Annotated in this window: 50 protein-coding genes and 2 tRNA genes; 1 reads left to right on the forward strand and 51 read right to left on the reverse strand. The window is 36.2% G+C overall.

What is annotated here, in order from left to right; translation table 11 throughout:
- Positions 1–372 precede the first annotated feature (372 nt).
- From lysS to metG, 42 genes are all read right to left on the reverse strand, one after another.
- Positions 373–1,872 carry a lysine--tRNA ligase gene (lysS, locus tag U860_RS0128475; protein ID WP_025151169.1) on the reverse strand — a complete coding sequence of 500 codons (1,500 nt, stop codon included), beginning with the start codon at positions 1,870–1,872 and terminating at the stop codon, positions 373–375.
- Between the two features lie 160 nt (positions 1,873–2,032).
- The gene (gene dusB, locus U860_RS0128480; protein ID WP_025151170.1) at positions 2,033–3,031 is read right to left on the reverse strand and encodes a tRNA dihydrouridine synthase DusB; all 999 of its coding nucleotides are present in this window, start codon (positions 3,029–3,031) and stop codon (positions 2,033–2,035) included.
- 23 nt (positions 3,032–3,054) lie between these two features.
- Positions 3,055–3,258 (reverse strand): helix-turn-helix transcriptional regulator, encoded by a 204-nt coding sequence (locus tag U860_RS0128485; RefSeq protein WP_000387027.1) that lies wholly within the window; start codon positions 3,256–3,258, stop codon positions 3,055–3,057.
- Positions 3,210–3,725 carry a 2-amino-4-hydroxy-6-hydroxymethyldihydropteridine diphosphokinase gene (folK, locus tag U860_RS0128490; protein WP_002174576.1) on the reverse strand — a complete coding sequence of 172 codons (516 nt, stop codon included), beginning with the start codon at positions 3,723–3,725 and terminating at the stop codon, positions 3,210–3,212. The genes U860_RS0128485 and folK overlap by 49 nt, the downstream gene beginning before the upstream one ends.
- Complete coding sequence (folB, locus tag U860_RS0128495; RefSeq protein WP_002174575.1) at positions 3,722–4,084, reverse strand: dihydroneopterin aldolase; 363 nt, start codon at positions 4,082–4,084, stop codon at positions 3,722–3,724. The genes folK and folB overlap by 4 nt, the downstream gene beginning before the upstream one ends.
- Positions 4,085–4,945 (reverse strand): dihydropteroate synthase, encoded by an 861-nt coding sequence (gene folP / locus U860_RS0128500; RefSeq protein ID WP_029953151.1) that lies wholly within the window; start codon positions 4,943–4,945, stop codon positions 4,085–4,087.
- Positions 4,920–5,792: an aminodeoxychorismate lyase gene (pabC, locus tag U860_RS0128505; protein WP_025151172.1), complete on the reverse strand. Its 873-nt coding sequence runs from the start codon at positions 5,790–5,792 to the stop codon at positions 4,920–4,922. The genes folP and pabC overlap by 26 nt, the downstream gene beginning before the upstream one ends.
- Positions 5,786–6,373 (reverse strand): aminodeoxychorismate/anthranilate synthase component II, encoded by a 588-nt coding sequence (gene pabA, locus U860_RS0128510; RefSeq protein WP_025151173.1) that lies wholly within the window; start codon positions 6,371–6,373, stop codon positions 5,786–5,788. Before pabA ends, pabC begins: the two co-directional genes overlap by 7 nt.
- A 5-nt stretch (positions 6,374–6,378) precedes the next feature.
- Positions 6,379–7,776 (reverse strand): anthranilate synthase component I, encoded by a 1,398-nt coding sequence (gene trpE, locus U860_RS0128515; protein ID WP_002174571.1) that lies wholly within the window; start codon positions 7,774–7,776, stop codon positions 6,379–6,381.
- Between the two features lie 223 nt (positions 7,777–7,999).
- Positions 8,000–8,923, reverse strand: coding sequence for a cysteine synthase A (cysK, locus tag U860_RS0128520; protein ID WP_002174570.1), 924 nt, complete (start codon positions 8,921–8,923; stop codon positions 8,000–8,002).
- 117 nt (positions 8,924–9,040) lie between these two features.
- Positions 9,041–9,916, reverse strand: coding sequence for a redox-regulated molecular chaperone HslO (hslO, locus tag U860_RS0128525; RefSeq protein ID WP_002174569.1), 876 nt, complete (start codon positions 9,914–9,916; stop codon positions 9,041–9,043).
- Positions 9,917–9,922: 6 nt separating this feature from the next.
- On the reverse strand, positions 9,923–10,711 hold the full coding sequence (locus tag U860_RS0128530) for a type III pantothenate kinase (protein WP_002144522.1): 789 nt from the start codon (positions 10,709–10,711) through the stop codon (positions 9,923–9,925).
- A gap of 224 nt (positions 10,712–10,935) precedes the next feature.
- Positions 10,936–12,837: an ATP-dependent zinc metalloprotease FtsH gene (gene ftsH, locus U860_RS0128535; RefSeq protein WP_002174568.1), complete on the reverse strand. Its 1,902-nt coding sequence runs from the start codon at positions 12,835–12,837 to the stop codon at positions 10,936–10,938.
- An 85-nt stretch (positions 12,838–12,922) separates the two neighbouring features.
- A complete protein-coding gene (gene hpt / locus U860_RS0128540) occupies positions 12,923–13,465 on the reverse strand; it encodes a hypoxanthine phosphoribosyltransferase (protein ID WP_000981837.1) in 543 nt (180 codons plus the stop codon).
- Positions 13,462–14,892: a tRNA lysidine(34) synthetase TilS gene (gene tilS, locus U860_RS0128545; RefSeq protein WP_025151174.1), complete on the reverse strand. Its 1,431-nt coding sequence runs from the start codon at positions 14,890–14,892 to the stop codon at positions 13,462–13,464. The genes hpt and tilS overlap by 4 nt, the downstream gene beginning before the upstream one ends.
- Positions 14,893–15,104: 212 nt before the next feature.
- Positions 15,105–17,576, reverse strand: a complete 2,472-nt coding sequence (gene spoIIE / locus U860_RS0128550) for a stage II sporulation protein E (RefSeq protein ID WP_025151175.1) — start codon at positions 17,574–17,576, stop codon at positions 15,105–15,107.
- 259 nt (positions 17,577–17,835) lie between these two features.
- A tRNA-Glu gene (locus U860_RS0128555) sits at positions 17,836–17,907 on the reverse strand.
- Between the two features lie 13 nt (positions 17,908–17,920).
- Positions 17,921–17,994: transfer RNA gene (locus tag U860_RS0128560), tRNA-Met, on the reverse strand.
- A gap of 159 nt (positions 17,995–18,153) precedes the next feature.
- Positions 18,154–18,639 (reverse strand): S1 domain-containing RNA-binding protein, encoded by a 486-nt coding sequence (locus tag U860_RS0128565; RefSeq protein WP_000021451.1) that lies wholly within the window; start codon positions 18,637–18,639, stop codon positions 18,154–18,156.
- A gap of 87 nt (positions 18,640–18,726) precedes the next feature.
- Positions 18,727–19,086 carry a cell division protein DivIC gene (gene divIC / locus U860_RS0128570; protein WP_002174564.1) on the reverse strand — a complete coding sequence of 120 codons (360 nt, stop codon included), beginning with the start codon at positions 19,084–19,086 and terminating at the stop codon, positions 18,727–18,729.
- On the reverse strand, positions 19,083–19,736 hold the full coding sequence (gene yabQ / locus U860_RS0128575) for a spore cortex biosynthesis protein YabQ (RefSeq protein ID WP_025151176.1): 654 nt from the start codon (positions 19,734–19,736) through the stop codon (positions 19,083–19,085). The genes divIC and yabQ overlap by 4 nt, the downstream gene beginning before the upstream one ends.
- Positions 19,733–20,041, reverse strand: a complete 309-nt coding sequence (gene yabP, locus U860_RS0128580) for a sporulation protein YabP (protein WP_001059101.1) — start codon at positions 20,039–20,041, stop codon at positions 19,733–19,735. The genes yabQ and yabP overlap by 4 nt, the downstream gene beginning before the upstream one ends.
- 58 nt (positions 20,042–20,099) lie before the next feature.
- Positions 20,100–20,375, reverse strand: coding sequence for an RNA-binding S4 domain-containing protein (locus U860_RS0128585; protein WP_002174562.1), 276 nt, complete (start codon positions 20,373–20,375; stop codon positions 20,100–20,102).
- A gap of 14 nt (positions 20,376–20,389) precedes the next feature.
- Positions 20,390–21,850, reverse strand: coding sequence for a nucleoside triphosphate pyrophosphohydrolase (gene mazG, locus U860_RS0128590; protein ID WP_025151177.1), 1,461 nt, complete (start codon positions 21,848–21,850; stop codon positions 20,390–20,392).
- Positions 21,851–21,862: 12 nt separating this feature from the next.
- A complete protein-coding gene (locus U860_RS0128595; RefSeq protein ID WP_025151178.1) occupies positions 21,863–23,464 on the reverse strand; it encodes an oligosaccharide flippase family protein in 1,602 nt (533 codons plus the stop codon).
- Between the two features lie 232 nt (positions 23,465–23,696).
- Positions 23,697–24,233: a stage V sporulation protein T gene (spoVT, locus tag U860_RS0128600; protein ID WP_002174559.1), complete on the reverse strand. Its 537-nt coding sequence runs from the start codon at positions 24,231–24,233 to the stop codon at positions 23,697–23,699.
- A 136-nt stretch (positions 24,234–24,369) separates the two neighbouring features.
- A complete protein-coding gene (mfd, locus tag U860_RS0128605; RefSeq protein ID WP_025151179.1) occupies positions 24,370–27,900 on the reverse strand; it encodes a transcription-repair coupling factor in 3,531 nt (1,176 codons plus the stop codon).
- A gap of 105 nt (positions 27,901–28,005) precedes the next feature.
- Positions 28,006–28,230 carry an anti-sigma-F factor Fin family protein gene (locus tag U860_RS0128610; protein ID WP_002174557.1) on the reverse strand — a complete coding sequence of 75 codons (225 nt, stop codon included), beginning with the start codon at positions 28,228–28,230 and terminating at the stop codon, positions 28,006–28,008.
- Between the two features lie 70 nt (positions 28,231–28,300).
- Complete coding sequence (gene pth / locus U860_RS0128615) at positions 28,301–28,861, reverse strand: aminoacyl-tRNA hydrolase (protein WP_081806976.1); 561 nt, start codon at positions 28,859–28,861, stop codon at positions 28,301–28,303.
- A gap of 72 nt (positions 28,862–28,933) precedes the next feature.
- Positions 28,934–29,887: a ribose-phosphate diphosphokinase gene (locus U860_RS0128620; RefSeq protein ID WP_002174555.1), complete on the reverse strand. Its 954-nt coding sequence runs from the start codon at positions 29,885–29,887 to the stop codon at positions 28,934–28,936.
- Positions 29,888–29,905: 18 nt separating this feature from the next.
- The gene (gene glmU / locus U860_RS0128625) at positions 29,906–31,285 is read right to left on the reverse strand and encodes a bifunctional UDP-N-acetylglucosamine diphosphorylase/glucosamine-1-phosphate N-acetyltransferase GlmU (protein WP_002174554.1); all 1,380 of its coding nucleotides are present in this window, start codon (positions 31,283–31,285) and stop codon (positions 29,906–29,908) included.
- A gap of 325 nt (positions 31,286–31,610) precedes the next feature.
- Complete coding sequence (gene spoVG, locus U860_RS0128630; protein WP_002174553.1) at positions 31,611–31,904, reverse strand: septation regulator SpoVG; 294 nt, start codon at positions 31,902–31,904, stop codon at positions 31,611–31,613.
- A gap of 152 nt (positions 31,905–32,056) precedes the next feature.
- The gene (locus U860_RS0128635; RefSeq protein WP_002174552.1) at positions 32,057–32,431 is read right to left on the reverse strand and encodes a RidA family protein; all 375 of its coding nucleotides are present in this window, start codon (positions 32,429–32,431) and stop codon (positions 32,057–32,059) included.
- 123 nt (positions 32,432–32,554) lie between these two features.
- Positions 32,555–33,403: a pur operon repressor gene (gene purR / locus U860_RS0128640; RefSeq protein ID WP_025151181.1), complete on the reverse strand. Its 849-nt coding sequence runs from the start codon at positions 33,401–33,403 to the stop codon at positions 32,555–32,557.
- Positions 33,404–33,457: 54 nt separating this feature from the next.
- The gene (gene ispE, locus U860_RS0128645; RefSeq protein WP_162791021.1) at positions 33,458–34,327 is read right to left on the reverse strand and encodes a 4-(cytidine 5'-diphospho)-2-C-methyl-D-erythritol kinase; all 870 of its coding nucleotides are present in this window, start codon (positions 34,325–34,327) and stop codon (positions 33,458–33,460) included.
- Positions 34,328–34,523: 196 nt separating this feature from the next.
- The gene (gene sspF, locus U860_RS0128650) at positions 34,524–34,703 is read right to left on the reverse strand and encodes an acid-soluble spore protein SspF (RefSeq protein WP_001985066.1); all 180 of its coding nucleotides are present in this window, start codon (positions 34,701–34,703) and stop codon (positions 34,524–34,526) included.
- Positions 34,704–34,794: 91 nt separating this feature from the next.
- A complete protein-coding gene (locus U860_RS0128655) occupies positions 34,795–35,058 on the reverse strand; it encodes a Veg family protein (RefSeq protein WP_025151183.1) in 264 nt (87 codons plus the stop codon).
- A gap of 238 nt (positions 35,059–35,296) precedes the next feature.
- Entirely contained in the window at positions 35,297–36,160 is an 864-nt protein-coding gene (yabG, locus tag U860_RS0128660) for a sporulation peptidase YabG (RefSeq protein ID WP_002174549.1), read from the reverse strand.
- A 113-nt stretch (positions 36,161–36,273) separates the two neighbouring features.
- Complete coding sequence (gene rsmA, locus U860_RS0128665) at positions 36,274–37,149, reverse strand: 16S rRNA (adenine(1518)-N(6)/adenine(1519)-N(6))-dimethyltransferase RsmA (RefSeq protein ID WP_025151184.1); 876 nt, start codon at positions 37,147–37,149, stop codon at positions 36,274–36,276.
- Positions 37,146–37,703 carry a ribonuclease M5 gene (gene rnmV, locus U860_RS0128670; protein WP_002174547.1) on the reverse strand — a complete coding sequence of 186 codons (558 nt, stop codon included), beginning with the start codon at positions 37,701–37,703 and terminating at the stop codon, positions 37,146–37,148. The genes rsmA and rnmV overlap by 4 nt, the downstream gene beginning before the upstream one ends.
- Positions 37,704–37,961: 258 nt before the next feature.
- The gene (locus U860_RS0128675; protein WP_002174545.1) at positions 37,962–38,729 is read right to left on the reverse strand and encodes a TatD family hydrolase; all 768 of its coding nucleotides are present in this window, start codon (positions 38,727–38,729) and stop codon (positions 37,962–37,964) included.
- A gap of 168 nt (positions 38,730–38,897) precedes the next feature.
- The gene (metG, locus tag U860_RS0128680) at positions 38,898–40,907 is read right to left on the reverse strand and encodes a methionine--tRNA ligase (RefSeq protein ID WP_081806973.1); all 2,010 of its coding nucleotides are present in this window, start codon (positions 40,905–40,907) and stop codon (positions 38,898–38,900) included.
- A gap of 334 nt (positions 40,908–41,241) precedes the next feature.
- Here metG and U860_RS0128685 point away from each other — a divergent pair, with 334 nt between their 5' ends.
- Positions 41,242–41,526, forward strand: a complete 285-nt coding sequence (locus U860_RS0128685) for an AbrB/MazE/SpoVT family DNA-binding domain-containing protein (protein ID WP_000843036.1) — start codon at positions 41,242–41,244, stop codon at positions 41,524–41,526.
- Positions 41,527–41,546: 20 nt separating this feature from the next.
- Here U860_RS0128685 and rsmI read toward each other — a convergent pair whose 3' ends face one another.
- The 9 genes from rsmI to U860_RS0128730 form a co-directional block, all read right to left on the reverse strand.
- On the reverse strand, positions 41,547–42,422 hold the full coding sequence (gene rsmI / locus U860_RS0128690; RefSeq protein WP_025151186.1) for a 16S rRNA (cytidine(1402)-2'-O)-methyltransferase: 876 nt from the start codon (positions 42,420–42,422) through the stop codon (positions 41,547–41,549).
- Positions 42,391–42,681: a GIY-YIG nuclease family protein gene (locus U860_RS0128695; protein WP_002174542.1), complete on the reverse strand. Its 291-nt coding sequence runs from the start codon at positions 42,679–42,681 to the stop codon at positions 42,391–42,393. Before U860_RS0128695 ends, rsmI begins: the two co-directional genes overlap by 32 nt.
- A complete protein-coding gene (locus tag U860_RS0128700; protein WP_002174541.1) occupies positions 42,668–43,408 on the reverse strand; it encodes a tRNA1(Val) (adenine(37)-N6)-methyltransferase in 741 nt (246 codons plus the stop codon). The genes U860_RS0128695 and U860_RS0128700 overlap by 14 nt, the downstream gene beginning before the upstream one ends.
- Positions 43,409–43,528: 120 nt before the next feature.
- A complete protein-coding gene (yabA, locus tag U860_RS0128705) occupies positions 43,529–43,879 on the reverse strand; it encodes a DNA replication initiation control protein YabA (protein ID WP_000412059.1) in 351 nt (116 codons plus the stop codon).
- Between the two features lie 14 nt (positions 43,880–43,893).
- Positions 43,894–44,721 (reverse strand): stage 0 sporulation family protein, encoded by an 828-nt coding sequence (locus U860_RS0128710; protein ID WP_002174540.1) that lies wholly within the window; start codon positions 44,719–44,721, stop codon positions 43,894–43,896.
- 5 nt (positions 44,722–44,726) lie between these two features.
- On the reverse strand, positions 44,727–45,710 hold the full coding sequence (gene holB, locus U860_RS0128715) for a DNA polymerase III subunit delta' (protein ID WP_025151187.1): 984 nt from the start codon (positions 45,708–45,710) through the stop codon (positions 44,727–44,729).
- A 35-nt stretch (positions 45,711–45,745) separates the two neighbouring features.
- The gene (gene tmk / locus U860_RS0128720) at positions 45,746–46,372 is read right to left on the reverse strand and encodes a dTMP kinase (RefSeq protein WP_025151188.1); all 627 of its coding nucleotides are present in this window, start codon (positions 46,370–46,372) and stop codon (positions 45,746–45,748) included.
- A 1-nt stretch (position 46,373) separates the two neighbouring features.
- Positions 46,374–47,795, reverse strand: a complete 1,422-nt coding sequence (locus U860_RS0128725; protein WP_025151189.1) for an aminotransferase class I/II-fold pyridoxal phosphate-dependent enzyme — start codon at positions 47,793–47,795, stop codon at positions 46,374–46,376.
- A gap of 78 nt (positions 47,796–47,873) precedes the next feature.
- Positions 47,874–48,053 carry a sigma factor G inhibitor Gin gene (locus tag U860_RS0128730; RefSeq protein ID WP_025151190.1) on the reverse strand — a complete coding sequence of 60 codons (180 nt, stop codon included), beginning with the start codon at positions 48,051–48,053 and terminating at the stop codon, positions 47,874–47,876.
- Positions 48,054–48,266 lie beyond the last annotated feature (213 nt).

Below are 48,266 nucleotides of genomic sequence, written 5' to 3' on the forward strand. Positions count from 1 at the left end.
CGTTCAGTTTTCAAAGAACTTGTCTGCCGCTCAGAAGCGACTTTATCAATATAACATTTCGTTATATTTTCGTCAACAACTTTTTTTAATAAGTTGTTTTTCATTTGTTTCTTGTGTTGTCTTCCGTGACAACGAATATAAATATACCAGTTTGATTATTAAAATGCAATAGTTTTTCTAATAAAATTTTTAACTTAGTAAAAAACTATAAAAACAGTACATTTCTTCTATATAAATATAGTTTTGTTAATCCATTATCCATTTAATGAGCAATGACCTCATCTTCCTTTCAATAGAAGATTCCCTCACCCCTCGCTAATTATCCCGCCTCCAATAAAGGAATAAAAAAAGCTTCGGAGAAATCTCCAAAGCTTAGTCTTGTTTATGACGCATAGCCGGGAATAACAGTACGTCACGAATAGATGGTGCATTTGTTAATAACATAACTAGACGATCAATACCAATTCCTAACCCACCTGTAGGAGGCATACCGTACTCAAGAGCTTCAATATAATCATCATCCATCATATGCGCTTCATCATTACCTTGTTCACGCTCTTTTAATTGAGCTTCAAAACGTTCTTTTTGATCAATTGGATCGTTTAACTCAGTGAATGCATTTGCATGCTCACGAGCAACAATGAATAATTCGAAACGATCTGTAAATCGTGGATCTTCATCATTCTTTTTCGCAAGTGGTGAAATCTCTACCGGGTGGCCATAGATAAATGTAGGCTGAATTAATTTATCCTCTACCTTTTGCTCGAAGAATTCATTAATAATATGACCAACTTCCATTGTATCTTTAATTTCTACGCCATGTTCTTTTGCAAGTTCACGCGCTTCTTCTACACTCATTGGATTCCAGAAATCCGCTCCAGAGTGTTGCTTAATTGCATCTACCATATGAAGACGTGTCCATTCTGGTTCTAGATTAATTTCATAATCACCATATTGGATTGTTGTTGTACCCAATACTTTTTTCGCAATATGAGCAACCATATTTTCTGTTAGTTTCATAATATCATTATAATCAGCGTACGCCTCATATAATTCAATCATCGTAAACTCAGGGTTATGGCGAGTTGATACACCCTCATTACGGAATACACGGCCGATCTCATAAACTTTTTCTAATCCGCCCACAATAAGACGTTTTAAATGAAGTTCAATTGCGATACGCATATATAATTCCATATCTAATGCATTATGATGTGTAGTGAAAGGACGAGCAGACGCTCCACCTGCAATTGCATGCATCATAGGTGTTTCTACTTCAAGATAACCATTATCGTCTAAGTATCTTCTCATCTCACGAATGATTTTACTACGAGTAACGAATGTTTCACGACTTTCCATACTTGTAATTAAATCTAAATAACGTTGACGGTAACGTTGTTCAACATCTTTTAATCCGTGATATTTATCCGGTAATGGACGAAGAGATTTCGTTAAAAGTGTAAATCCTGTTGCTTTTACTGAAAGTTCTCCAACGTTCGTTTTGAACACTTTACCTTCAATACCTACTAAGTCACCTAAATCTGCTGTCGTAAATAACTCGTACTCTTCATCTCCAACAGTATCTTTACGAACGTAAATTTGAACTTGTCCGTGTAAATCTTGGATGTGCGCGAATCCAGCTTTTCCTTTACCGCGTTTTGTCATAATACGACCAGCGATAGAAACAGTGATTTCTTTTTCTTCTAATTCTTCTTTAGAGAATTCTCCATATAGACTTACTAAGTCCGTTGTTGAATTTGTGCGTTCAAATCGTTTACCGAACGGATCGATTCCTTGCTCACGTAAATTATGTAGCTTTTCACGACGAACAAGCAATTGGTCGTTTAATTCTTCGTGGTTCATGTTATCCATGATATTGATATCACTCCAGCTCTATTAATTTTTACAATATATACAGTATAGCATTTTCTACTCAACTAGAAAAACTGCCAGCAACTAACTGGCAGTTCTTCTTTCTTTCACGTAATTATAGGAAGTGTGTAGAAGAATGTCAATCTTCTACGCCCCCTTATTAACCAACGTAAATTGTTTGTTGTTTCGCTTCTACTTCTTCTATAAATGCACCTAATACATTTGCAAGGTCTTCACGTGTGTTGCAAGTATTGATACCATTACGCACACTCGCATTACCACGAACACCTTTTAAATACCAAGCTGCATGCTTTCTCATCTCTCTTACAGCAACATTTTCGTTCTTTAAATCGATAAGACGATCTAGATGCAGCATACATACATCAATTTTCTCACGCACTGTTGGTTCCGGCATTAATTCACCTGTCTCTAAATACTTTACCGTACGATAAATCATCCATGGATCCCCAAGGGCAGCACGGCCAATCATAACACCATCTACACCAATCTCATCAAGCATACGCTTTGCATCTTGTGGTGTTTCGACATCACCATTTCCGATAACCGGGATATTTACAGCTTGCTTTACTTGTTTAATAATATCCCAATCTGCTTTCCCTTCATACATTTGCACTCGTGTACGCCCATGGACCGCTACCGCTTGCCCACCAGCACGCTCAACAGCTTTGGCATTCTCTACTGCAAAAATATGATCTTCATCCCAGCCAATACGCATTTTAACTGTAACTGGCTTTTCAACAGCATCTACAACTGCCGCTACCATTTCATATATTTTATTTGGATCTAAAAGCCACTTTGCTCCCGCATCACACTTAGTGATTTTCGGTACTGGGCAACCCATATTAATATCAATAATGTCTGCTGTTGTATATTTATCTACGTATTTCGCAGCATCTACAAGAGTTTCTTTCTCTCCACCAAAAATTTGTAAACTTAATGGTTTTTCTCTCTCATCGATATATAACATATCTAATGTTCTTTTGTTATTAAGTAATATTGCCTTATCACTTACCATTTCAGCACAAACTAAACCTGCACCGAATTCTTTTACTGTCAAACGGAATGCAGAGTTACACACTCCCGCCATCGGTGCTAATACAACCGGATTTTTCATCTCAATATTTGCAATCTTTAACACTCGACTTACTCCTTCCATCATAGTCACTTTGGCATTAGTTCATCTATTGAGACCTTTAATGCTTTAGCAACTTCTACTACAAAATCTTGGGAAGGCGATCGATTCCCTCTCTCAACTTCACCTAAAACAGATACAGATACCCCTAATTCTTTAGCAAAACCTTCTTGCGTATAGCCTTTTAGCTTTCGAAAAGCACGAATGCGTCTTCCCCATTTTTCTGCTTCCATACCGTTACTCCCTCTCGCCTTTTCATTTCTTCTACTTGTGAACGTGAAATGTCTTGTTTTATATCTTGATTAATCTCTAACAACGGAACGATAACAAAAGCTCTTTCAAACATCCGCGGATGCGGAACAATAAGATTCTCTGCTTCAATATTCTCTTGATTATATAGTAAAATGTCAAGGTCGATGGTCCTCGGACCCCACCTGATTTCCCTTTTTCTTCCTAGATCATTCTCTACTTTTTGTGTTACTTTCAATAATTCTTGTGGTGATAAATTGGTAGAAATTTTTATAACTAAATTCAAAAAGCAACTTTGGTCAGTATAGCCAACTGGTTCAGTTTCATATACAGATGAAATATCGTCAACTTGGATATAAGGGCTTTTGTTTAAAAACTGAATCGCTTCAGTTAAATAAGTATAACGCTCTCCAATATTTGAACCTAACGCAATGTACGCTATATTATTCATGAACGTTCTCTCGTAATTTCTACCGCTACAGCACGATAATGCCCCGGTATCGGCGGATCCGGTTTAATAACCTTTATCGTACATCGTGAAATACTCTCATATTGTGCCAATATATCTGTAGCGATATTTTCAGCGATACTCTCCACAAGCTTATACGTTCTATCTTCAACAACTTTCCTACATAATTCGAAAAGCTCTCCATAATTGACAGAATGCTCTAAGTCATCACTTTCTCCCGCACGCTTTAAATCCAATTCCACCGTTAAGTCCACTTTAAATCTCTGACCTAGCTTATTTTCTTCCGGGAATACACCATGATAACCGTAAAACTCCATATCATGGACATAAATTTTATCCAATTACTTTTCCCCCTTACCAATCATCGCATCCATCATCTTAGCCATACGCGCCATTTCTTTCACATCGTGAACACGAACAAACTCACAACCTTTTTCAATACCAAGGCAAACGGTAGCACCCGTTCCTTCAAGTCGTTCCTCCACCGGTAAATCTAATACATGTCCAATAAAGGATTTTCTTGAAGTACCTAATAGAACCGGATAACCTAGTACGTTTAACTGCTCTAAATTGCGCATCGCTTCTAAATTCTGTTCAGGTGTTTTTGCAAAACCAATACCTGGGTCTAAAATAATGTTCTCATCTCGCACACCAGCATCTTTAGCAATTTTAATACTCTCATGCAAATCAGCCATCATATCAGCCATTAAGTTACGGTAATTCATATTATCGCGATTATGCATTAAGATAATAGGCACATCATAATAGGCTGCAACTTCAGCAATCTTCGGTTCTGCCTTCGCTCCCCAAATATCATTAATAATATGAGCACCAGCTTCAATCGCTTGTTTCGCAACCTCAGCTTTATACGTATCAATAGAAATAGGCAACTTCACTTCTTTTGAAACTGCCTGAATCATCGGAACAACTCGCTTTATTTCTTCTTCTACTGAAACTTTAGCGAAACCCGGGCGAGTAGATTCGCCGCCGATATCAATAATATGAGCACCTTCGTTTTTCATTTCTTTCGCATGGCGCACCGCGGCATCTACTTCGTTGTAACTCCCACCATCAGAAAATGAATCTGGCGTTGCATTTAAAATTCCCATAATTAATGTCTTTTCATTTAAATTCAATGTATATTCGCCGCAGCGCAAATCATAATCCCACTTCAAACTACACATCTCCTCTTCGCAATTCATTTCTGCTCCACAATTGCTCTCTCTGCATTTCATAAAGATTCATAAATCTTTTTGTAACCATCCCCACTTTACCCGGGAAATCTTCCCCCTCTATATGACAAAGAGGGACAATCTCTTGAATGGAGTTTGTTACGAATACTTCATCCGCTGAAAGCAATTCATCTTTTGTAAAGAAACCTTCCTTTACTTCTATACTCAGCTCTTCAGCAACCTTTATAATAAACGCACGAGTGATTCCGTTTAAAATCCCTGTTTCTAATGAAGGAGTATACAAAGTATCTCCTTTAACAAAAAAGAGATTCGAAACAATCCCCTCTGCAACATAACCTGTTTCTGTAAGGAAAATACCTTCCTTATTCACAACATTTCCAATTTCTCGTTTCCCTAAAATATTATTTAAATAATGATGGGACTTCAAGCGAAATGCACCCTCTGGTGTATTTCGCACTTGCTTTAAAACAACCCCTTCTTTTTCCACTACATCCCCCGGGGCTGCTAAAGGTTTTATAAAAACAATAACAGATGGCTCTTCATACATTTCTGTTTGCAATCCTATTTCGTCTATACCTGCCGATACATTAAAGCGCACATACGCATGCTTTAATCCATTCTTAACGAGTAGATTCTCCAAAATAAGCATTACGTCATCTTTTGTCATTGTCCATTTAATTTGCAATGTATCCAGCGCATCCATTAAACGTTCATAATGATCATCCAGCAAAAAGGGGTGACCATTATAAATACGAAACGTCTCAAAAACTCCAAGCCCATATAAGTAACCATGGTCATAAGGAGAAATTTTCGCTTCACTCGCTTCTACATACGCACCATTCACGTAAATTAACATATTGTCACACTTGGACTATATTTACGAATAAAATTCTGTAACAGCTCTTTCCCATGAGAAGTCATAATAGATTCCGGATGGAACTGCACACCTTCAATTGGCAATGTTTTATGACGAAGCGCCATAATTTCTCCTTCTTCCGTCCAAGATGTTACCTCTAAACAATTAGGCAACGTCTCTTTTTTAACGATAAGAGAGTGATAACGTGTCGCGGCAAATGGATTTGGGATATCAGAAAAAATTGTCTGTCCATCATGATACATTAAAGAAGTTTTGCCGTGCATTAAACGTTCTGCCCTGACAACATCTCCTCCAAATACTTGCGCAATTGATTGATGCCCAAGACAAACTCCGAAAATCGGAATTTTACCTGCGAAGTATTTAATAACATCCATGCTAATCCCTGCCTCATTAGGGCTACATGGACCTGGCGAAATCATTAAAAAATCCGGTTTCATATTCTCAATATCTGAAATAGTCACTTCATCATTACGCTTAATAACAAGCTCTTGTCCAAGTTCCCCAAGAAACTGCACTAAATTAAATGTAAAAGAATCATAATTATCAATCATTAATATCATTTCTCTCACCTAACCGTTTCTTCGCTACTTTCTTTTGCACGCCATAAAGCGATTGCTTTTTTTAACGACTCTTTATATTCGTTTTTAGGATTTGAATCAATTACAATTCCCGCTCCCGCTTGTACATGTGCTTGTCCATCTTTGGCAAGCAATGTTCGTATTACAATATTCAATTCCGTATCTCCAGAATATCCAATCCAACCAATTGAACCTGTATAAATCCCTCGGCGAACAGGTTCTAATTCTTCAATAATTTCCATCGTACGTATTTTCGGGGCACCGGTAATTGTCCCACCAGGAAATACAGCCTTCACCAAATCGAAAGCATCTTTATCTTCTTCCACCTCACCACGCACATTAGAAACAATATGCATAACGTGTGAGTATTTTTCAATTACCATAAATTCATCTACTTCAACAGTGCCATATTTACAAACCCGACCCAAATCATTTCGTTCCAAATCCACAAGCATCACGTGCTCTGCTCTTTCCTTTTCGTTTTCAATTAATTCTTTCGCCAATTCTTCATCCTCTTGCTCGCTTGCCCCTCGAGAACGCGTACCAGCAATTGGCCTCGTACTCACTTCTTTTCCTTGCTTTTTAATTAGTAATTCAGGCGAACCACTAACAATTTGAAAATCTCCAAGCTCCAAGTAACCCATATATGGAGATGGATTAATTTCACGAAGACTTGTATAGATTTCTAGCGGATGTGTGTGTAACGTCCGTTCTTGTCTTGTCGACAAGTTTACTTGGAACACGTCACCTGCCCCAATATATTCTTGAATACGTTCAACAGCCTTCATAAAGCCTTCTTCTGTAAAAGCAACTGCTTCATTTTTCTCTTCAGGACATTTAAATGACATAGTCACTTCAGATGCTTCTTTCATCCAAAGATCCTTCCATTCATTTAATCGTTCTTCTGCCTCTTTATGCTCATCTACATAATGCGTAATAATCCATAATACCTTTTCTTTTTGATCATATACAAACACGTCATCAAACAATAAAAAGAATATATCAGGTATATTAATGTCATCCTCTGCAAGAGTAGGTAACTTTTCAATATAACGGATACAATCATAACTAAAGTATCCAATTGCACCACCTTGAAAAGGTGGATACTTCGGATTATAATCCGTTTTCCATTTCTCCATATATTCTTGCATTAAATCTAATGGATTCCCATGTTCTATTGTTTCCTTACCACTTTCACTTATATGTAACGTCTCATTCTTCCCTTGAATTACTGCTACTGGGTCCAGCCCAACAATGTTATAACGACCACCACGTCCACTTTCTAACAAAATATGTTGCGGCTTATCTTGGGAAAGAAATTTATATTGCTTAAAGAAATCTAACTGATATGGAATAGAAAGCGCTAAAGATTTTCTTCGTTGCATATCAACACCCCGTCTTCTTTTATCCCACCCTCTTAAGCTAACCAGCTCAAACTACATAAAGTTATTTACATAGAGAATGATTACACTCGAGGGCTAGTGAAAATAAATTAATTATACTACTTCTTATTTTACATGAAGTTTTCTAGTCATTCACTCTTTTCCTTTTTCCAATCAAAAAAGAAAAAGCATCCTTTTTCAAGGATGCTTTTCAAATCGCATTCAATTATGATTCAAATTGATAAAGTGGTGTACTTAAATAACGTTCACCGTTACTTGGGATAATAACAAGTACCTTTTTCCCTTTACCTAATTTCTTCGCAACTTCTGTCGCTGCATAAATGACTGCTCCTGAAGAGATACCAACTAAAATACCTTCTTCTTTAGCTACTCTTCTCGCATATTCAAACGCTTGCTCTGTTTTCACTTGAATAATTTCATCATATACTTCTACATCCAATGTCTCCGGAACAAATCCTGCTCCAATTCCTTGGATCTTATGTGGCCCCGGCTTTCCACCAGATAATACTGGTGAATCCGCAGGTTCTACCGCATAAATTTTAATATCGTTATACGCTTCTTTCAGCACTTCACCGGCACCTGTAATTGTCCCACCTGTACCAATACCTGCGATAAACGCATCTAATTGATCACCCATTTGTTCAACAATTTCTGGACCCGTCGTTAAACGATGGATTTCCGGATTCGCTTGATTTTGGAATTGTTGCGGTATAAAGTAACCATGTTCTTTCGCTAATTCAGTCGCTTTACGAATCGCTCCACCCATCCCTTCAGGGCCTGGAGTCAATACTAATTCCGCACCATAAGCACGTAATAAATTACGACGCTCGATACTCATTGTTTCTGGCATTACTAAAATCGCCTTATATCCTTTAGCAGCCGCTACCATCGCTAAACCAATACCCGTGTTACCACTTGTCGGTTCAATGATTGTATCGCCTTCTTTTAATAATCCTTTCTTTTCAGCATCTTCGATCATAGCTAACGCAATACGATCTTTAACACTGCTCCCCGGATTCATAAATTCTAATTTTAAGTATACATCTGCGCTATCTGATTCTACGATGCGGTTCAACTTAACGATCGGCGTTTTCCCGATTAATTCTGAAACTGATTGTGCCACTCGCATTCCTGTCACTCCTAACACCGAGTATTTTTATTGGTTTTATTTATATTTAGATTTTGTCAGAAAATTTCCTTTTTGTCAATCCATTTGGATGAACGATTCTACGCTTTAACTCCCTTATTACAGGCTCTCAATTAAGTTTGTAATATCTTCTTTAGCGAATTTATATCGTTCATTACAGAAGTGACAATGAACTTCCGTCTCTTCTTCTTCTGCACGAATTTGCTCTAACTCTGCTTTACCTAAACTAATTAGCACACTTTCAATACGCTCGCGTGAACATGTACAATTAAATTGAACATCCATTGTTTCTAGCACTTTCACTTTATCTTCTCCAAGCACTTCATATAGTAGCTCTTCTGGAGAAAGCCCTTGTTCAATCAATGTTGATACAGGAGGAATTTTTTGCAAACGCTCTTCAATAAATGAAATTGTTTCTTCCTGTGCACCTGGCATAATTTGAAGAATGAATCCACCCGCTGCCAATATGCTATCGTCTCCATTTACGAGAACACCGACACCTACAGAAGAAGGTGTCTGCTCAGAAACTGCGAAATAATATGTGAAATCTTCCCCTAGTTCTCCTGAAACAATTGGAGATTGACCGATAAACGGTTCACGCATACCGATATCTTTAATTACCGTTACAAATCCTTCTGTACCTACCGCTTGATATACACGTAATTTCCCTTGTTCAGTCCCTTCAAAATCAACATGCGGATTCGTTACATAACCACGTACATCCCCATTTGCATGAGCATCGACTAAGATCGGACCAATTGGACCGTTACCCTCTACTTTAATCGTTAACTTCTGTTCGCCTTTTAACATGGCACCCATCATTGTGCCCGCAGTTAACGAACGGCCAAGTGCGGCTGAAGCTGTTCTCCATGTATCATGACGTTTTTGCGCCTCACTTACTGTGTTTGTTGTACGTACACTATACGCACGTACTTCTCCATCAAACGCTAACGCTTTTACTAAATAATCTTTCATACTTATTTATTCACCCTTCTCATGCTGTAAATTTGCATTACGTTCATATAACATATACAAACCTTTTAACGTTAAAAATGGATCTACAATATCAATTACATTTGATTCTTCTGAAATTAATTTTGCTAACCCACCTGTTGCAATAACTTTCGGTTCTTGTTTAGCTTCTTCTTTCATACGCTTAACAATACCTTCCACTTGTCCAACGTACCCATAAAGAATACCTGATTGCATTGCACTTACTGTATTCTTCCCAATAACACTACTCGGTTTTGTAATTTCAATACGAGGAAGCTTTGCTGCTCTGCTATATAACGCCTCTGCCGAGATCATAATTCCCGGTGTAATAACGCCACCCATATAATGTTTCTCTTCGTTAATATAACAATATGTAGTAGCCGTACCAAAATCAACAATGATAAGAGGACTTCCATACAAATGGATACCTGCTACTGCATTTACAATTCGGTCCGCGCCTACTTCACGTGGATTTTCATATTTAATATTCAAGCCAGTTTTTATCCCAGGCCCCACTACAAGCGGTTTAATTTTAAAATACTTTTCGCACATACGCTCTAAAGCGAACATAATTGGCGGTACGACTGAAGATACTATAATACCTTTCACATCTTCAAAAGAAAGACCTTCATGCTCAAGTAACTGCTTTACAAGCATCCCATACTCATCTTCTGTTTTATGACGATCTGTTTCCATGCGCCAATGCTGGCGAAGTTTCCCCTCTTCAAATACACCTAGCACCGCATTTGTGTTCCCTACATCCAATACAAAAATCATATTCTCACCACTTATCTTATTTAATCTATATTTGTGCAGTATGTATAAAACTTATAAAAACATCATATCACACATACTTATATATTCAGCTTTTCTATCCTCATCATTTTACAAAAAGATCACTCTCTATTTCAATTTTTAATACGAGTTTTATTTAAATTCTTTTGCCACTTAAATTTATTCCACAAACAAAAAAGGAGTGACTATCGTCACTCCTTCATCTCTTACTTATCTTCTGTGTCTTCATCGTCTTTCTTCATATTGATGTTTACTTTCACATCATCTGAAGATGTTGGACGCTCAGGTAATCTGCCATAATCATATAAATGATTAATTTGCTCTGCATCTAATGTTTCTACTTCAAGTAACGTTTTCGCAATAATATCTAGCTTATCACGCTTTTCAGTAAGAATTTGTTTCGCACGAGCATAACAGTCTTTCATAATAGTTTGCATTTCCACATCGATTTCATGTGCAATTGCATCACTGTAGTTTTGCTCTGAATGGAAGTCTCTTCCTAAGAACACCTGACCACCTTGCGAGCTACCGAATTGCATCGGCCCAAGCTTATCACTCATACCGAATTCTGTAACCATACGTCTTGCAATACCAGTCGCACGTTGGAAGTCATTGTGAGCACCTGTACTCACTTCACCAAATACAATCTCCTCAGCTACTCGACCACCAAGTAAACCAGTGATTTTATCAAGTAACTCTGGTTTTGTCATAAAGTAACGATCTTCTTTCGGAAGCATTACCGCATATCCACCAGCTTGACCACGAGGGACAATTGTTACTTTATGAACGATATCTGCTTCATCCAGGACAACACCAATTACAGTATGGCCAGCCTCATGGAATGCAACGATATTACGTTCTTTTTCAGAGATAACACGACTTTTCTTAGCTGGACCTGCAATAACACGATCCGTTGCTTCATCGATGTCACTCATATCAATTTTCTTCTTATCTTGACGCGCAGCTACTAAAGCAGCTTCGTTTAATAAGTTTTCAAGATCGGCACCAGAGAATCCTGGTGTACGAGTTGCAATCGCCCTTAAGTTGACATTCTCATCAAGCGGTTTATTACGAGCGTGTACTTTAAGTACAGCTTCACGACCATTTACATCTGGACGATCTACTGTAATTTGACGGTCAAAACGACCTGGACGTAATAACGCTGGATCAAGAATATCAGGACGGTTTGTCGCAGCGATGATAATAATACCTTCGTTTGCACCGAATCCATCCATTTCAACAAGCAATTGGTTCAACGTTTGTTCACGCTCATCATGACCACCGCCAAGACCCGCGCCACGTTGACGTCCTACTGCATCAATTTCATCAATGAAAATGATACAAGGAGCATTTTTCTTTGCATTTTCAAATAAATCACGTACACGGGATGCACCGACACCGACGAACATCTCTACGAAGTCAGAACCACTAATAGAGAAGAACGGAACGCCTGCTTCACCTGCAACGGCACGTGCTAATAAAGTTTTACCTGTACCTGGAGGTCCCACTAATAGAACACCCTTCGGAATACGGGCACCAACTTCAGCGAACTTACGAGGGTCTTTCAAGAATTCAACTACCTCAACAAGTTCTTGTTTCTCTTCATCCGCTCCAGCAACATCTCTGAAACGAATTTTTTTCTTTTCATCATTGTATAGCTTCGCCTTACTTTTCCCGAAGTTCATAACACGGCTACCGCCGCCCTGAGCCTGGTTTAATAAGAAGAAGAATAAAATGAAGATAATGACAAACGGAATGATAGAAGTGAAGAACGTTACCCAAGCACTTGTTTCTTCTGCTGGTTGATACTTAACTTCAGCCCCTTGCGCCTTATCATTAATTTTCTTTTGTAATTCCTCAGTATTTGGTGCATAAGTAACAAATTGTTCTCCTTGGCTAGAAGTATTGAATTGTCCTTTTACTTCAAACACACCATTTTTCGGTTGAAGCTGCACATTACGCACTTCACCTTTTTCAAGTTTAGTAATGAATTTATCGTAGCTAACTGATGTCGTTTTTTGCGTCGAACCATTAAAATAGCTCACGATTCCAATTACTACTAAGAATATCAGTAAATAAAAGATGGTATTACGGAAGATACGATTCATTCCTAACCTCCTCTCACGGCATAAACACTATAGTAAATCGTAACATAGAAAAACTTTCCTATACAATTGTAACGCCTGTATTTAATTAATTTGAGTAAACACTTGGTTTTAATACTCCTACATAAGGAAGATTACGGTATTGCTCTTTATAATCTAATCCATATCCTACAACAAATTCATGAGGAACAGTAAATCCAACATAATCTGCTTTCAGATCAACCTTACGGCCTGTTGGCTTATCTAATAACGTAACAATTTTTACAGATTTCGCTTTACGATATTTAAATAGGTCCACTAAATAGCTTAGCGTAAGACCGCTATCAATAATATCTTCAACGATTAAAATATCGCGACCTTCTACAGAAGTATCAAGATCTTTTAAGATTTTTACTTCGCCTGTCGAAACTGTAGAGTGGCCATAGCTAGATACAGCCATAAAATCCATTTCAAGATATGTATCTGTTCTCTTTAATAAATCTGCCATAAATGGCATTGCGCCCTTTAGTACACCAATTGCAAGAGGTACTGTATTTTTGTAATCCTCTGCAATAATCGCACCTAGTTCGTGCACCTTTTCCTGTATTTGTTCTTCAGAAATTAATACTTTTTCGATATCTTGATTCATCATTTCATTATCCTCCCGGAAGACTCCTTGCTTTTGTAGTGAATAATCATATATTTATCCCTCTTTGCTATCTCTTTCGAAGTAGCAAATGCAGATCGTTTCAACAAGGGTACCCAAATAATATTTCCACTTGCGTCACAAACGATCGGCCATTCTTCTCTTTTTTCTTTTGGTACTTTCGCTTCGATAAAAATAGCTTTTATCTTTTTTGTACCATCCATACCTTGTATTGACATGCGATCTCCATTTTCCCTAGAACGGATACGAAGTGGATACGATATATCATTATACTTAGCAACAAATACTGTTTCATTCATGCTACTTGGTATATCTTCGCTCACCTCTGTTACAAGTTTATCCCCATTCGACAATGTAATTGTCCCAGGTACTGATAAATCTTGCGAAAAAGGAGAAACAATTTCTTGTTTAAATCCAAAGCTACATTCTTCGTATGTGCGAACAATTTTCAAACCACCCGGAAAATCAAGTGAACCTGAAGGTTGTGTCCGCTTAAAAAATTCGATCACCTTGTCAATATGTATAGAAGAAAGCGAAGATGGAATCTTATATTCATAAAGATAGTTTAATATTAGTTGAATCCCTCTCCTTTGTAAAGGCATAGACATGGATTCAAAGGCAGGAATTGATAAGCTAATTTGTTTATCGCTTTTTTTTGTAATTACTTTATTCATCTTCTCAAAAGCTAATTCCTGCAAATATGCCTCATCCTCTTGCATCTGCACGCTAAATTTTTGAAATTTCTCATGCATTTGTGGATTTTCCTCTTTCAAATAAGGAAGGACATATTTACGTAATCGATTCCTTGTATATACTTCCTTTTTATTACTCGGATCTATACGTGGGATTACTTTTAGCTTATTACAGTAATCAACAATTTCTTCCTTAGTTACTCCAAGTAACGGCCTAATTAAATATCCATTATGAAAAGGACGCTTCACTGCAATTCCTGCGTACCCTTTCGGAGTACTTCCTCGTACAAGGCGCATTAAAATCGTCTCTACTTGATCATCTCCATGATGGCCAAGAGCTACATATCTCGCATCATATTTCTTCATTATTCTTTCCAAAAATGCATATCTGCATTCTCTAGCAGCAACTTGTGCATTCATTCCATATTGCTGTTGATATTGCGACACATTAACCCTTATCGTTTCGCAAATAATTCCTAACTCTTTGCAAAGATTACGTACAAACTGTAGGTCCTCATGAGATTCATCACCTCTAAACATATGATCCACATGGGCTACTACAATTTCGAGCTGCTTTTCTGCTCTTTTTTCCAACAAATAATATAGAAGAGCCAAAGAGTCAGGGCCACCAGAAACCCCTACAACAATTGTTGAATGTTCCTTTAATACATCATGCCGCTTTACAAAGTCATCTACTTTTTCAACAAATGTATCTTTCAACTTCGCAATCACCTTTCATTAAACAAGAACAGCAACATTAGTTACCTTGTATATAATGGTACAACTTTTACAAACATTGTGCAAAAAAAAGATGTACAAAATTCACATTTTTATCTTACATCCCCTCTGTATATTCACAAAAGTAATAACATTACCTTTTTTAATCAAAAAGACCTAGGCATTTACCTAGGTCTTTTCAGTAATAATTTAATTTATTGCGCCTGCATTCCTACTATTGGAATCGTGGCCCACTTCGGCATATTTTTCTTTACCTTTGCCACCACAATAGTCATATCATCATTTATATAACCATCGCCAGACCTAATTACTTCTTCCATGATAATATCAGCAATTTCTTGTGGATCTTCTGTTTGTAGTTCTTTAATTTTACGTTTTATCCATAATTCGTGATTCTCCACATGTTGCGCTCCCTCAAAAATACCATCGCTCATCATGATAAGAATATCTCCCGTTTTTAATTGCTCACCAACCACATCAACTTCAACATCTTCAATGATTCCAATCGGCAAATTACTTGCTTCAATTTTCAAAATATTATTTCCGCGTTTAACAAAACTTGGCGTCGATCCAACCTTTAAAAACTTCGCACTCGCATCCCGTAAATCTACCATAGCTAAGTCAAGTGTTGTATACATCTCCTCTGTCGTTCTTAAAGAAAGAATTGAATTGATGGACTTAATCGCTATTTCCTCATCAATACCTGATTGAAGTATCTTTTGTAATAATTTTACCGTTTCCTTACTCTCCATATGAGCCCTTTGCCCATTTCCCATACCATCACTAATCGCAAGTGCATATTTACCAACACTTAAATCCATCATCGCATAGGAATCACCTGAAACAAATCCACCACCTTTTGCAGCTGTGGCCAATCCTGTATCAAGAGAATACGTCTTCGCTGAACCAAATGATATTAAACTGTGACCATTTGGATAAGAGGATTTCTCCTCATGCTTAACGACAATATTTTCTTTTAAAATATCTGAAAGCATCGGCGCAACCAACTTCTCACATTCTCCATGCTCATTAGATGCAGCTGGAATCAACATTTCAATATCAATGCTTCCTCTATCTAAACAATAAATATCAACATGCTCCACTTCGACGCCGAAATCGCGAAATGCTTGCAAAATCTGTTCTTCTTGCACTTGGTGGTTTTCTCGTTCTCGCTGTATCTCCTTAGCGAAATCTTCCATTACTTTTGATACACCTAGTAATTGCTCCGCTACAATTCTACGATTTTCTTTCATTTGTTTGCGTAATTTCTGTCCCTCATAGAAGTGATCTAATTCACCCGCTACTAAATCTGTCACTTTCTTCCCTCTCACACAATGCTTGTCCCATTCGCGAACTAACTTCCGATTATGTTGCAACGTTCCTTCTTCCGTTTCGCTCATTATTTGTTTCATATAATCGTACGTTTTATCGAAATTAACTACCCAGCATTGATCTTTTTTAAAGCATGTTTGGCATGTTTTCGCAGTAATTGTACTTAAAAATAAATCCGCTTCTGTTTCTTTATCTTCCTCTTCCACATATCCATATACAGAAAAGCTATTAGACAAAGCAGCAAATACATTAGCAAATTGATTGATTTTGTTCGCCGTAACATCGCGCATCCTTCTTAAATATTGTTGTTGATCTTGTGAATGCTCCTGTGTACCCGGCATAAATTTAGCAATACGATCCATAACAAGTTTCGGTGTTAATAAGAAGAAAACAATTGCCACACCAGATTCAATTAAAGTTGTTACAATACTTGTTTGCTTGTCTACATATAACGTAATTAAACTTGTACCAATTAATAAACCTAAACTAACTCCTATACGTTTCCCTTCTTTTAACAATCCACCAAGCAATCCTGAAAAGGCAAGAAGACTAAGTTGAGACAAGCTAGACACATTCGCTAAACTTAATATTAATCCAGTAACGACTCCCACTGTGGATCCTGTAGCCGCACCGGCAATAAAGGCAAATACTAATACTAAATATCTAGTGAAAATATGTTGAATAGAAGCATCATAAACAAACCAATCTGTTGTACCCGTTAAAACAGATGCTAGTAATATAATTAAACAAACAATTTCTTCTGTTTCTAACGCTTGTTGTTTCCCTTTCCTTTCCACTAAAAGCGGAACACTTTGTAAAAATATCATCGTTAATACGAAGCTAAGCCCTGCTTCGATCGTACTAACGAGCAAATCATACATGGTGACAGTTTGCTGTGCAAAATATACAACAACTAAATGTGCGGTTAATGCGGAGATAAATACTTGGAATGGCACAAGTCCAACAGTTTTACGTGTAAACCGACTAAAGAAGATATTATAAATAAAGAACGTAAAAATAGATGCAAAAGTAAAAAATAAATTATCTATCGAAACTGAAAGTGCCCCACCCATGAGAGCTAAGAACGCGAGCGGCATTTTATCTCGCTTCATAACATAGACAGCAGCAAAAAACGGCAATGCAAACGGTAAAATGTTTGTTAATATATATGCTCGTCCCAAAAGAAAACCAATTACAACAATAATGAATCCCCATCTAAAGAAAACTTGTTCAAACTTCATTCGCAACTTACTCGTCCACTTTATTGTCCCAAGCTGACTTTCATTCATCGCCAATGCACTTGTATTCATAGTATTCCTTCCTGCTTTAGGCATATTTTTAACACCACCTGCATAGTTTAATTACTATCATTATAAAAGATGATTATTGGGATTTTTGTCAAAACAACAGTTCTCACTTTTATAATCGTTCGACTTTTTATTCGAAATAACTCTACATATATACATGGTATTTAATTTATTTAAAGATAATTAAAAGAATGTTCAGAAAATATAGGGCGATTTTGTAGAAGTATTGTATGTCTGAATTTATTTAACAAAAAAAGACCATGCAAATTTGCATGATCTTTTTAGATGACCCGTACGGGATTCGAACCCGTGTTACCGCCGTGAAAGGGCGGTGTCTTAACCACTTGACCAACGGGCCGTTAAATTAAATATAGCGGCGGAGGGGATCGAACCCCCGACCTCACGGGTATGAACCGTACGCTCTAGCCAGCTGAGCTACACCGCCATGTCGTCTTATTTAACGGACAATTAGTATCTTACATCAGATATGCTTTAAAGTCAACACATCTCAAAAACTTTTTTAAAATATATTCTTCCATATAAAAAAGCACCCCGAGTAATCACTCTGGGTACCTCTCTATATGTTCAGAATTAAACGGACTTATTATCCGCGACGTGCGCCACGGCCACCACGTTTAGATTCTGTGTTACGCTTTAAAGAAGTTAAACGATCTTCACTATCTTTTAAAAAGCGTGCCATCTTTTGCTCAAATGTTTCTTTTGGAGCTCGGTCGTTACCGCCACCGCGGTTATCTCTGTTGAAAGAACGATTATTACGTTGTGGACGTCCAGAACGTTGTTGATCACCACCGCGTTGGTATTCACCACGTGGACGATCTCCTTCTGTCTTTTCACGTTCTTTCGCTTTTTTAATAGATAGACCAATTTTCCCATCTTTTTCAACATTAATAACTTTTACTTCTACTTGGTCGCCCACTTTTAAGTGATCGTTGATATCTTTCACATAATTATCAGCAACCTCACTAATATGAACAAGACCCGTTAAGCCTTCTGGCAGCTCCACAAAAGCCCCAAAATTTGTAATACCTGTTACTTTACCCTGTAACTTGCTGCCTACCTCGATTGACATAAAAAAAATGCTCCTCCTTAGTGGTTAAAAAGTCAAATTTTACTTTATTATATATAATCCTAAAATATAGTGTCAATAAGACATACTCTACTTAGAAACAGGAAAAATTATCTCCCCTTTTCCGGAGAAGAAATAATCCCTTCTAGCAATCTTTAAAACGTACTCTTCATCATTCAACTTTTGAACTTCATCTTTTAGATTCTTTTCTTTTTTCGTTAATGAATCCAGTTCTTTTTTCATGTCCTTAACTTTTGCTTCTTTTGCTTTAATGGAACTGTTTTGTTGATAAAACGTCACACTAATACTAGCAATAATTGTAAAAGCAAAGACAAGAAAAACCGCTAAACGGCGATAAAGTCGCTTCCCGTTCTCATCCGTTTGTATTATATGTTCTTTAACAGGATTTGGACTCTGTTTTTCGATTGTTCTTTGTCTCAGTTCCCTCATTTCCGAGGTCCCCCTAACTTCTTTTTTATACGCTCCAATAATTGGAAGATATGTCCCTTCAATTTTGCTACGTATTGCAGGAACCCTACATGCTTCATTATAAAAAGTTTAACACGATTAGGGAGAAGTTTCCATATGAGCGAAGCAATAAATCGAACAGGCCAGACAAAAACTTTCCATATAAAAAGTAATATCCAAATCACCATTTTCCATAACACATGTCCAATTGAAAGCAGTATACGAAATAAGAATAATATAAATGCAATAAATAGCTGCGCTATAATAATAACAGGTTTTATCATGAGTAGCTGTATAATTCGAACAAAAAATTGTGTTGTTTGTACAAAAATATAGATGAGAAAATTTAACATCTTCATGTATAATGCTTTCAATAAGCTTTGATATGCTGCAAAACCACATAATAACGCCAAAAATACATATATACGTAGTTCAGCTTCATTCACAAGCAGTAATACATAAAAAACGAATAATGCTTGGACAATCCAAAATAGTATATCGTGTATAAATACAAGCCAACGCTTACGCTCTTGGCGTTTTAAAAACCGTTGATATGTATCTAAAGATGCACCAATCCAAGCACCCATTCCAATCATTGAAAGCATTGTATACAACTGGACTGTTAGGCTCATTTAAACAACTTACTAAAGAAGCCTTTAGTTTTCTCCCCTTGGTTCTCATCAATATACAGCATCTCATGAACTTTCCCTTTAATCGATACAACACCCTTTTCTACATCTAAATTCTTCATTTGCAAATTTTGACCACGAATTGTTAAAAAGCCCATTACAGTCTCGAGTAAAAATTCTTCGCTATCAAAACTCTCCACTTGCTTTACACCAGTAATATCGATTACACGCCTGCCACGCATGATAATATCATGCTCTACAGAAACATTTTGTTGATTAGAAGACATAGGTGAGTAACCATTATTCACGAAAATCCCCCCATAGCTTTATACTAGCTAATAGTAATGTATGAAGGGGCAACCGACTTTAGAACAAGCCTTCTTCCGCTTTTACTTTTTCTTCGCGAACCATACTATACATGTTTGCCGCATCTTCTTTTTTAGTTGTTTCTTTCAATTCGTTTACTTTCACAGTTACTATTTTTTGACCGAAACGAATTGTTAATTCATCATCCACTTTTACATCTGAACTCGCTTTTGCCACTTGGCCATTGATCGATATTCTTCCTTGATCAGATACTTCTTTTGCTAATGTTCTTCTTTTAATTAAACGTGATACTTTCAAAAACTTATCTAGACGCATATCAAATCCCCCTATTAGCGCTCTGTTTGTTTTGCCTCTTCCCATAAAACATCTAACTGTTCTAATGATAAATCTTGCATTTCTTTATTCATTTCAGCTACTTTTGCTTCCATGTATAAAAAACGGTCCATAAATTTCTCATTAGTTGAACGTAACGCTTCTTCTGGATCTAAGTTATAATGACGAGCTATATTAACAAATGCAAATAGTAAGTCACCAAATTCACCTAGCATCTTTTCCTCATCCATATTTATAACTTCTTGCTGGAATTCTTGCCATTCTTCTAAGGCTTTCTCTATCATCGGCTGCACATCAACCCAATCAAACCCAACTTTTCCAGCCTTCTTCTGAATTTCATAAGCACGCATTAATTGCGGTAAACTTTTTGGAATTCCAGTTAAAACAGATTCTTTTACGAATCCTTTTTCTTGTTTTTTTATTTCTTCCCAATTCACAATCACTTCATCAGCATTATTTACATCTGTATTCCCAAACACATGTGGATGACGACGAACCATTTTCTCAGATAAAGTTCGAATAATATCATCTATTGAGAACCAACCTTCATCCTCTCCAATTTGGGCATGGAGCATAACTTGCAATAATATATCACCCAGCTCTTCTACTAAGTGATCATCATCCTCTTCATCAATTGCTTCTAACACTTCATACGCTTCTTCAATTAAGTATTTCTTTAAAGATTGATGCGTCTGCTTTTTATCCCACGGACAACCATTCGGTCCACGCAGATCAGCAATAATTTCTCTAAGCACATCAAACTGCTGATATAAGGACGCACGTGCCTTAACTGGCGGTACATATACACTCGTTAAATTATTTAATTCCGTTTCATGATCTAACATGTATAACGGTACCTTTTTCACTTGCTCAAATGAAGTTCCTGCAGCTGTTACGATGTACACTTCGTAATCGTCTGACAACATTTCCATTAACGTTAGCTTCACATCCGAAGCAACGAACGCATCATACACTTGGCAAAAGATTAAATGTTGACGTAATTCTAATTGCCCTCTTTCAAATGATGTAGCATCAATTAATTGGAATCCTTCGATCGGATCAATTTTTAAACTTGCAAACATCGGATCAAGGAAACTTTGTCCACCTTCAATTCGCACTTCAACATTTGCCACTTCTCCTTTTTGCAAAAGGAGCTGAACTGTTCTTTCTGCTACAAGCGGATGACCTGGAACAGCATAAATAATTTCTGCACCTTTAGCTTGTTCCAGTAATGTATTCGCGATTGTTTCATATACGATTTCAAATGTATCATGTGCTTCATATACATTATCAAAAGCCGTATACTTTATACCTTCTTTTTCCAATTCTTCTATAACTGGATGTTCCTTCGTTCTAACAAACATATGGTCCGCTTCTTTTATCTTTCGATATACACCCATCGTCAACTGATCTAACTCGCCAGCACCTAATCCCAAAATAGTAATGATTCCACTCACAACCTGTCACCCCTATCCACTCTTCTTTAATGAACCTTCTTTTTTCTCTTGTTTCATAACGGTTCCTAATTCTTCTTTTGTAAATACACGTAATTTTAAAATTAAAAACATATATGTCAATCCACCAATAGCTACACCTAACAATGCTTCAATCGTTGCGACTCCTCTATGCTCTGTATCAATTACTAATCCCGACATTTGTGATACGCGCATAAACACTATTAATACAAATCCCATACCGATACCACTAATAGCTACACCTAACATATTCCGCTTATCAATAAGCGACTCCGATACAGATTGCATAAGTAATACACTATTTAACAAGGCAATTACAACAAGCGCAATTAAAGTTGCAATCGCAGCTCCTTTAACACCAAAATATGGCATTAACATATAGTTTAAAACTAACTTCAAACAGCCTCCAAATACAACGAATAGTGCTGGTTTTAATGTCTGTCCCAACCCTTGCAAAATAGAAGCAGTTGTAATTGACAATGAACTAAATAAAATAGATAAAGATAAAATAGATAACACATCTGATCCATCACTATTTTCAAACAACATAATATTTGTAGGTTGAATAATACAGGTTAATCCAATAGCCGCTGCACATCCAATAACAAATGTTATTTTCATTGCTAACTTTACCTTTTCTTGAATAAATGAAAGATCTCCTCTTTCCTTCGCCGCTGTAATAATAGGAATAAGTGACAATGAGAAAGAAGTTGTCACAACAGTACCTAATTGCATAAGCGGGATACTTCTATCATAAATACCTTTGAGCATCTTTGCATTTTCAACTTGCTCTCCCGCGCGGATAAGCAAAGTATAAAACGAAACAGAATCAGCCATTTGTATAAAAATAAGGACTAAATTACTAACACAAATCGCTAATCCCTGCCAAAAAAGGATTTTAACAATCTTTTTTTTATTGCTAATGCTCTTCCAACTTTTAAAGAAGATAGCACGAAAATCATGACGCATATAAAGTAAAAGTACGATAATCCCAATAAGCCCGCCTGCAATTGAACCTAACATAGCACCTGCACCGACTGTATATAGATCAAATCCATGAGCAATAAGGAATAGTGATAAAAATACAATAATAGACACACGAATCGTTTGTTCAATTACTTGTGAAACAGCCGTCGGCATCATATTATTGAACCCTTGAAAGTACCCTCTCGCTACAGATAAGAATGGCATTAGTAGAAACGAAAATGAAATAACACGCAATAATTTATCTAAATGTATATCGCCCATAGCCGATGCAATTGTTTCGGCACCAAAGAACAATGTGAAAAATCCTACGAAGCCAATCCCTAATAAAAACCAAAAAGACACACAAATAATTTCTTCTGCTTCTTTTTGTTTTCCTCTTTCTAATCTTTCTGCGACCATTTTTGAAATAATAATGGGAAACCCATAAGTAGCTAAAATTAAACAAAATCCATAAAACGGATAAATTTGTTGGTAAATATAAAAACCAATATCACCCGCTATATTTTGATATGGAATACGGTAAAAAGCGCTTAATACTTTCGTAACAAAACTTGCGATTGTTAATATAATAGCCCCACGCCAAAAGGCTTGATACTTCTTCGCTTCCATACAAGAAAACTCCTTTTTCTATTCTCACCCCTCGTATTATATCATAAAGAAAAAAACAAACTCCCTTGCATACACGAGTAATAATGACTTCTTTCAGTTTCAAAAATATTCAACGAAAAAAGGTAGCAAAGTGCTACCTTCATTCGATATACCTATATCTCCAAATAATTGATTTCTTAAGAAGAAATATCATAATTAGGAAAGATTGCTACTTCTAAAATTCGATATGACCTTACTGCTCCATTTGTTTCGCTAAAAAGCTTGCAGCTGTATTTACTGACTTATGCTCTACTTCACTTATAATAGCCTCTTTAGAGAAGATAATAACAGCTCCAATTGGATCTCCATTCGCAACAATCGGGCCAATTGTATAGGAGCTAACTCTTTCTGCTACTCCATCAATAATTGAAATTTCGCTTTCATCTGTCATAATTACAGACTTACGCTCTTCCATTGTCTTCTCAATTAAATCGCCAACACTTTTATTTAAGTATTCTTTTTTAGATACGCCCGCTACTGCGATAATAGAATCACGATCGCATACAAGCACATTATGTCCTAAGCTATCGTATAAAGCTTCCGTATATTCTTTTGCAAAATCACCTAGTTCACTAATCGGAGAATATTTTTTCAAAATAACTTCTCCATCGCGATCAACAAAAATCTCTAAAGGGTCTCCCTCACGGATACGTAAAGTTCTACGAATTTCCTTCGGAATTACTACCCTGCCTAAATCATCAATTCGACGTACGATTCCAGTTGCTTTCATTCTAATGCTGCCTCACTTTCTACTGATGATCAAAGTGGTGAATTTACCTGTTCATGTAAAAATCACCAACTGTTAAACATAGTATTTTACACATTAGTTCTTCTATGCACGTCGAATTGCATTTTTTTATCTTATATTAGGCATTTATTACTTCTTTTTTTACATCTGGCAAACCTTTTAATAAATTTTCAGCAATTGTTAACCATTTCGATGTCTCTAAACCATTCGTTTTCATAACAATTTTCAATTGTGAACCTTCCATGCCAAGACCGATCATACGACCAAAGCTATTCCCAAGCATGAATAATTTTCCACCATCGATATTTTGGCTCGCTTGTTCAGAAAACAGGAATGTTACTTCAAATTTATTTTGCTTAATTAACTCAATTTGTTCTTTCATTGCCAACACTTTAATGTTTGCGATTTGTAATAAATAACCAACTTCTTGTGGATAATCACCAAATCTATCGATCATCTCTTCCTGCAACTCTTCAATATCCTCAATTGCAGAAACACCTCTAAATTGTTTATACATCATAATTTTTTGTTTACTATCTGAAATATAAGCATCCGGTAAATATGCATCTACTTCTAAGTCAATTTCAACATTAACCGTATGTTCAACTCCGTCTGTTCCTCTACGTTGTTCAATTGCATCTTTTAACATTTGAGAATACAGATCAAATCCGACAGAATCAATAAATCCATGTTGTTCTGCCCCTAACAAGTTACCCGCACCACGAATTGATAAGTCTCTCATCGCAATTTTGAAACCAGATCCAAGTTCTGTGAACTCTTTAATTGCCTGCAAACGCTTCTCTGCAACTTCCGATAACACTTTATCACGTTTGTATGCAAAGTATGCATACGCGACGCGATTAGAACGTCCAACGCGCCCACGAAGCTGATACAACTGCGATAATCCCATACGATCTGCATCAAATACAATTAATGTATTTACATTCGGAATATCTACACCCGTCTCAATAATAGTTGTACTTACAAGAACATCATGCTGTCCTTCTAAAAACGATAGCATAACAGACTCTAATTCACCTTCATTCATTTTCCCGTGTGCGTATGTTACACGCGCATCTGGAACTAACATCGAAATTTCATCTGCTTTTCTTTCAATATCCTCCACACGGTTATATAGGAAGTAAATTTGACCACCCCTTGCAAGCTCTCGCTCTATCGCTTCTCGCATTAACGCTGGATTATACTCTACTACATATGTTTGTACTGGGAAACGATTCTCTGGCGGTGTCTCAATAACAGATAAATCGCGCACACCAAGCATAGACATATGTAGGGTACGTGGAATCGGCGTTGCCGTTAATGTTAACACGTCAACATTTGCTTTCAATTGTTTAATTTTTTCTTTATGCGTAACGCCGAATCTTTGTTCCTCATCAATAATAAGAAGTCCTAAATCTTTATAAGTAACATCTTTAGATAAAATACGATGCGTTCCGATTACAATATCCACCGTTCCATCTTTTAAACCCTTAATCGTTTCATTTTGTTGTTTCCGCGTACGGAATCTACTTAGTAACCCTATATTAATTGGGTAATCTTGAAAACGCTCTCGAATTGTTTCATAGTGTTGTTGTGCAAGGATTGTTGTCGGTACTAAAATCGCAACTTGTTTTTCATCCATAATTGCTTTAAATGCCGCACGAATAGCTACTTCAGTCTTTCCATACCCTACGTCACCACAAAGAAGCCTATCCATCGGACGTCCGCGTTCCATATCTTTCTTAATCTCTTCAATAGAACGTAATTGATCCTCTGTCTCTTGATATGGGAAAGAAGATTCAAATTCTTGTTGTTCTGCCGTATCTGGCGTATATGCATAACCTTTTGAAGCTTCGCGCTCGGCATATAATCTAATTAGGTCATCTGCAATGTCTTGTACAGATTTTTCAACTTTCGTTTTGACCTTCTTCCAATCATTTCCGCCCAATTTATAAACTTTTGGATCCTTACCTTCAGATCCTACATATTTTTGCACTTGGTCAATTTGTTCAATTGGAACGTATAACTTATCATTACCTTGATATTTAATATTTAAATAATCTTTATGAACACCGTTAATCTCTAATGTCTCAATACCTAAAAATTTACCTATACCATGGTTTACATGAACTACATAGTCCCCAACTTTTAATTCCGAATAACTTTTAATACGTTCAGCGTTAGATAACTTTTGTTTGCGTTGCGATTTTTTAACTTTCTTATGAAAAAGCTCTTTTTCAGTAATAACAACAAATTTTTGCATCGGCATTTCAAATCCTGCATGTAAATCACCTACAGCAATTTGTAACCTTCCAGGCAATAAGATATCTGTGGCCTCCACAATATCTGCATCAATATCATAATCACTTAAAATATGTTGTAATTTTTTCACACGTTCATCATCTGTTCCGAGCACAACGGTCGTAAACTGTCCTTCATTCCATCTATCAATTTCAGTTTTTAACAACTGCATCTGCCCGTGGAAATCTTGCATCGTTTTACACGTCACATTCACAATGTTTTGCGGGTGTGTATGTGCTATATGACGTAAGAATAACGTTAAATATACAAAACTTCTTTTTTTATGATGAAGAAACTCCTCAAATGAGTGGGAGAAAGATAAATCCTGAATAATTGTTCCTTCACCAAGAAGTGAGATATACCATTCCGCTTCTTCTGTTTCAAGATGTGATGCTGTTTCTTGAATACGGGAAAGCTCATCTAAAATAACTACACCATTTTCCGGTAAATAATCTATCAGACTAGCAGGTTCTTTATAAAAAATAGATAAGTATTTAAACATTTGTTCTATACTTTGCCCATTTTTCAACATTTCAATTTCATGACTTACCGTCTCAAGCACCGTAGTCTTTAATTTATCATCGGAAAGCTTTTGCATCGTTTTAGTCAAACCTTCTTCAAGCTGCTTGATTCCCGATTTCAATTCTTCCTGTGAAAATAAAAACTCTGTTGCCGGGCCGAACCTAACACTTTCCCTTTTATCTTGAGAGCGCTGTTCTTCCACATCAAACAATCGAATAGAATCGACTTCTGTATCGAAGAATTCAATACGAAATGGTAATTCTTCAGTTAATGGATAAATATCTAATATTCCCCCGCGCAGACTGAACTCCCCTGGAGCTTCTACCATCGACTTACGCTCATAACCAATATGATGTAAAGTATGCAAGAGTGCATCTAAATCAATCTCTTGCCCTAGATTGATTTCAATTTGCCTTTGCTTCCACAATTCTTTTATTGGTAAAAATCTACGTAGTCCTGCAACTGGCGCTACAATAATCCCATTCTCTCCCGCAGCTAAGCGATTTAACACTTCAATGCGCTGCGCCTTCAATTCTGGACTTGCAACACCAATTTCTGACGCAATCAATTCATTTACTGGATATAGCCATACATCTTTTTCACCAAGTAACGCCACTAAATCTTCATGTACTTTTTGTGCTTGGTATAAATTGTGCGTCACAATAAGTTGTGATTTTTTTGTTTTTTTATATAAAGCTGCCATTAATAATGAACGAGAGGATGTTGCCATACCTGATACAAGTTGCTCTTTCAACCCATCTTCTAGCCCATTAATAACCGATTGTATCTCTTCATTTTTATAAAATTGCTCTAATAAACCTATCATTATCAAAACTCCTCTCAACATAAAGAGCAAGTTACTATATTTTATGCAAATATTTTGGAAAAAGAAAACAGAAAAATGCTTTGGACATGCCAAAGCGACAACATTTTATTGCAGAAATTTTTCATATTCATAATACTCAGGATAAGATGCGAGCGTTTCTTGACACGATTCACAAATCGTTTTTATATATATATTTCCATTCTCATGAAAATGAATCATATCCACTACTTCTTGCTCTGTTAGTTGAAACAAAACGTCGCTATATACTTTTTCTGCGATAATGGAACCTACATTGTTCCCACAATGTCTGCAGTAATAATATCCTTCCATACTAGCCTCCTAAATATCCAATTACTACTAGTATGGGTTAAAATAAAATAAAATATTCTCAATTATACGCTTAACTATTGAAAGTATTCATGATTTGAAGAAAAGGCTTATTTAACCATTCCTCACATGCATCAGCTGCTTTTTCAATGGACTGATTGACACCGGAAGTTTCTTCAGACGTAAAACGCCCTAATACATAATCCACTACCTTCATCCCATTTTTTGGACGATCGATTCCCATGCGGATACGTTGAAATTCTTGTGTTCCTAAATGCGAAATTGTTGATTTTACACCATTATGTCCACCCGCACTACCTTTCATACGAAGGCGTAATTTACCTACAGGAATATCTAAATCATCGTACATGACAATGAAGTCCTCGACATCAATTTTATAATAATCCATGAGCGGACGGATACTTTCTCCAGATAAATTCATATATGTAAGTGGTTTTAGTAAGATTACTTTTTCCCCGTTAACAAAGCCTGTACCAAATAACCCTTTGAATTTTTGTTCATTCAAAGAAATATTCCAACGCTTTGCAAGTTCATCAATCGCCATAAACCCAATATTATGCCTTGTTAATTCATATTCTCTACCTGGGTTCCCAAGTCCTACTATTAATTTCATTCTTGTACCACTACTTTCTTTTTTCGATACGAAAAGACGTAACCAAGCTTGGTTACGTCTCATTCTATCCAATTAATTGAATAATACACTTACAGATTCTTCTTCGTATACACGAATGATTGCTTCTCCGATTAATGGAGCAACTGAAAGTTCATGTACCTTATCAATTTTCTTGTCTTCTGGTAATACAATAGAGTTCGTTACAACTAACTCTTTAATGTTCGAATTTTGAATACGCTCAATTGCTGGGCCAGATAATACTGGGTGTGTACAGCAAGCATATACTTCAGAAGCACCGTTCTCAACAAGAGCGTTTGCCGCTAATGTAATTGTACCAGCTGTATCAATAATGTCATCAATTAAAATTGCTGTTTTGCCTTCAATGTTACCGATAATGTTCATTACCTCTGATACATTCGGACGAGGACGACGCTTATCGATAATAGCGATTGGCGCTTTAAGACGATCTGCCATTTTTCTAGCACGAGTTACACCACCGTGATCAGGAGACACGATTACGATATCTTTAAGACCTTTTGTCTCAAAGTAATCTGAAAGAATCGGTACACCCATTAAGTGGTCGATTGGGATATCAAAGAATCCTTGAATTTGTGGAGCATGTAAATCTAGAGTGATTACACGAGTTGCACCTGCTGTTTCAAGCAAGTTTGCTACAAGTTTCGATGTAATTGGTTCACGAGAACGCGCTTTACGGTCTTGACGCGCATAACCATAGTAAGGAATAACAATATTAATTGTTTTTGCAGATGCACGTTTTAATGCATCGATCATAATAAGTAATTCCATGATATGTTCGTTTACTGGGAAGCTTGTAGATTGAATAATGAATACATCGCAACCACGGATACTTTCTTCAATGTTAATTTGAACTTCTCCATCACTAAAACGATCAACAGAACATTTTCCTAGCCCTACTCCAATATGCTTTGCGATTTGCTCAGCAAGTTCCTTATTAGAGTTTAAAGAGAATACTTTCAAATTAGAATTTAGATATTGAGTCGACATCTAGATTAACCCTCCACATTATGATTTTTTCTTATTCAGCAATTGATCAACATAGTCTTCTTTGTTAACTTGACGTGCACGTGCTACTGATAATGCTTTTGATGGAACATTCTCTGTAATTGTAGAGCCTGCTGCCACATAAGCACCATCTTCAACTGTTACAGGAGCAACAAGATTTGAATTACATCCAATAAATACCCCGTTACCAATCACAGTTTTAAATTTATTCTTGCCGTCGTAGTTCACCGTAATTGAACCACAACCAAGATTCACGTCTTCTCCAACTTGTGCATCCCCGATATAACTTAAGTGTGAAGCTTTACTTCTATTACCAAAAACAGTTTTTTTGATTTCCACGAAGTTTCCAACGCGCACTTCATCTCCAATAACTGAATCTGGGCGAATATGTGCAAATGGACCAACCGATACTTCTGTACCAAGTTTACTTTCATGTACAGTAGATTGACGAATTACCGTACGATCTCCAATTTCACTATCGCGAATTACTGTATGTGGTCCAATTTCACAATCAGAACCAATTACAGTGTTACCCTCAATAACTGTTCCTGGGTGAAGAACTGTATCACTGCCAATAATTGCATCAGCAGAAATGTATGTGTTACTTGGATCAATGATTGTAACACCATTCACCATATTCTTTCGGTTGATACGGTTTTTCATAATAATTTCCGCTTGCGATAGAGCGACTCTGTCGTTAACACCTAACGTTTCATCGAAGTGCTCTGTTTGATAAGCTGATACGATATGACCTTCATTTTTTAAAATCTCAATAACATCCGGAAGGTAATATTCACCTTGTACATTATCATTTGAAACTTTAGAAAGTGAAGCAAATAGAGCTTTATTATCAAAACAATACGTACCTGTATTGATTTCTTTAATAGCTAATTCTTTTTCATTTGCATCCTTATGCTCAACAATCTTTTCAACATGACCATTCTCATTACGAACGATACGGCCATATCCAGCAGGCTCTTCTATGTACGCTGTTAGCACCGTCGCCATTGCTCCCGCTTCTTCGTGTTGCTGAAGCAATGCTTCCATCGTTTCAGCAGTTATTAGAGGTGTATCACCACAAATAACTAAAGTTGTTCCTTCTTCATTTGCAAGTACACTTGCAGCTTGGTCTACAGCATGAGCTGTACCAAGTTGTTCTGCTTGTAATGCAAACTCACTTACGTTTCCTAGCTGTTCTTGTACCTTTTCAGCACCATGTCCAACGACTGTTACAAGTTTCTGCAATCCTAATTGAGATACTTGATCGACTACATGTTGTACCATCGGTTTTCCACATACAGGATGAAGCACTTTGTATAGCTTGGACTTCATACGTGTGCCTTTACCTGCAGCCAGAATCACTGCAAATCTGTTTGACATATAGACCCTCCATCGCAACCTATTTATCCATTAAAGATATTATCCTAAATCATCATATATTTCAAGAAACACATTATAACTATTAAATTTTACCATAATTCTTATACGATGTTTTACTCTTTAGTATCTTTTTTAAGAAATAAGCTATACTATTTTAAATGATTTTGAAAAAATTAGAAGTTTTTCATTTTTATTTTAATGTAATATGAATATTTAAAATAAGAAACGTGTAAAATTCCACAAAAAAACAAACCCCTGTAAATGCTTACAGGAGTTTGCTACAAAATTATAGGGCTTTCTTTAAGAAGCCCTTTTCATTCGAATTTTACGAAGCGCCTGCTTCTTCAAACTCAACTTCTTCTAACTCGCCTAAACGGTGATACTCTGCTAAAACCGCATCTTGAATTTTAGAACGTGTGTTAGAATTAATTGGATGTGCAATGTCACGGAATTCTCCATCTGGAGTACGTTTACTTGGCATTGCTACAAATAATCCATTATTGCCATCAATTACACGAATATCATGAACAACAAATTCATGGTCTAGAGTAATAGAGGCAATCGCTCTCATACGGCCTTCTGTGTTTACGCGGCGTAATCTTACGTCAGTCACTTCCATCTTGTGTTCACCACCCTTTTCTAAATAAGCGATATATTTGTATAAATTCCACAAATTTTCTATTTTCCCTTTAATTTTTTAAAAATTTTTAAGATAAAAATTTTTAAATTAGTTGAATATAAGAATTAGTAGAGGTTATCGCTTACAAAGACTTACTTCACTAGGGCAATTACTTCAATTTCAACTGAAACATCTTTCGGTAATTTTGCTACTTGTACACAAGAACGAGCTGGTTTATGAGTAGAGAAATAAGAGCCATATACTTCATTAACAGCATTAAAATCATCCATATCCTTTAAGAATACTGTCGTTTTTACCACTGTATCAAATGAAGCACCTGCTTCTTCTAATACCGCTTGTAAATTTTGAAATACTTGCTCTGTTTGTACTGTCACATCTCCTGTCACAAGTTCCCCACTTGTAGTTAATGGAATTTGTCCCGAACTATAGAACATATTATTTACAATCATCCCTTGTGAATATGGCCCAATCGCTTGTGGCGCTTTGCTTGTTTGAACAACCTTCATATTTTTCACCCTTTAATATTTATTTTTACTATTTAAAAATAGTGCAACAAAGGCAGTTTGTCCATCTATTTTATCATTTATAAATAGGGATAAAAAAAAGATAAAGCTATGTGCTTTATCTTTCTACTCGGCCTCTACAAGCCCCTCATCAAATGGCGCAAGTGAATAGTTCCCTTTTTCCACTTGAATTGCTTTTTCTTTCACATCAACTTCTGACAGACGAATTAATGATACAAAGTTATTAATAAGTCTTTCTTCAATGTCCGTAGATTCTACTAATACGCCAATTCCAACAACATTAGCTTTAAACTCTTCTAGCATGCTCATCATACCTTGAATTGTTCCGCCAGCTTTCATAAAGTCATCAATAATTAAAACATTGGAGCCTTCTGGAAGGCTACGCTTCGCTAACGTCATCGTTTGGATTCGCTTAGAGGAACCTGATACATAGTTAATACTAACAGTGGGTCCTTCTGTTACCTTGTTATCTTTTCTCGCAATTACTACTGGTACATCTAAGTAATTTGCCACTGCATAAGCAAGCGGAATCCCTTTTGTCGCTACTGTCATAACCGCGTCAATCGGTTGTCTAGCAAAAACAGAAGCAAACAAACGACCTGCGCCATTAATCTGGCGAGGATTACTTAAAAGATCCGTCATATATAAGTAACCGCCAGGCAAAATACGATCTGGATTTTCAAATAAGCTACAAAGCTCATTAATAATCAGATTTGCCTCTTCTTCACTTATATAGGGAATATATTTCACTCCTCCTGCTGCTCCTGGTACCGTTTGCAATGTGCCGACCCCTTGTTGTTCAAACGTTTGCTTAATAATAACTAAATCTTCACTAATGGAAGATTTAGCCGATTGATACCTTTCAGCAAAAAAAGTGAGAGAAACTAGCTGACGAGGATTTTGTAACAAGTAATAAGTCATATCGACCAATCTTGTACTTCGTCTAATTTTCATACTCTCACCTCAAATCACGAATATTCTAAACAAATCATAACTTATTATACGTCTTTATTCAAGCGTTTCTCGTTCTCCTAATAAGCGTACTGCATATACTTGTTCGCAAAATCCTTTTAATCCGTTATATATACGATGCATTCGCGAATCATGGTGTACAAGACCAAATACAGTTGGGCCACTTCCACTCATTAATACAGCATCCGCACCGAAGCGTTTCATCTGCGCCTTAATACGTGCAACTTCAGGATGCATCGCAAACGTCACATCTTCTAAAACGTTACCAACAGTATCACAAATTCCTTTATAATCCCCATGGTTAATGACTTCAACCATTTTATCTACATTTGGATGAGTAACACGATTTAATCTTAAATTTCCGTACACGTCAGCAGTAGATACACCAATGTGGGGCTTTGCCAAAATAACCCAACAAGAAGGCGGAGTCTTTATATGTTCAATTTTTTCTCCTCTTCCAGTGGCAATTGCAGTTCCACCATATACACAGAACGATACATCTGACCCAATTTCTGCGCCAAGCTCTGCTAATTCATCGATTGTTAGCCCTAAATTCCATAACTTATTAAGGCCACGTAATGTCGCTGCTGCATCACTACTTCCACCTGCTAATCCAGCGGCTACTGGAATCGTTTTTTCAATAGTAATAGATACACCTTTTTTTACATTAAACTTCTCTTTTAATAATTTTGCTGCTTGATAAGCTAAATTGCGTTGGTCGTCTGGGACATACCGATTATGGGACAAAATTTCAATACGGTCTTCTACTAATTCCGTTAGCTCTAAACGATCTGCTAAGTCGATTGTTGTCATAATCATTTTCACTTCATGATATCCGTCTTGTCTTTTTCCCAGTACATCTAACGACAGATTAATCTTTGCTGGTGCTTTCACTAGTAGCTTCAATCTATTCACCCACTCTATGTACTCAATCTTTTATCGTTTATTTTACCATAAATTTATAGTAAGACGATGACACTTCCCTAATTATAACGAAAAGCATTCAGAATGAAACTACTTATGTCAAATGATGGCACCTTTTAGCGTGCAAAAAGCCGAGGAATCGCTCCTCGGCTACCGTAGCATAGAAAGTATCTTACAACTACTGGTTTTGTTTCATTAATTGCTGTTCTGCAATTTCTATAGCACGCTTCACCATATTACCAGCATCTTTCGCACGAATTCCGCCCCATCCTTCTTTCTGAACAACATCATAAAAGCCAAGCTCTTTTGCAAGCTCTTCTTTAAATTGATTTGACATGACTCCTCTTCGTCTACTCAATGCAGAGTCCCTCCTTATTTTGCTACGGTATAATTAGTATGCAAAATAATATAGCTTTTCATTTATGGAAATATATGTAACAAACAGCACATTAATTATAAAATGCTTCACTATGAGGTTCATCGTAAAATGTTAACTCTACTGTCTCTGTTAAAACATCTGCATAACTATACGATACACGTTGCAATGCATCTTCTTGCTGATCTAATTGTACAACAAAGACAGAACGATACGTTTCTGCAAGTACACCCGACTGCTCCACAGTTTTTCTTCTTCCGCTGTTCGCCTTTAACATAAGTCGCTGTCCAAGATGGTGATCTAATTCGTTTTTAATATCATCTAAACGTTTTGACATATACCTTGCTACACCTCGCTGTAATTTAGATTGAACACTTAAAACACGATATATCTATCCCAATTATTAACCGCAATTCACAGACAATATCATTATAAAAGCATCATGCGTTCGAATAGATAGAAGAAATACTATATTGTAAAAGTATCATTGTATAGTCTGCACGTTCTTGCCGCTTTTTATCCAAATTCATTCAAATCATTTCCACATAAAAAAGCAAGATACGTATGTACCTTGCTCATTCGTCATAATGTTGAAAGGGTAACCCTGTTCGTAAAATCCCTCTTGTTTCAATCCCGCCTAGTCCCTTTTCACCAGTAATTGTATTACGCACAACGTCCCATACATTTACTCTTTCCATAAATGAAGTGAAACTAATTTTGCCAACTACATATACAGGATCTAGAGCATGAATATTAATCCTAGCCGGTGAACTAGCAAAATTAGCACCTGCTCGAATCAACGCCTCAAAGTGTGATTGACAAGCTCCAGCAAAAATAACAAGTTGATCCAATGATGGATATTTTTTTCGTACTTCTCGAACAGCCTGTACAAAATGTCTAGAATGTCTATATGCCGCTAAATCTCCCATAACCCCTTTTGACCTTGTATATGCATCATGCCCTGTAATTACTAAAATGTCTGGACGAAAATGATCTATTAAATCTACCACCTTTTCATGCATCTCTGTTTCCTTACAATGAATACCTTGAACAGGAACACCTATTTTATTATATAAATCTAAACACTTACGCAAATATAAAGGATCTCCGTCTATATGCAATACACGTCCTGGCATTTGAAAATAATTCACTTCACTTGTGTACCCACCAGTTGAAGTGTGTTCATGCCTTTGTTTCATCAATACGTAATCTTGCTGAAACAAACGGTACGTACGCTCCATTGTTTCTTTTTCATGCTTCACTCTATTTTTATGTTCTCGTTGATCTATACTAACTAAATCTTCTAGTGGCGCATCTGCTACAAGTCTAATTTCTTCTCCAAACAATATTGCTGTTTCACCTTTTATTTCTATAACACGAAAAAGAATATCTCTCTTATACGAATATCGTTCCACTAACTCTCCGACATGTAAAGCCATTCTCCTACCCCCAAACTCATTAGGCCATCTTACCTGTTTTTAAAGTATGAATTTTGAGTAGGAAAGGTGACAAAAGGGACAGTTCAAGTTGAACTGTCCCTTTATTATTCTTATTATAATTTATGAAGAACTAACGCATTACTTAGTTTCGCAAACTCTTCAATAGATAGTGTTTCGCCTCTTCGTTTTGGATCAATCTCTACTTCTGTTAAAATTTGATTCAACAGTTCTTTATCCTTCGGGAAACCATTTAAATTATTTGATAAATTATTCATTAAAGTTTTACGTCGCTGCGCGAAACTTGCTCGTACTACTTCAAAGAAGAAAGTCTCATCTGTTACTTCTACAACCGGTTTCGGACGCTTTAGAAGGCGGATAATCGCAGAATCAACATTTGGTTGTGGTACAAACACTGTACGCGGTACTGTCATAACTGTTTCTACCTCAGTATAGTACTGAATTGCAATTGATAAAGAACCGTACTCTTTTGTTCCAGGTTTAGCTGCTAAACGATCCCCAACCTCTTTTTGCATCATAACAACAAATCCACGAACCGGTAATTTTTCTTCAAGCAATTTAAATAAAATTGGTGTTGTAATATAGTATGGTAAGTTAGCTACAACCATTACATCTTGTCCTTCTTCAAATTGCTCACCAAATACTTCATGTACATCCGCTTTTAGTACGTCTTTATTAATAACTGTAACGTTACCATATGGTGCTAACGTCTCGTCCAAAATTGGTAATAATCTCTGATCAATTTCAAAAGCTACTACTTTTTTAGCACGCTTCGCTAACTGCTCTGTTAACGCACCGATACCTGGTCCAATCTCAATTGCACCACTTTCTGAACCGATTTCTGCGTGATCAACAATACGGTTTAATACGTTTGTATCAATTAAAAAATTTTGTCCTAAACTTTTTTTGAATGAAAATCCATACTTTTCAACAATGTCTTTCGTACGATTTGGTGTTGCGATATCCTTCATTTTTTTTCCTCCTGTATTACTTGCTTATAAGCTTCTGCAAATGATTCCTTTGAAACTTGAAACATTTGTAAACGTTTATGTAACTGTTTTGCGTTTGTATAACCAATCTTTAATAGCTTACCCATTCTTTCTCTGCGACTCTTTGCCATTTCTCCGCCCACTAAGCCTGCATCGACTAAATCACTCCAACTAATTTCACTTGTGTAAGCTTCCATTTCTTCATGTACGTTCTCTAAAGCACGGCGAATCGATTCGTTAGAAGCATGTTCAATTCCAACACCTTTTTTCCTTTTAGCAAGTGCTTCTTCCTTTGGTAAAAAAGCATGCTTACATCCTGGAACCTTATCTGAAATAATCTTTCGAATACGTTCTCCAGGATAATCCGGATCCGTGAAAATAATAACGCCTCGTTTTTGCTGCGCTAATTTAACTTGCTCAATAACATGATCACCGATTGCTGAACCGTTCGTTTCGATTGTATCCCCATCAACAGCGCGTTTAATCGCAACTGTATCATCTTTACCTTCTACAACGATAATCTCTTTAATTTTCATACTTGCCTCCACACTCGTTTCGTCTCTACTTAGTAAAACAAAAAAATGACGACTTTTCCATTATTATTTTCCCATTCTAATATTTTAAAAAGCGGAAGAAAAATATCTTTGTTCACTATTCTTATTGTAACACTTCCATCTTTTCCTTAATTTATCCGCAATATATCTACACTCATATTACGAATAAATAATCGAGTCTTATCATTTCTACGTCTCTCTTCTCAAAAAACAAAAAAGAATGGGTCTCCCCACTCTTTTTTATTCAACACCAAATAAGGCTTTTGCATTCTTTGTTGTGATTTGTGCTACTTCGTCATAAGAAATTCCTTTTAAATTTGCAATTTCTTCTGCTACAAGTTTTACATAACTAGGTTCATTTCGTTTTCCTCGAAATGGATGCGGTGTTAAATATGGACAATCTGTTTCTATTAATAATTTTTCTAACGGGATCTCCACAGCAACTTCTTTCGGTTTCTTGGCATTTTTAAATGTTACTGGTCCACCTAACGAAATTAAAAAATTCATATCGACACATCGCTGCGCTACTTCTACACTACCGCTAAAGCAATGCATAATACCTCCCACTTCAGCAGCTTGTTCTTCTTCTAAAATATCAACGATATCCTGAGTTGCATCACGGTTATGTATAATAATCGGTAATTTCACCTTTTTCGCTAATGCGATTTGTTTACGGAATACTTCCTTTTGTATTTCCTTTGGAGACTTATCCCAGTGATAATCTAGTCCCATTTCTCCAAGAGCAACTACCTTTGGGTGTGAAGCTAGTTCCTCTAACCAAACTAAATGTTCTTCTTTCATATCGATTGCATCCACAGGATGCCACCCCACCGCAGCATAAATAAAATCATAAACTTCTGCTAATTCAATTGCTTTCTTTATCGTTACTTCATCAAATCCAACAACAACTGTATATGTAACTCCCGCTTCTTTCATCCTTGCAATAACTTCTTGTAAATCTTCTTCAAACTGCTCTGCATTTAAATGTGAATGTGTATCAAACAACATAACAAATAACTCCTTTTATATTGAAATCAATTCTATTCTCGAGAAAAATTAAGCCCTTTATAACTTAACGATAACAATACTACAATTTTAATGCAAAAAAGAGGGATTTAAAAAGAAAAAAGATGCTTCACAAATGTTACACGTGAAACACCTCTTTTCTTGTCTCAATTACTTAATTTTTGTACCATTTGGTAAGTTTTGATCGATTGTTGCTAATGACAATACGCCATTCTCTTCACCCGCTAAAATCATACCTTGTGATAATTCACCACGTAATTTTACAGGTTTTAAATTCGTTACACAAATAACCTTTTTACCTTTTAGTTCTTCTGGTGTATAGAACTTTGCAATTCCTGAAACAACTTGACGCTTTTCTGTACCTAAATCAAGTTGAATTTTTAACAACTTATCTGCTTTTTTCACAGGTTCAGCGGATATTACTTCAGCTACTCGTAATTCTACTTTAAAGAAATCATCAATTGTAATTTCTTCTGCCTTTGGTTCTTCTTCTTTTTTCTCTTCCACTTTAGGGGCAGAAGCTTGCATTTGTTCTTTAATATACTCTACTTCTACTTCTATTTCTAAACGAGGGAAAATTGGGTTTCCTTTTTCTACTTTTGTTCCAGCTGGAATACATCCAATTGTAGATAGGCTCTCCCAAGATTTATGTGCCTCTTCAGTAAGGCCAAGTTGAGCAAACATCTTACTTGGTGCTACTGTTAGGAATGGCAGAAGCATAATACCTGTTTGACGAAGTACCTCTGCTAAGTGGGCCATTACAGATGCAAGTTTTTCGCGATCATTCTCATCCTTCGCTAATACCCATGGCTGTGTTTCATCAATATATTTATTCGTACGGCTAACTAATTGCCAAATTGAACTTAGCGCTACAGAGAACTCCATATCCTCCATTGCCTCTTCTACTTTTTTCAATGTATCTTTCGCAAATGTCACTAGCGTTTCATCGAACTCAGTTACATTTGCTTTATATGCAGGGATTTCCCCATTAAAGTATTTATCAATCATAGCTACTGTACGATTTAATAAGTTCCCTAAATCATTCGCTAAATCAAAGTTGATTCGTTCAACAAATCCTTCTGGTGTGAATACTCCATCAGATCCAAATGGAACTTCGCGAAGTAAATAGTAACGTAATGCATCTAATCCGTAACGATCAATTAGTGTAACTGGATCTACTACGTTTCCTTTTGACTTACTCATTTTTCCATCCTTCATTAAAATCCAGCCATGAGCAAAGACTTTCTTCGGAAGTGGTAAATCTAAAGCCATTAAAATAATTGGCCAATAAATTGTATGGAAACGAACGATTTCTTTACCAACTAAATGGACATCTGCTGGCCAGAACTTTTTATACTTCTCTTCATTTTCTGTTCCATATCCTAATGCAGTAATGTAATTAGACAAGGCATCTACCCATACGTAAATAACGTGTTTTGGGTTACCCGGAACACGAACTCCCCAGTCAAATGAAGTACGAGAAACAGCTAAATCTTCTAATCCTGGTTTAATGAAGTTATTAATCATTTCATTTTTACGAGACTCTGGCTGAATGAAATGAGGATTATCTTCATAGAACTTTAATAGTTGGTCTACATATTTACCCATTCTAAAGAAATAAGATTCTTCACGAACAAGCTCTACATCGTGACCACTATCTGGGCTTTTCCCGCCAACTACTTTGTCACCTTCCATAATTGGATCAACTAATTGATGCGCTGTATAGAATGTTTCATCTTGTACAGAATACCAACCTTCATATTCATCAAGATAAATATCACCTTGGTCTACTAACTGCTTGAAGATTTTCTCAACAACATCTTTATGACGATCTTCAGTTGTACGAATAAAGTCATCATAAGAGATATCCATCTTCCCCCAAAGTTCTTTAATCCCTGATACAATGTTATCCACATATGCTTGTGGTGTAACGTTTAGTTCTTCTGCTTTCTTTTGGATCTTCTGTCCATGCTCATCAGTTCCTGTTAAATAATGAACATTGTATCCTTGCATACGCTTATATCGTGCCATCGCATCTCCTGCCACTGTCGTATAAGCATGTCCAATGTGTAACTTTCCACTTGGATAATAAATTGGGGTAGTGATATAAAAGGACTTATTTTCCTCTGTCATTGTTTTGGACCTCCCGAATAACCTCATATGTATTTATAAACAGTATATCAAAAACTCACATGTAAAAACGAGTTAATGCTCGATATCTTTATCATCTATTACTCATATTCAAAAAAAATATACAATCCCTTTCTGAAAAATATATATTTTTCAGAAAATAAAACAAAATAATTGTAGAAATTACTCACATTCTATTATATATAAGAAGTATAAAAATCTATAAATCTTTTTTAAAAATATAGAATTTAAGAATTGACGGAAATGTAAATGATTGGTATCATATGTCCATAGGGTATTTTGTCGAAAAATGACGAATCAAAAAATAGACTCGAAACTTATAAACTATTAGGAGGAACAAAATATGAAATCTACTGGTATCGTTCGTAAAGTTGATGAATTAGGTCGTGTAGTAATTCCAATCGAATTACGCCGTACTTTAGGTATTGCAGAAAAGGATGCTCTTGAAATCTACGTAGATGACGAAAAAATCATCTTAAAGAAATATAAACCAAACATGACTTGCCAAGTAACTGGTGAAGTATCTGATGGTAACCTATCTTTAGCTGAAGGTAAAATTATCTTAAGCAAAGAAGGCGCTGAACAAATCTTAAACGAACTTCAAGATTATATCGAAACAGCAAAATAAGCTTCTCAATTATGAGAAGCTTATTTTTTATCGACATGATAGATTTGATATACATCTCGTTTCGACAAATCTCGATCTTTAGCGACTGTTTTAATCGCTTCTTTGGAATTCATACCTTTTTCATTTATATAATGTTCAATATGATTATATACTGAAATAGATTCCCACCATTGTTCTTCTGGAGTAGCTTCTTCTGTTGAACCAGCTACTAAAATACAAAACTCACCACGAACTTCATTTTGCTTCGTCCACTCAATTGCTTCTTCAATTGTGCCACGAATAAACTCTTCAAATTTTTTCGTTAGCTCACGACATAATACAACTTCTCTATTTCCTAACACTTCTTGCATAGAAATCAAAGTATCATCTAAACGATGTGGTGCCTCGTAAAACATCATTGTAGTTGGAATATAGCGCAATTTTTCTAACTCATTCTTACGTTCTTTTTTATTTCTTTGCAGGAAACCATAGAAATAAAAGTGTTTTGTCTCAAGTCCTGATGCAATTAATGCTGTAAGGGCCGCATTTGCCCCAGGAAGCGGAATAACATGATATTGTTCTGCTACAGCCTCTACAACAATATCGTAACCAGGGTCTGAAATACACGGCATACCAGCATCGCTCACAATGGCTACAGTCTTACCGTCTTCTAACTTATCTAAAATTTTTCGTCCACTTACTTCTTTATTATGCTCGTGATAACTCATAACTGGTGTTTCAATTTCAAAATAATTACAAAGCTTCTTCGTTTGCCTTGTATCTTCCGCTGCAATAATGTCTGCCTCTTTTAACATTCGGATTGCACGAAATGTCATATCCTCTAAATTTCCGATTGGAGTCGGTACTAAATATAAAACTCCCTTTTCATTTTGCTGAAAGCTTTTTTGCTGCCACATAGCGTTCTCCTTTTTGCATATATTCTTCTTTTTGTTTCCTCGTTAACTGTTTAAAGTGATACTCAGCTTGCATAGCCGTTCGTTTATCCTCGTGACCCTCTACATATTTTAAAATAACTGGAAGTCTAGCACGTGTATATCTAGCACCTTTTCCACTATTATGGGTCTGAATCCGCTTTTCTATATGATTTGTATACCCGGCATAATAACTTCCATCAGAACACTCCACTACATAAAAACAATGCTTATTCTTCTCCATATAAAATTGAACGAAGCTCCTTTGTATATTCGTTATTTTCTTCATATACAAAAAGAGGTGGCAAGATCTTTAAATCTGCATTTCCATCCTTAATTCCTTCAATTAACAATGTATTCGCTTCTTTACCAGCCTTAGGATAAACAAATCGCACACGTTTCGGTTCGATTTTGTATTTACGCATTAATGTGACGATGTCGAGCAAACGACCTGGGCGGTGTACAAATGCTACCTTCCCACCTTGTTTCACTAACTGGCTACTTGCATATACAACATCTTCTAATGTGCACATAATTTCATGACGAGCTATCGCTAAATGCTCATTGATATTCTTCTCAGAGGTTTGTGGTGTTTGAAAATAAGGAGGATTACACGTTACAACATCATATTGATGACGCCCAAGTTTCTCCGGCATATCTTTCAAATCTCCATGGATTAAATTGATTCTTTCTTCTAACTTATTGTATTGAACGCTTCTTATTCCCATATCATATAGACGCTCTTGAATTTCTACACCTGTAATTTTCCCTTTTGTCCTTGTACTTAATAAAAGAGGGATAACTGCGTTACCTGTACACAAATCAAGTAAATTACCTTTTTGAATTGGCACCCAAGCAAAATCTGCAAGTAAAACTGCATCTAAAGAAAAATTAAATACTGATGGACTTTGTACAATCTTCATATCTTGCGCTAATAAGTAATCTAAACGTTCATCTTCATATAAATTCATATATTGCTCCCTTTCTTACACTTAACCTACCCTATTTCAGCCTCTATTAATGTAAAAATAAATTTCATTCTACTCTCATGTATAAAAAATTACCTTTCCAATTATATTGGAAAGGTAATTTCACTTTTTATTTAAAAATGACAGACAGAATAAACAATCTCCCTCTTTACGTACACTTCCATAATGTAGATTGCAAATATGAAAACCTTCTTGATACAGTCTTGCCAAGTTATCGTAACCTTCACCAATATCTGTCTTCGGCTTCATTTCTTTGCGTTTTTGAGTTTTTTGTTTTTCCTTATTCTGCACTTCTTCAAAACGATGTCGCAAATTTTCATTTTCCATTTTTATATGTTGGTTTTCTTCCAGTAATTCTGCAAGATGCTGTTTTAATTCTCCCAACTGTTTGTATAAATGTCCAATTTGCTCTTCCATACTAGAAACCGATGCAAAAATATCCTTTTTCTCCACAAGCACCCACCTCATTAATCTGTGGTTTGACTCGAAACGACCCCTTTATTCATTAATTCATCTAACGTATATTCTACTATCCGTTCCTTGTCTACTAGTTCCACTTGAATTAATCTTTCTAAAATATTTAATCCGATAACACGGCCAGTACCATGTGGTGTTTGTATACGTTGATCTAAATCAGGAAGTTGTTCCTTTGCTGCCTCATATTCATCATTCTCATACTTTAAGCAACACATTAAGCGACCACATAAACCAGAGATTTTTGCAGGATTTAATGATAAATTTTGATCCTTCGCCATTTTAATGGATACAGGTTCAAAATCCCCTAAAAAAGTAGAACAACAAAGCATACGACCACATGGACCAATACCACCAAGCATTTTTGCTTCGTCACGAACACCGATCTGTCTCAGCTCAATTCTTGTCCTAAAAATTGCCGCTAAGTCTTTCACTAGTTCACGGAAATCAATCCGGCCATCCGCAGTAAAGTAGAAAATAATCTTATTACGATCGAACGTATACTCTACATCTACAAGCTTCATATCAAGATTATGTTCTCCTACCTTTTGTTGACACACTTGATATGCTTCTTTCGCAGCATGCTTATTCTCTTCAACAATGGTACGATCATTTTCATTTGCAATACGAATAACTTTTTTAAGCGGTAATACAACGTCGTTTTCATCAACTTGCTTTTTGGTAATAACTACTTTTCCGTATTCAATACCTCTTACCGTTTCTACAATTACAAACTCATTTTCTGAGATATCGAACTGATTCGGATCAAAGTAATATACCTTTCCGGCCTTCTTAAAGCGAACACCTACTACATCATACAAAACGGTCATCCCTCCTGCAACCGCAACACTAACTGTTCGAACACAAGCTGCGCATTTACATTAGCGTTGATTCTATTTTTTGCCTCTAATATATTAAAGAGAGCTGATACAATGCGCTTCTGAGCATAGGAGAATGATTCAAACATCTCTTTCTGCTCATGAAAAACAAGACGATCTTCTTCTCCAAGTTGAACATATAATAAATCCTTATAAATAAGGAGTAACATATCTAAACCTTGCTGTAATTGTTCTTTCTCTCTAAAGTGTTTCCCCCATTTTTCTTGTACAAAAAAAATAGAGGCTTTATCTTTTTCGAGCGCTTCACATAATTTTATCACTAAAGCTCTTGCTTGTGCAAACCATTCATCATTACACATTAATAAAGCTTCTTCAAAACTATTTGTAAGCTGTGCAGCAAGCATCGATAACGAGACTGTAATACCTTCTTCCTCTAATCTCTTAATTAAAGATTCTGTAGATAAAGGTCTAAATGTAACAACTTGACACCGAGATAAAATCGTATTTAAAATCTGATGACTTTGTTCAGTAAGTAAAATAGCTGTTGTATCACTACTTGGTTCTTCTAAAAATTTCAAGAGTGTATTCGCTGCATTCGCTGTCATACGATCTGCATGCTCAATAATATATACTTTTTTATTTGCTTCTAATCCTGTTTTCGAAAACTCTTCTTGTAAGTCATGAATTTGCTGTTTTTTAATAGATAATCCATCTGGTTTTACAATATGTAAGTTTGGGTGGTTACCTGAATCAATTCGGCGGCAATTCGTACATACGTGACAAGGTTCTACCCCAGCCCTTTGTAAACAAAGAAAACTTTTTGCCATTTGAATTGCTGTTGCGAACTTCCCGGTCCCTTTTCCTCCCTCTAACAGGTAAGCGTGGGATATACGCTCTTTTGCAATGCTATTCATCAACATTTTGACACCGATGGGCTGTATAGAAGAAAGCTGCTCCCACGTCTTCATCATAATGCATACCTCACTTATTTCATTCTTTCCTTCTATTATACCAATTTATCTTCTATAATCTGAACAACTTCTTCTATAAGTTTTTCCATTGGTTGGTCAGCATTGACTAATACAATACGATCAGAAAAGCGTTCTACAACTTGTAAATAGCCTTCACGCACACGTTTATGGAAAGAGATGTCTTCCATATCTAGTCGATTCACTTCGCGCCCTGCATCTTTTTCAATTCGCGCTAAACCAACCTCTGGTTCAATGTCTAAATAAATTGTTAAGCTAGGCATACAACCTTCTGTTGCGAAACGATTAATCTCAAATACGTTGTCCATACCTAATCCCCTTGCATATCCTTGATATGCTAAAGAGCTATCTATAAAACGATCACATAACACAAGATAGTTCTCATTAAGTGCTGGCATAACTTTCTCCACTAAATGTTGTCTACGTGCAGCAGCATATAAAAGCGCCTCTGTGCGTGCTTCCATCATTGTATATTCTTGCTTATGTAAAATCGTCCTAATATCTTCAGAAATTGCAATACCACCTGGTTCTCTCGTCGCCATTACCTTTTGGTCCTTTTGCTCAAAGTACGGCAATAACCTTTTAATTAATGTTGTCTTACCCGAACCTTCTGGCCCTTCAATTGTTACAAATAATCCTTTCATCCTAAAACCTACTTTCTATATCATACACTTTCATATATTTCGTACTACCTTGAAAACGAGCCCCTGTTTTCTCTAAATGAGCAATTTGCTCTGTATGCTCTTTAGTAATTCTCTCTCCATACATAATCAATGGAATTCCAGGTGGATATGGAATTACCATTTCCGCTGCTATCATATCCACAGATTCTTCTATAGATACTAGCTTCGTTTTGTATCTCTCTAATTGTTTATACGTATACGGTAAAGGAGAGATTTCTCCTTTATAAGTATAACGAATAGATGCAGTCTTGTCTTTTACCTTATATTGTTGCAACGCTACTCGGAGTATCTCTATTGCTTTCATGTACTCCTCATTTACTTGCAACGGCAAAATAAATAGGACATTATATGGATCTGCCATTTCCGTATATATACCGGCCTTTTCAAATACAGACTGTAATTCATACCCTGATAGCTGACAACGAGTTTGTACCGTAACCTTTAATTCATCTTGCAATGGATATTGCAAAGTAGCTATTTGTGGGATAGAGCGCAATCCTTCTTTAAATCGGCGTAAAAACTCAACGATTTTATCGTAACCTTTTTCTTTTATACCTGCTATTGTAAATCGAGCTATATCAAGAGAAGCCATAATTGGGTACGACGGGCTACTAGATTGCAGCATACTTAAATAAGCGGAAACTTTTTCTTCGTTCACCAAACGGCTATTTATATGTAAGTATGACCCCATTGTCATCGCAGGTAACGTTTTATGTGCAGAATGCACCACAATATCTGCACCATAGGCTAATGCTGACTTTGGAAACGGTCCACCTATACAAAAGTGCGCTCCATGTGCTTCATCTACTAAAACCGGGATCTTATGCGCATGTGCATAAGATATACTTGCCTCCAAATCAATTCCCATACCATAATAGTTAGGATGCGTTAAAATAAGCGCTTTAGCATCAGGATACCTTGCAATTGCTTTCTTAATAACTTCCTCTTGAACACCTACTGGTACATTATGTACTTCATCTATACATGGATCTAAGAAGGCTGGATTAGCCCCAGCTAATTTCAAACCATTAATGATTGATTTATGACAATTTCTTTGTACAAGGACAATATCATTTTCCCCGCAACAAGACAATATCATCGCTAAATTTCCAACTGTTGAACCATTAATTAAAAAATAACTTTTTTGCGCACCATATACATCAGCTAATAATTGCTGTGCTTCATCTATACATTCAAATGGACTATGCAAATCATCTAATCCTGTTAATTCTGTTACATCGATAGGTAATATATCTTTAAACTCCCTTATAGCTTCCTGAGGGAAGTTTAAACCATTCTTATGACCTGGAACATGAAAAGATAGTGGTCGTCTTTCTTTAAATTCCATTAACGCCTCATATAAAGGCATACGATTTTGATTCATATATACCTCTTCCTTATTATTCATTCTGTATCTATTATACAGATATTAAGACAAAAAAAATAATAGGCATATGCCTATTTAAAAATATGATACTTCTAATTTTCGAAGTTGTTTTAAATAATGTATATACTTCGGGTCATTTGTCTCAGTATTCACCATATCTCTTTCACATTCATAACATATCAAATTATTATAAACATATATGCCTTCTTTTCCTTTTGTCTCACAAACAATGCAAGTTTCATTTGGTAATTTCATGATCTTTCCTCCCCTATTTAAATAAACATATTATACACTTCTAGTCCTTAACAATTTTCAGAAAAATATACCTCAATTTCTTATATAATATGTTTTATCCTTGGGCGACGTGTTTGTATTACTTATGTATTCCCTTACTTCTTTCACGTACTGTTTGAAAACACGAAAAAACACGAGTCAAAAGACTCGTGCTTTAGTTGCTTGGCGACGTCC

The sequence above is a fragment of the Bacillus sp. H1a genome, assembly GCF_000633475.1.
Taxonomy (GTDB): Bacteria; Bacillota; Bacilli; order Bacillales; family Bacillaceae_G; genus Bacillus_A; species Bacillus_A paramycoides.

What these genes read in the sequence shown, in the direction of transcription:
- U860_RS0128565 (WP_000021451.1), bottom strand. Translation starts at nt 18,639, where the DNA reads ATGTCAATCGAGGTAGGCAGCAAGTTACAGGGTAAAGTAACAGGTATT.
- mfd (WP_025151179.1), bottom strand. Translation starts at nt 27,900, where the DNA reads ATGATAGGTTTATTAGAGCAATTTTATAAAAATGAAGAGATACAATCG.
- U860_RS0128635 (WP_002174552.1), bottom strand. Translation starts at nt 32,431, where the DNA reads ATGAAGGTTGTTCAAACAAGCAAAGCGCCACAAGCGATTGGGCCATAT.
- U860_RS0128595 (WP_025151178.1), bottom strand. Translation starts at nt 23,464, where the DNA reads ATGGAAGCGAAGAAGTATCAAGCCTTTTGGCGTGGGGCTATTATATTA.
- spoVT (WP_002174559.1), bottom strand. Translation starts at nt 24,233, where the DNA reads ATGAAAGCAACTGGAATCGTACGTCGAATTGATGATTTAGGCAGGGTA.
- tmk (WP_025151188.1), bottom strand. Translation starts at nt 46,372, where the DNA reads ATGAAAGGATTATTTGTAACAATTGAAGGGCCAGAAGGTTCGGGTAAG.
- purR (WP_025151181.1), bottom strand. Translation starts at nt 33,403, where the DNA reads ATGAAAATTAGACGAAGTACAAGATTGGTCGATATGACTTATTACTTG.
- folK (WP_002174576.1), bottom strand. Translation starts at nt 3,725, where the DNA reads ATGAATAATATAGCGTACATTGCGTTAGGTTCAAATATTGGAGAGCGT.
- pabA (WP_025151173.1), bottom strand. Translation starts at nt 6,373, where the DNA reads ATGATATTAATGATTGATAATTATGATTCTTTTACATTTAATTTAGTG.
- folP (WP_029953151.1), bottom strand. Translation starts at nt 4,945, where the DNA reads ATGAATTGCGAAGAGGAGATGTGTAGTTTGAAGTGGGATTATGATTTG.
- U860_RS0128485 (WP_000387027.1), bottom strand. Translation starts at nt 3,258, where the DNA reads ATGGAAGCAGAAAAATGGGGAAGACGCATTCGTGCTTTTCGAAAGCTA.
- U860_RS0128620 (WP_002174555.1), bottom strand. Translation starts at nt 29,887, where the DNA reads ATGTCGACTCAATATCTAAATTCTAATTTGAAAGTATTCTCTTTAAAC.
- U860_RS0128675 (WP_002174545.1), bottom strand. Translation starts at nt 38,729, where the DNA reads ATGTTGTTTGATACACATTCACATTTAAATGCAGAGCAGTTTGAAGAA.
- cysK (WP_002174570.1), bottom strand. Translation starts at nt 8,923, where the DNA reads ATGCGAGTGGCACAATCAGTTTCAGAATTAATCGGGAAAACGCCGATC.
- hpt (WP_000981837.1), bottom strand. Translation starts at nt 13,465, where the DNA reads ATGATGAATCAAGATATCGAAAAAGTATTAATTTCTGAAGAACAAATA.
- spoVG (WP_002174553.1), bottom strand. Translation starts at nt 31,904, where the DNA reads ATGGAAGTGACTGACGTAAGATTACGCCGCGTAAACACAGAAGGCCGT.
- pabC (WP_025151172.1), bottom strand. Translation starts at nt 5,792, where the DNA reads ATGTTAATTTACGTGAATGGTGCGTATGTAGAAGCGAGTGAAGCGAAA.
- ftsH (WP_002174568.1), bottom strand. Translation starts at nt 12,837, where the DNA reads ATGAATCGTATCTTCCGTAATACCATCTTTTATTTACTGATATTCTTA.
- glmU (WP_002174554.1), bottom strand. Translation starts at nt 31,285, where the DNA reads ATGTCAAACAGATTTGCAGTGATTCTGGCTGCAGGTAAAGGCACACGT.
- U860_RS0128695 (WP_002174542.1), bottom strand. Translation starts at nt 42,681, where the DNA reads ATGGAGAAGAATAAGCATTGTTTTTATGTAGTGGAGTGTTCTGATGGA.
- U860_RS0128585 (WP_002174562.1), bottom strand. Translation starts at nt 20,375, where the DNA reads ATGCGTCTAGATAAGTTTTTGAAAGTATCACGTTTAATTAAAAGAAGA.
- rsmA (WP_025151184.1), bottom strand. Translation starts at nt 37,149, where the DNA reads ATGAAGGATATCGCAACACCAAATCGTACGAAAGACATTGTTGAAAAG.
- spoIIE (WP_025151175.1), bottom strand. Translation starts at nt 17,576, where the DNA reads ATGCCTAAAGCAGGAAGGAATACTATGAATACAAGTGCATTGGCGATG.
- rsmI (WP_025151186.1), bottom strand. Translation starts at nt 42,422, where the DNA reads ATGTGGCAGCAAAAAAGCTTTCAGCAAAATGAAAAGGGAGTTTTATAT.
- trpE (WP_002174571.1), bottom strand. Translation starts at nt 7,776, where the DNA reads ATGCAACGAAGAAAATCTTTAGCGCTTTCTATTCCATATCAGTTAGAT.
- rnmV (WP_002174547.1), bottom strand. Translation starts at nt 37,703, where the DNA reads ATGAAAATTAAAGAGATTATCGTTGTAGAAGGTAAAGATGATACAGTT.
- yabG (WP_002174549.1), bottom strand. Translation starts at nt 36,160, where the DNA reads ATGGCTTTACATGTCGGAGAGTTAGTGGAACGATATTCGTATAAGAGA.
- U860_RS0128530 (WP_002144522.1), bottom strand. Translation starts at nt 10,711, where the DNA reads ATGATTTTTGTATTGGATGTAGGGAACACAAATGCGGTGCTAGGTGTA.
- divIC (WP_002174564.1), bottom strand. Translation starts at nt 19,086, where the DNA reads ATGAGGGAACTGAGACAAAGAACAATCGAAAAACAGAGTCCAAATCCT.
- lysS (WP_025151169.1), bottom strand. Translation starts at nt 1,872, where the DNA reads ATGGATAACATGAACCACGAAGAATTAAACGACCAATTGCTTGTTCGT.
- hslO (WP_002174569.1), bottom strand. Translation starts at nt 9,916, where the DNA reads ATGAAAGATTATTTAGTAAAAGCGTTAGCGTTTGATGGAGAAGTACGT.
- U860_RS0128610 (WP_002174557.1), bottom strand. Translation starts at nt 28,230, where the DNA reads ATGGAAGGATATTATTACTGCAGACATTGTGGGAACAATGTAGGTTCC.
- U860_RS0128700 (WP_002174541.1), bottom strand. Translation starts at nt 43,408, where the DNA reads ATGAATTTATATGAAGATGAACGTTTAGATTACTTATTAGCGCAAGAT.
- U860_RS0128725 (WP_025151189.1), bottom strand. Translation starts at nt 47,795, where the DNA reads ATGAATCAAAATCGTATGCCTTTATATGAGGCGTTAATGGAATTTAAA.
- pth (WP_081806976.1), bottom strand. Translation starts at nt 28,861, where the DNA reads ATGAAATTAATAGTAGGACTTGGGAACCCAGGTAGAGAATATGAATTA.
- holB (WP_025151187.1), bottom strand. Translation starts at nt 45,710, where the DNA reads ATGATGAAGACGTGGGAGCAGCTTTCTTCTATACAGCCCATCGGTGTC.
- U860_RS0128655 (WP_025151183.1), bottom strand. Translation starts at nt 35,058, where the DNA reads ATGTCAAAACGTTTAGATGATATTAAAAACGAATTAGATCACCATCTT.
- U860_RS0128685 (WP_000843036.1), top strand. Translation starts at nt 41,242, where the DNA reads ATGAAATCTACTGGTATCGTTCGTAAAGTTGATGAATTAGGTCGTGTA.
- metG (WP_081806973.1), bottom strand. Translation starts at nt 40,907, where the DNA reads ATGAGGTTATTCGGGAGGTCCAAAACAATGACAGAGGAAAATAAGTCC.
- U860_RS0128730 (WP_025151190.1), bottom strand. Translation starts at nt 48,053, where the DNA reads ATGAAATTACCAAATGAAACTTGCATTGTTTGTGAGACAAAAGGAAAA.
- yabQ (WP_025151176.1), bottom strand. Translation starts at nt 19,736, where the DNA reads ATGAGCCTAACAGTCCAGTTGTATACAATGCTTTCAATGATTGGAATG.